Raw genomic sequence first — 57,671 nt, forward strand, 5'->3', positions numbered from 1 at the left:
ATGTTAAAATGTAGAGCATTAATTCATTATTGCTTTTAACCTGTGATTATTGTTAAGTTTATACATGTTTAACTGATTACATGTAAATATTATGAATATTTATACCTTTAAGTATCAGCATTATATTTTGCTATTTTTTCTACAGTTATACTATAGTCAATGATAATAATCATAGAATTAATTTTCAGTTTCTTAGAAAATTTAACTAATAACTATTATCTGTTGGCAAACCATATTTTAGCTGGATTTATAGCTATAGCTATAGCTATAGTTAATTCTATAAGCTAATAAATTAGCTACTAGTTTGGAAAGTAACTGTTTATAGGAAATGAATGAACTTATAGAACACAATAAATAGCAACTCAGACTGTTAGTATGATGATGTATCATTTGGTATTAGTTATTTATCTACATATGGATTATAATTATATAAATTAATGAAAATGTTTGTATAGCTTTCTTATATTCTTAAAGACTATTAAAATCATGCTTGATGGATTCTGGGATAATGTAGTGCGCTACATTCGCTACTTTGTAACGACAATGTTGGGTGTAATTTTGACTGCGCCTGCATCGCTAGGCTCTTTGGCAAAGAGTCCAGTAACTGTGATTGTTATTTTGGGATTGTTAGCTGGTGGTTTTGTATTTTTAATTTTAACACTTCGAGCCATGCTGGGATTGAGTACAATTATCTGAAGGGTTTTTCCCGGAAATTCTTATATTTCTTTATGTTGTACATACCTCTGTTAGGAGTAAGATCATTATGGCTACAAATCGCCGTATTTCCCGGGTTGCAGAACTAATTAAACGGGAAGTTAGCCAAATGCTACTAAGTAGTATTAAAGATGACCGAGTTGGCATAGGTATGGTTAGTGTTACTAATGTAGACGTTTCAGGCGATCTGCAACACGCCAAAATTTATGTCAGCATTTATGGCACGGATGAAGCAAAAGCAGAAACAATGGCAGGTTTAAAGTCGGCAACTGGGTTTGTCCGCAGCGAACTGGGTGCTAGGGTACGTTTGCGCCGAACTCCAGAGGTCATGTTTATTGAAGATCATTCTATTGAAAGGGGAACTAAAGTTTTATCTTTGTTAAATCAACTCCAAAATCAGCGATTGCTCTCAGAAAATTCTTACAACCCAGAACAAGAAGATTTTAGCGAGGAGTAATCTCTATTATCTTAAGTATTATTCCATTAAATACTTAAGTTTTATCTTCCCACAGAGTAAAGTATGGGGAGAAGCCTAGTTCTCCCTAGTCTAATAACTAAATATTTTGTGGTTAGGAATATCTAACAGTAATAAACATTAGACTGACTTAATATTGCTATAAAATTACCAGGTAAAAATGTTTATATTAACTCGATTAATTAAGAGAACTTACTCATAACAATTGGAATAGTATTCACTACAATTATCTTAAGCAGATATTACAAAATGATGATATGAATACAATGTTTTGAATAATTTAGTTGAGTAGATAAGTTGTTTAACATCGATAGAATGTATCAAAACAATTATCATTAAGCCTAATTAAGTAATTAACAACTTTTTTATATCTATATTTAAAATCCTAATTATTTGTAGGTGAGTCTATTTAAATGCCAAATTTAGTCTGAATATAAAGTTAGGTGATTACAGTCGGTTTTTCTCGTCCTGTGAATTGACGGACTAGGGCTATTTCATTACTCAAAGTGATCAAGTCCTCCAAGGCCTTTTGAGGGTCCATATTTTGCCTTTTAATATTTGGTTCATAACTTTCTATATAAATTCTCAGGGTTGCTCCTTTAGTCCCCGTCCCAGAAAGGCGGAAGACAATCCTTGAACCATCAGTAAAATTAATGCGGATGCCTTGTTTATTGCTGATTATTCCATCTACAGGATCAGTATAACTAAAATCATCTGCATAATTTACCTGATACTTACCAAACTGTTTACCCGTAATAATTGGTACTAAAGAACGCAGATTCTCTATTAGGATGTTAGCTTGTTCTAAATCTACCTCTTCATAATCGTGACGAGAATAGTAATTACGTCCGTAGATGTACCAATGTTCTTGAACAATTTCTTCTACGGATTTCATTTTTACAGCTAGTATATTTAACCAGAACAAAACTGCCCATAAGCCATCCTTCTCCCTAACATGCATAGAACCTGTACCAAAACTTTCCTCACCACATAGATTGGCTTTGCCAGCATCTAAAAGATTACCAAAAAATTTCCAACCAGTGGGAGTCTCATAACAATCTATCCCTAGTTTTGCTGCTACCCTATCAACAGCTTGGCTAGTGGGCATAGAACGTGCGACCCCAACTAAACCAGAACTATAACCAGGGACCAAATTAGCATTAGCTGCAAGAATGGCAAGACTATCACTGGGGGTAACAAAAAACCTACGTCCTAAAATCATATTACGATCTCCATCTCCATCAGAAGCTGCACCAAAATTTGGTGCTTTATCCCCATATAAAATACTTACTAATTCACGGGCATAAACTAAATTTGGATCTGGGTGTCCACCACCAAAATCTTCCAAAGGGGTTCCATTTTTAACAGTTCCAATAGGTGCACCTAATCTGTTCTCAAAGATATCAATAGCATAGGGTCCGGTTACAGCATTCATAGAATCTATGCACATTTGGAAGTTTTCCCCAGAAATAAACTTACGAATGAGGTCAAAATCAAACAGGGATTCCATCATATCAGCATAATCTGCTACTGGGTTTATTACTTCTACTTTCATTGAACCCAATTGCAGAACTGCCGGTTTGTCTAAATTAATATCTTCTGTATCAATGATCTTATAGCTAGTTATCTTTCCTGTCTGAATATAAATTGCATTTGTTACTTTTTCTGGTGCTGGACCACCATTGCTAATATTATATTTAATGCCAAAATCTTTATCAGGACCACCTGGATTATGACTAGCAGAAAGAATTATACCCCCAAAAGCCTTAATTTTACGAATGATACAGGATACAGCAGGAGTAGATAAGATACCTCCTTTACCAACTAATACCTTACCAAATCCATTAGCAGCAGCCATTCTCAAGATAATTTGAATGGCTTGGCGGTTGTAGTAGCGACCATCACCACCAACAACTAGGATTTTTCCCTGATAACCTTCGATGCTATTGAATAAAGACTGGACAAAATTCTCCAAATAATTAGGCTGCTGAAAAACTTTAACATGCTTGCGTAATCCCGATGTACCGGGTTTTTGGTCTGCAAATGGTTGTGTAGATATTCTTTTCACGAACATAACAAAGATCCCCAGGCAAAGTAAGAAAATGTCAACTCTATAACGAAAATTTTTACTATATAAAAAAATACTGTGAGAAAATCGTAGAAGTAAGAGGATATTTTAAAAGTGAATTATTTTACAGAAAGGCTCTCTCAGGGAAGTAAGAATCTTACTTCCAAATTCTATTAATAGCCTTAACCATTATATAGGAATTACTAACTACTGAGTTACTTCCCAGAATATTTAGATAATTTTTCATTTTTTAACTATTAAAACTTATCATGATAGAGGGATAAAAATAAATTTTTTGCCTATCAATACGGCATTACTAATTGAAATCAAGGTACACTTTAAATAGTCAGATGAGCGTTATGACAAAAATTTTCAGAGTTTATCCCACTATTGAATCATTCCAATCTTAGATTATTGCCTCTTAAAATTTAGTGGCTTTATTTATATGTTGTTCATGTAATATCAAGAAGTCACATTGTTAATTGTAATAATACTTCTATATTTCAGATTAATTGCAAATAGCTGCCTTGCCATAATGATAATAATATTTTTATTATCGATGATACATATCTATTTTATCTACATAAATTAAGTTGATTAAGATTTTTAATTTTCATTATTTGTTTAAATTATTGATTACTGATATTTTGGATTACTATCTCCATTTTTGTTTAAATCTATAAACTATTTCCTAATGAAGTATTTTACAGATACAGTGATACCAGAAATTAATCATTACTTCAAATTACCTTATCTACTATATCTATTTGAGGTTTTAGGCTAAAATCACGAAGTATTCCAGCCAATATAAAATATCCAAAGTACATTTACTGTCTTTTCTCATCACCTTAATAATTTAACTCATTCCATATTTAGATAATAATTACAAGACTCCCATATTATTTATTTCTCTATTATTCACTCTTTGGTAATACATTTTAATATGTATTTCTGTTCACATGCACTTAATTATGGTGCCATGAATTTTCAAGTATATTTTATTAACATAAGTCATTTATTGTTAAGGCACTGCATAAATTGAAAAATAATTAATACTGGTAAATTTATAGACTAGATGATAGAAGAGACTACAAATCATCTGTTTAAAATAACACGAACCAAAGGAATATAGTAGTTACATGTATGATGACCTAATCTTAAACTTTTGCAACTAAATACACTGTAATTAGTGCAACCTAGAATTTATTTTCGGATTATGTATTGTATATGTGATCATAAATACAAATATTTATAACTTTAACTAAGGTTACTATGTTACCCAATATAGATAAACTTTCTCTAACTCAACAGGTAGCACAAATGTTGGTTGTCCGCGCTTCTGGTTACCTTTTCGACCATCAAATTCAATATCCTGATTGGGAGACATCAACAGCAAAGTTAATCAATTGGGTACAAAATTTAGGAATTGGGGGAATAATTTTTGTAGGAGCTAGTGCAGGAGAGATAGCAATTAGAACTTCACAGTTGCAAAGTAGAGCAAAGATACCGTTATTAATGGCAGCTGATATTGAAGAAGGTGTAGGACAACGTTTTAGTGGTGCGACATGGTTCCCACCACCAATGGCATTAAGTGCTATTTTTCGCCAAAATTCAAAGCTGGGGGTTTATTATGCCGAACAAATGGGGATTTTTACGGCTCAAGAAGCTTTAGGTATTGGGATTAATTGGGTGCTTGCTCCGGTGGTGGATGTGAATAACAATCCCAATAACCCGGTAATTAATGTCCGCGCTTTTGGGGAAACAACAGATGAAGTAAAGGAATTAGCCTGTGCTTTTATTCGTGGTGTCAACAAATATCCCATACTTACCACAGCCAAGCATTTCCCTGGTCATGGGGACACAGAGGTTGATTCCCATTTAGAACTACCAAAAATAAGTCACTCTGAAAGTCATTTAGCTGAAGTGGAATTACCTCCTTTCCTAGCAGCAATCGATAGTGGTGCAGATATGGTGATGGCTGCCCATCTTTTGATCCCTAGTTGGGATGATCGATTTCCTGCTACCCTCTCACACAAGATTTTGACGGGTAAATTACGTCAGGAATTGGGCTTTTCTGGCTTAATTACCACAGATGCCCTAGTTATGGGAGCAATTACTAACTATTATGAGCCTAATGAAGCCCCAGTAATGGCCGTAGAAGCTGGAGCTGATATTTTATTAATGACTGTCGATCCAGAAGGGGCAATAAATGCTATCTGTAAGGCTGTGGAAAATGGAAGAATCACACCATTACAAATTAGGGAGTCTGTAGAACGTATTTGGCGGGCTAAAGAGAAAACAGCCCAAAATCGAATGGATGTTATTTCTTCCACTCAACTAGTTGGAACTCCAGAAGCTCGGATGACTGTCAAGGAAATAGTGCAACACAGTCTAATCACCAATATTTCCCTAAATCTATCCCCAACTAAATTCATAAACTCAACACCAGCTAATAATTTTCCCTCTAACAAAACATTTACTGAACTTCGTAACCTAATTGTGGTTGATAATCCCCTAAAATGTCCACATATTAACCATATGGCTCCAGCAGTTGACTTACCAGAAAAGATGGGATATCACACACAAATATGTGATCATGAGTACTTCCAAACAATCAACTTACAAGGTGATTTTCCAACACTTCTACAACTATTTATCCGAGGCAATCCTTTTAATGGAAGTGCTAGTTTCAATGAAACCGCAATCGACTTTCTAAAAGGAGTATTAACAAACAAAGGTCTTCAGGCTTTTGTTGTATATGGTAGCCCTTACGTGTGGAGACAGTTTATACCATTAATGAATGTAAATACCCCGGGCGTTTTTTCATATGGACAAATGCCCATAGCTCAAGAGGTAGCCTTACTCTATTTATTTGGTTCTTAACTTATTTGGTTCTTAACTTTTATATATCATCATAAGTATTTTTTTTAATTTAGCAGTTAAAATTACATAATTTTCTAATGGGGTGAATATATAGACTTAAGTATTTATAATGCAAGTATTTTAATTTAGTCTAAGCTGTTACTAAATTAACAAATAAGAATTTTAAAGATAAGCTAATATAAAAATCCTAATACTTGATTTATCTTTTTTCAGTAAGTATTACCTGAAATATCTTTGAAGTTATCTGAACCATGTCAAAAAACTGATATGATACAGAACATCTAAAAATAGATTCTAGTTAAATAACTACCAATTTGGTTAAAATTTATAGGAGAAACACCTAAATTAAAATTAGAGATGATCTGATAACTTGATATTAGTAATATCACTACAAATAAAATATAGTTTATGAGCCTATGCATGAAGACAGTTATATCTGCTGAAATGATAAAGAGATATCAATCTGTTTGTTCCTGAAGGGCTTTTTCAGTATGTTTTAAAATATCTATTTATCTGTGAACTCACCAGTAAGAATAATAAGAATGAATACTGCTTCTATAATTGATTTATTTTATTTTAAGGTAATATAAGGATCAAATAATCCGGAATGCAAAAATAGTAATTTTTAGCTATCAATAAAAAGTCCAATGCAATTCTAAATAATACTTATTAGTAGGTGATCAAGTATGCATCCAATGTTAATCTAAAGTGCTACATAATTTTATTATGTGATTTAAATATTGATTTCATAGAAAAAACTGGGAGAATAACTAGTGTGGGTATGATAGCAAATTTATAATCATAAATTTATAACCAGTAAGCATATTTATATCAAAATATGTATTTTATAGTTACCATAAATTCAATTATGTGAACTCTAGCTTCGATAATCATAATAGCTAATTTCTTATTATTTTCTATATTATACAGAACTGCATTATGCCTATCATAAATAATCGAGCATTCTTATTAACTATTATAAGTAATTCTCATATTTATCTTAACTGCTTTAACTTATAAAATATGTATTTTACCGATGTTTGCTACTATTTCCCTATGCTTATATTTAAGATATGATGATTATCAGAATATTTTTTGGAAAATATTCCTGTTCTATATTTATGTTTATTTACCTAATATGACAATAATTATTTATCTTGAACTATATGACAGAAATACTTCTTTATTTTTGGGTAAATAAATTACTAATAAACTAGTTCTAACTTTTAATATTAGGCCTGTGATTTTAGTAATTAGTTAAAATTGCATTCTACTTGGGCTAAATACACATTTCCAAATATTGATTAATATCTTCAATTATTCTAGTTAATTCTGCTTCCGTTGTTAAGCGAATATTTTTATCATGGATTGTGATTAAAACTTTAGCAGCAAAGGGTGTAGGCCAAATATTTGGGTTGCAAAAGATTTCTAGAAAAACTTCTCCTATATGTTGGTAGTCCATGACATTCTGGGGAACAGATTTTGCTTTACCCAAACCTTGGTGATTAGTGACAGTCTTTAAACTTTCTATTAGCAAATTAATTTCCGCTTTTAGCTCTTGGGCTGCTGTTGATGAAAAATTGAAAGAAACAGAGCCTTCTAATAAATTCAACGTTAAATGATGTGAAGACATGAGCTGGAGGGTTTATTTTTGAATTGATAATTAACACCTGTACCTGACTCATAATATATCAATCTGTCACATTTTATTACCAAGATATTATGATCAGCTTGATAAACACAATTTAAACAGGGGAAACAAACATCTATCAAAAATATACTCAGTTAAGACCGCTCTTCTGTGAATAAGGGATGGCAAAAAGTCCGGAAACATATGGGAAAACAACAAATTTCGAGCACATATTAAGCTAGTAGAAAATAATACAGATGAGGCTTAACTTCAACAATAGAATCATTAGAGCTTAATTTGCTTATTAGAACAAAAGTACTGTCCTATTTACTTTTAATTTTAGAATCTAAGCAGATGTAAATATATTTCAATTATTTAATTAATATTGCTCATCTTACTCAGTAATTACAACAAATTGATTCATAAAGCAATTGAACCGGTAAAATTTACCTTAAGTTCAACACTTGTAAATGTCATACCTACTAGGCAATATTCAATCAAGATGTATCTAACTCCAAAAGTCTGACTTTACTCACGGTGCAAAATGCACTTATTGGTTAATTACTGGAAAATCCTTGCCATGAAGTAATTTTATGTTTGCAAGGATTATCAAATAATTTGGCCGAGGAATTGATAAATAAAACTAGAGACAATAAAAAATAATGATATATCAATTCTTCTGTGGGGATTGTAAGCTCTCACTAATTACGATTTAGGATTATTTGAATCCCAAAACTTAGTATAAGATCTATTTGGATGATAAACCTGTTTGGGGTGTTGATGAGATAGTTTTTGCTTGAATGGTTTTTGATGGGGTGATTCTCACTTGGCTTGCCATTTCTAGAAAGGCATTCATATTGGGGCCAGGACGACGTCGAGCATTTGTACAATTAGGAATCAAATATTTAGGTGCAAAGGTTTTCGGGCCTGTATTTTCTAATGTGGTTTTAATAGCAATTACGGGTGTGGGAGAAAGCCCAGAAGTGCTTGCTGAATTATTTACTGGGGTTCCTTCACTAATTACCTTCTGTTTTCTAAAAGTCTTTTTTCTAGTTGTACCAGAATCTGCCTTGGCTTTTAATGCTGGTTTACTAATCTCTAGGAGCGATTGCTCTACTTTGACAGATTCTTCCTCATGTCCAGTTTCTAAAGATTCTGGAATATTATTATCAATAATGCTGGTAGATTGAGATAATGTTTGGGACTTATCTTCTTTTAGTTCTAAATAGAAATTGTTATTACCACCACCAAAAAGTCTCTTAAACATTTTTTGTTACCCCTATATTTTATTTACGAGTGTAAAAACCACTCGCAGTTTCACTATACTGCAATGATTTGTCCATTACATTAATGGAATTATATTCAGTCTCGTTCACAAATATTCTTTGTATATCTCTAAATCAATCACTATTGTTTAAATTTCTTAAAGAGTGAATGAAACTTAACCGAATTACATAGTATATACAGGTTAAATTTTTTTACTTCAACTATCACAAGTTTAGTTCAGCATTTGTCAGCTTTATACATGAAAATTTTTATAATTATGCCATTTTACAAAAGCCTTAAAATATTTATTGTTTCTATAATCTAGGTATCTACATTTAAACTCAAAGTCAAATATTCCATTCATCAATAAAACTTACAAACTTATTTAAGTATTACAGTAATGGTATTATCCTCCAAACTATGTCAGTGATATAGTTTATTTGGTAGTCACAAAAAAATAAAGGAAATTTTTACTCAAGGCATCAGTTGATTGATAGCTATATATACTTATCATATTAAATATCTTGTGTAATTCAGTTTCCTGACTAAGCTATCTTCGCGAAAGTTACTAGTTTGTCTGTTCCTGAAAACTAGTCCAAGATTTTAGTATGTTTTAATAGATTTATATACATTATCGCCATTATATTCTCCAGCAATTACAGCTGCTATAAATCCTGTAAATATAGGATGGGAAGCACTAGGGCGGGATTGAAATTCTGGATGGAATTGGCAAGCTAAAAAGAAGGGATGATTTGGTAGTTCAACAATTTCTACTAGCCGCCCATCAGGAGATGTACCACTAATTACATAACCAGAATCTAGTAACATATTGCGGTACGCATTGTTAAATTCGTACCGATGGCGATGACGCTCATAAATTACTTCATTTTGATAGAGTTTATATGCTAAGGTGTTAGTGGAGATACGACAGGGATATAATCCCAAACGCATAGTACCGCCCAAATCAACTACATCTTGCTGTTCTGGAAGAAGATTAATAACCGCATTGTTTGTATAGATTTCAAATTCCGCACTATGGGCATCCCTTAGCCCAGCAACATTTCTTGCCCATTCAATTACACAACACTGCATTCCTAAGCATAATCCTAAAAAAGGGATTTGTTGGTTACGAGCATAATTGATAGCGGAAATTTTACCATCAACCCCACGAATACCGAAACCTCCAGGGACAACTATACCATCCACTCCTTCCAGGTATTGTTCTGCTGGCTCTGTTTCCAATTTTTCCGAGTCTACCCATCGTAAATGTAGACCTCCATGAGTGGGGATTGCAGCATGATTTAGTGCTTCAACAACGGACAGATAAGCATCACTTAAACGTACATACTTACCCACAATAGCAACCTCAATATGGTGTTTGGGAGTATATAGTCTATCAACTAGGGTTTGCCACTGTTTTAAATTGGGATGAGATTGTTCCATGTTTAACAATCCTAAGGTCTGTTCTGCTAAACCTTCCCGCTCTAAAATTAATGGAACCTCATAAATGCTCTTAGCATCGGGTGAGGTAATTACACATTCAGGAGAAACATCGCAAAATTCTGACAATTTTTGTTTCAAATTCATCGTTAAAGGTTGATCGCAACGGCATACTATAATGTCAGGCTGAATGCCAATTGAACGCAACTCTTTGACAGAGTGTTGGGTAGGCTTGGTTTTCATTTCTCCAGCAGAAGCAATCCAAGGTAACAAAGTAACATGCATATACAAGACATTCTGTTTTCCCACATCCTTGCGAAACTGACGTATAGCTTCTAGAAAAGGAAGTGATTCAATATCCCCTACAGTCCCACCGATTTCCGTAATCACTACATCTGGATTAGTACTTCTAGCAACCCTGTGTATTCTTGCCTTAATTTCGTTGGTGATGTGAGGAATTACCTGTACTGTACCCCCTTCATAGTCGCCACGACGCTCTTTATTGATAACCGTTTGATAAATAGAACCAGTAGTGACGCTGTTTAACCGGGACATGTAAGTATCGGTGAAACGCTCATAATGCCCTAAATCTAAATCAGTTTCTGCACCATCCCTAGTTACAAAAACTTCCCCGTGCTGAAAAGGACTCATTGTTCCTGGGTCAATATTAATATAAGGGTCGAGTTTGAGAATGGATACAGAATAATCCCGCGATTTGAGTAAACGTCCCAAACTAGCTGCTACAATACCTTTACCAATACTAGAAACTACACCACCTGTAACAAAAACAAACTTAGTCATGATATTTAATATTTCAATCACTTACAAAATAAATACATTCTGAGATTTTCTCATAGTCAATGTGGTCAGTTAATAAGTATATTTTCAAAAAAAATTAATAGTTGGCAATTAAACTAATGATATTTTGTAAACTAGTGGAAACTATTTTGACGTGATACAGTTTTTGGGATTACTTGGTCTAAGTGCAACCTTTCCTACTTCCCTTGCTTCTGCTCAGGAAAAATCATTATTAGTGGTCTATCCCCGTAACAATTATCAAACTAAAGCAGAAAAAGTATTTTTCATTGGGACAGCCCCATCATCAGGAAATGTATTTATCAATGGTCAAGTTGTTATCCGCAGTAAGTCTGGTCATTTTGCCCCTAGTTTTCCCCTAAAACTAGGAGAGAATCTTTTTAAGATAAGCTATCAGAATCAAAAGATCAAAATAAAAGTAACTAGGAATACAAACCAATCCATAATTCCAGAGAGCTTAGCCTTCGCTAAAAATTCGTTGTTCCCAAAATCAGATATTGCGAGGATGCCAGGTGAAATAATCTGTTTTGGTGCAATTGCAACCCCAAATGCTAACGCAATTGTACAATTAGGAAATGTCAATATACCCCTGTTACCTCAAATACAACACGTACAACTACCCAGTCATATTGTTGCTTTAACAGGACAGAATCAGCCCAAAATCCGAGATAATATTACTAAATACCAGGGTTGTAAAACACTAGATAGTCCTGGTGATTTTGGAAAGCCCCTATTTAAACTTACACAAGCAGGGCAGACATTGACTCAAGAAGGCGTAGGTAGGGTGCAAATCCTTTCCCCAAAACAAGTAGAAGTAGCTGAAATCACAGCAAATATGGGATTGACACGTACGGGCCCTAATACCAGTTATTCCAGGCTTACACCCCTACCCCAAGGAACACAAGCAGTCATTAGTGGAAAAGAAGGGAAATGGCTGCGATTAGACTATGGTGCTTGGATTAATAGTAAGGAAACCCGAATCGTATCTAATGTTATCCAACCCCAATCAATAATTCGTGGCGTGGGTTATAAACAAATTTCCCAGACGACAGAAATTACTTTTCTTCTAGATTCTCCTGTCCCTATCGATGTCCAACAAGGTAATAAAACTTTCATTCTCACCCTCTACAATGCTACTGCCCAGACAGACACCATTCGCACTGATAATGACCCTTTGATTTCCCGTCTGGACTGGCGGCAAGTTAATCCCAAAAAATTACAATATACTTTTACCTTAAAAACAGATCAACAGTGGGGTTATAAGCTTAGATATATTGGTAAAAGTCTAGTTTTAACTATGCGTCATCCTTCAAAACTCGAACGCAGCCGTTACAGACCTTTATCTGGGATTAAGATTCTCCTTGACCCTGGCCATGGAGGTCATGAGTCTGGAGCAGTTGGACCCACTGGTTATCAAGAAAAGGATGTAAATCTGGTGGTTTCCAAACTACTACGCCAAGAATTGGTAAGACGAGGTGCTATTGTCGTAATGACAAGGGAAGAAGATAAAAACGTATCTTTGGCTAATCGTCAGTTAATAATTACCCAAGAAAAACCTGCAATTTCTCTTTCTATCCATTATAATGCCCTTCCCGATACAGGTAATGCTGAAAAGACTAAGGGTATAGGTACATTTTGGTATCATCCCCAAGCTCACAGTTTAGCTATGTTTCTCCAAAACTACTTGGTAAAAAAACTTAAGCGTCCTTCCTATGGGGTATTTTGGGGAAACCTTGCCCTTACCCGCCCGGCAATAGCACCAAGTATATTGCTGGAATTGGGGTTTATCATTAATCCAGATGAATTTGAGTGGATAACTAATGAGAAGGAACAAAAGAAATTAGTAAAAGTTTTGGCAGATGGAATTATTAAATGGTTTAAGGATTCCCTTACACGGTGAGAATACTTACTTCCTCTAGAATTGTAGGTGTTAAGTTCATGATGAAATTGACATACTTCAACAAATATTATAGGTTTTAAAAAAATGTCTGCCTTCTGCAACTAAGCATATGGAACATTTAAATAACTGAAGGTAGAATACATAGGAGCAATATTGAGAATGAAAACACCATAAAATGGCTAAGAGAAAGGATAATTATAATTGATATAGCTAAAATAAAAGTAGATAAATTCAAGGTAGCGAGAGGCCTAGATAGTCTAATAATATCCGAATTAATATCAAGATAAACTATGAAGAATTAATAGTAAATAAATATATACTTACCATACAATAGATGTATTTATGTTTTTATCTTTATTTGACAACCAATTGATTAAAAATAAAATCTATCACGAAACAAGCATCTAGTATCTTTGAACTTATTTTAGGTTTTAATATATAAGCATTAATATTTTCATGCATTAGTATTAGTTATTATATTTAGCAGCATCAAGTTGCTAAAACTGTAGGATTATTATAATTGTATTTTTAATACTAGATAATTAGTGAAGATCATTTCGATAATACGGAAATTAAATAATTGTCACTAGCAAAAATTTTATTGCCATTTTGGCAATAAAATTTATTAGTTTTGTTATTATCAATAGTACGGTCTTGCACAGAAGATACACATTAAAATAGAAATAAACTTTATTCCCTAGAGAATTTCTGGGGAATTTTATGTATAATTAACATTATTCAATAGTATAGATATATACTATCAGATTAGTGAGAAATATTGTATATCAATATTTGAGGTCGAACTAATATTACATAGACAACTAATATAAAAGAAAAATATAATTTCTCTTGATATACTAACCTACTTGGGCTTATGTATTATTACGAATGCACTATACTAATTCTAATAATTGTTCACAATAATTTGTAGTCTAATCTCATTAGTATAGCAGTTAATTATTAATTCTTGACTACATCACTTAGAAGTGAGTCATTATATTATTGATAGTTTATATTTAGATGAATAATGAAGATAGCATTTTAAATATTTACAAGAAGAAACTAGTTTTTGGTCTACATCTATACTCAACTATTAGAATGTAAAAATAGTTAGGAATATGAATATAAATTAGGACAATTATGATTTAGATAGAATGTAAGTTCAAAGTGATAGAAGACTATGCTATTCATTAAGGTTTAATTTATATTAAAGCTTTTGATATGATTGTTGTCATTAAAAATGATAGAGTTAAGTAATCTAATCTTATATTAAAATTTTCAATAATAAAAAATACCACCTACTACAGTAAAAAATAGAAGCTGATATATTTGAGCCTCGATTACCTTATCTCTAAATCATTGTATTTTGCCGTCAATTTGTATTTATCCTAAAATAATTTCTAGGATAAGATATCTTAAATATTCCTGGCCATGTACTAGCAATATTATTGTAATTCATAAGCTTAAATATCTATCCTGACTAAAAAACTGACGTTAAGAAAACATTGCTTTCCATATCATTTCATTGATAAATGATATGCCAGAAGGGATATTAGCATTTTTCAATATCACATTATAAAAGTATTTATATTCATAGTAGAACATATGTATATTACCCAATAGATTTAGAAAGTATACTTAAGGAAATGTCCAAGCACAAATATAATTAATTTTGGTATGTTACACATGGTAGTACTTAATACATTAGAAATGGGTAATCAGTAAATCATCCTTCCTCAGTTTTTTATAAGTCTTACTCTAACGCCTTATACTATCAAAAAAGGTCTGAAGTCAAACTGGTATTGCAACTTTGTAAGTTCATTAATTAATATCTATGATTAAAGCAGCTTATCTCCAATGTCCAACAGGTATTTCAGGTGATATGTGTTTGGGGGCAATTATCAGTTCTGGAGTTCCCATAACATATTTAATTAATAAGTTGAACAATTTGGGAATAGCAGCAGAATATAACCTGTGGGCTGAGTTAGTTATGCGTAAGGGGCAACAAGCTACTCAAGCCCATGTGGAAATTGCCCATAACCACCGAGGGCCACATTCTAGCAGACATCTACCCGAAATTAAGCAGATGATTCTCCAAGCAGACTTACCACCAAGGGCTAAAGATTGGAGTTTAAAAGTTTTTCAAAATTTAGCAATTGCTGAAGGTGCTGTCCATGGTATTTCCCCAGAAAAGGTATACTTCCACGAAATTGGCGCTGTGGATGCCATAGTAGATATTGTAGGTACTTGTGTGGGGTTAGATTTTCTGGGAATTAGTAGCAATCTGCAAGGCTTACCTATGCTTTATTGTTCACCCTTACCAACGGGGGGGGGATGATCAAAAGTGCCCATGGAATTATTAGTGTACCTGTACCAGCAGTATTAAAGCTTTGGGAGATGCGGGGTTGTCCAATATATAGTAATGGTATAGCTAAAGAATTGGTCACACCCACAGGAGCTGCACTCGCTATGACCTTAGCTGTTGAGTTTGGTGAACCACCAAGAATGACAATTAGTCAAATTGGCCTGGGTACAGGCCAATTTGATTTGCAAATCTCCAATATTTTGCAACTATGGCTGGGGGAAGTTTCCGAAATTTCTCCAAAGGCTACTGGCAATCATCTGGAAAATATATCTATTCTGGAAACACAACTTGATGATTTAAATCCCCAAGTTGTTGGTTATGTGTTCGAAGCATTATTTGCTGTAGGTGCAGTGGATGTCTTTACTCAGCAAATAGGTATGAAAAAATCTCGTCCAGGATGCTTGTTAACTGTTATCTGCTATCCAGAAGATGTTTGTAAATGTGAGCAGATTTTATTTCGGGAAACCACAACTTTAGGTATTCGTCGTTTCACTCAACAACGTGTTGTATTACGGAGGGAAACTCAAGATGTGAAAACGAAGTATGGTACTGTGCGGATAAAATTAGCATGGCAAGGGGAAAAAGAATCAAAAGATATTATAAATATCCAACCGGAATATGAAGACTGTGCAAAACTTGCCCGTCAAAATAGTCTTGCTTTGAAAGAAATATGGATGCTGGCACTACATCATTGGTATTTAGAACAAAACTAATGAGCAAATCACTAATTGCCATGAGCCAGAAAAGCTTTACTCTGTTTGATTTTAGGGATAACCCTATTTTTTATAGTTAAAATTAAGTTGAGGTTATTGAAGTTGATAGTACTGACTGGTTAATTCTAATTATTGCTGCTATTATTAGCTTGTTAGCAAATATTTAGGCTGTATGAGCATGAACCTAGATTATTAAATATTTATATCAATCTATAACATATCATTTATTTCATTCATATATATTTAAGAACGAATATTGCCAAATACTTACTTGGAAATATTTAGCACTAATATGATCAGATAATTTTGTACTCAAGTGACTGATATTTCCTTAAGTATTGCTATTCCAGGTTTATTACCAGAGCCACCACTAATGGTAGCAACAGCCTTAATAGTTAGTTGTAATTTTGGTATCTCAATTTACTATGTTGTCTAGAAGTTCTACTTTCTTTATGGTTGAAGTCGTCAATTTGTTAATTATATTGACTGATATAAATCACTTATTTTTCAATTACCTTCTAAGTGGTAATATACAAAGCAAAACTAACAAAATCGCTACAGAACCTTTTGTTGAATAACCCCACAAATTTAAGACATTATCCTATTATTCCCTTATTAGGAGAATTAGGTTTAGTCTGTCTAACAGTGCTTTCCTACTGATTATACGTATCCTTAAACCTTTACATTATCAACAAATATGTTTAATTATTACCACTTTGAATTTGTGCTGGTTACTTAGGAAGCACCTAGCGGTTTAGGAGTATTTAAAGCAACTTTAATTAAGTAACTTACACAGTTATTTCCCCTTGTTAAGTAAGGAAAAGTATTAATAACCAGTCTAACTTCCTGGTTTATTAGGGTGTGTTTGGCACAGTTAAGTATTCTATAACAGACCTTGTTATTACAGTAGCAAAAGATATAAGTACTGGTAGAGGTCTAAGGACTATTTTTATAGTGCAAGTTAGAATTAAATACATAATTTTCAGTTTTCTTGAAGAGAAAATCATAGGAGAATAATATTTTAATAAGTTTATGACAACTGCTAATAACTACATACCCAGTAAATATTATGTGCACCAGCCAACATTCCTAATTTAGGAATGTTTCAATGGTATATATGCAGTAGTAGTAATCGCGTTAGATTCAACTGCCACTGATGCCTGTAAGTATGTTATCTTTATCTTTCAACAAATACTCTCAACACTTTCTATAGTCAAAATATAGTAAATTTCTATAGCAAATTTCTGTTATATATGACCTGAGATTTTAGCATTATCCAATAACGCAGAAATAAGGTTTTGAAATTAAACCTTATTTCTTTTAAATCTAAAAGCTTTCTACAGCAAAGATTTTAGAGGACAATCTCGGATTGTATATTACACTAAACTAATATTGTATTAGTTATATGGGTTGAGGGAAATAAAAGAATAATTTCACTGTTAAAACCTACCCATATCTCAAGTTTATAATCCCAACACTGCCAAAACATCGCTAGCATGAGTAGATGTATTTACACTAGAATCAACATGGATAATCTTACCATTACCATCAATGATATAGGTAACACGCTTAGCATAACCCCCACCATCAACATCATAAGCCTTAATCAGTTTTTGCTCTGTATCTGCCAAAAGAGGAAAAGTTAGGTTGTACTTTTGGGTGAATACTTTATGGGAATCTTCATCATCTGAACTTACCCCTAATATTACCACATTTTTATTTTTATATTTTTCTATGGCATCACGAAAACTACAAGCCTGCTTGGTACATCCTGGAGTATCATCTTTCGGATAGAAGTATAAAACTATGGTTTTACCTTTGAAATCAATTAGTGAAACGGTATTGCCATCGGTATCTTTTACGGTAAATGCAGGTGCATCTGTACCAACACTTAAAGGCATAATTTTCCTTCCTGTAATATATTTGGTCTTAAGTATTTATCTGAAATTATTGATGCACTTGTGATTCTACAATAATTTATGGTAACTACCCAAGTAAAGCTGTAATGAATATCTTATGAATTAAAGAATTCATAAGATATTCATTACATTCAATTCAGTCTAGAAGAATCAATATAAAAAAATACCAAGCTTGCTTTGAATAAGTTATCAAAAATTTTCAATTCTATCCTGACTTTGCTTTGCAAAGTAATTGAGTATAAGCTAACAAAATTCAGTTTTATTTTGATGTTAGATCTGGAAAGCCAAACATCAATATATAGAATTTATAGCTTTATTACTTTGCTATAGTATCACCAATTGTTTACAAATATTGCTAATGGCCATTCTCCCTATATAAATATAGCTCTAATAACTTCTACTTGTAATAGGGTTAATAACTAATGAAAAACTCAATCTAGTTATTAGAATAGCCAAAAAATACAACCATATTTCTATCTTTGAGATTATAAAAAAATATCTTTTTCTCATAAGCTATAAGTATGTTGTTTTTTAATAGTCATACTTAAGTTTATTCATAAATACAAGTGGATTGTTATATATTATTTTTCATAACTCCTTGAAAATATTCATGATTGATTAAGTTTGATCATTCATAAAATATATGTTTCTTGTAGATAAGATAATTTTTGTTGCTGCAGAAAAAATTAATAATAAACTAGTTAATAAATATTTTTTTGTTTATTAAAACAAATTTTAATAAGGTAGATTGATACCCATGAATTTATTTTTAGCTTATTCAGCCTATGAATTCAGTGAATAAGCTAAAAATGATTTATATTAACTAATATTTATTTGTAAAATACTATTTATATTAATATTTAGAATATATTTTTATTTGAGATTTTTTTAATATAAATAAATGCTATTAATAGTAGCATTCAATAATCCCGAAAACAATATCTGGGTATTATAATATATAAGTGAATACTATCCATATGGTAATAGTTTTTTTGCTATCTTATCACCTAATTCTACTACCTAGATTGCTGCTAACTTATAATAGAACGATTAACCGATATCAACTGATATTAAAAGTCAAGTATTAAGCTTGATTTGCATCTTTATTCATAAACCTACCTCATGATAGAATCACTATATAATAGATACAATAAAAATTATTTTTGTTTCCATTTTGATTGATAAGGCTAATCAACTGTAGAATTATATTGAAAGTAAGAAGATTGGGCTATAGCAACTACTTATTCTAATTACCTAAATTATAGTTTGGCTTTTCAGGTATTAATGTGATTCGCCCTTGTAACAATGTCCAGAATAATCAAATTTCGCTATATGGATGATGTTCGACTGGATAAATATTTAGAGTATGGATATGATAAAAAGACTTGAAAGAAAATCCATAGGTTTCATCTTTTCATTGGTATATCTAATTGTCTCCATCAAATTATTATAAAAACAAAAAGTTAAAGCTAAACCTAAAACCAATAGTATTTAAAGTATGAAAGCAATTATGGTAGTGGGAACTACATCCCATGCAGGTAAATCACTTATAAGTACAGCTATTTGCCGAATTTTGTCAAAGCGTGGTTGGCAAGTAGCTCCCTTCAAGGGGCAAAATATGGCTTTGAATGCCTATGTAACCCCTAATGGCGGAGAAATTGGTTATGCGCAGGCAGTACAAGCTTGGGCAGCGGGGGTAGTCCCCCAGGTGGAAATGAACCCAATTTTGCTTAAGCCTCAAGGTGATATGACTTCTCAGGTAATCATAAGAGGCAAGTATGTAGATCAGGTAAGTGCAAGTGCTTATTATAAACAATATTTTGAGGTGGGTTGGCAAGCAATTGAGGAATCCCTGAAATATTTGGGCTCAGAGTATGATTTGTTGGTATGTGAGGGAGCTGGAAGTCCAGCAGAAATAAACCTAAAACAACGAGATTTAACGAATATGAGAGTGGCAAAGCATTTGAAGGCTGCTACCATATTAGTAGTTGATATTGATCGTGGTGGTGCATTTGCTCATGTAGTGGGGACTCTAGAATTATTAGATTTAGAAGAACGAGAATTAATTAAAGGGATTGTAATTAACAAATTTCGAGGACAGAGATCACTTTTACAATCAGGGATAAAATGGCTGGAAGATTATACTGGTATTCCCGTATTAGGAATAATTCCGTACTTAGAACATCCATTTCCTGCAGAAGACTCTCTAGATTTATTGGGATATAAACCAAAAAAAGCCAACAAGAAATTAAAATTAGTGTGATTCGCTTGCCCAGGATTTCTAATTTCACCGACTTTGACCCTCTGGAATCAGAGCCTAGTGTTGGAATTAACTATGTGAATCCCAAAAACGACTTGGGCCGTCCCGATGCCGTTATTATACCAGGGACTAAAACATCTATCCTTGATTTACTCTTTTTGCAAAAAACTGGTATGGCAGAGGCAATTCATAACTATGCTATTGGTGGCGGTACAGTATTAGGTATTTGTGGTGGTTATCAAATACTAGGCCAAATGGTTGCTGATCCTGAAGGATTTGAAGGACATGCTGGTAGATATCAAGGACTTGGATTATTACCCATCAAAACTGTTATTACTGGACAAAAAGTTGCTCGTCAACGTCAAGTCACATCAAATTATCCACAGATGGGTCTACCCATAAATGGGTTTGAAATTCATCAGGGAAGATCGCGTGTAGAAATAACGGCTATGGGTACGGAGAAACAAGAATATCAACCTTTATTTGATGACATAAATTTGGGTTTGGTAGATAAATGCCAATCAGTTTGGGGTACCTATCTCCATGGTATATTTGACAATGGACCTTGGCGAAGGGCTTGGCTGAACCGCTTACGTCAACAAAGGGGTTTACAATCGTTACCCACTGGTGTAGGTAATTATGAGGAACAAAGAGAACAAATTTTAGATGCTATTGCCAATGATGTAGAACAGCATTTAGACTTAACCTCATTGTTATAGTCTAAATGCTGTTATAGTTAGCGACCACTTAATATGAGTGTTGTTATTCATTTTTTACCGGATGATATTACTGTAGAGGCTGAAGTTGGGGAATCTATACTCGATGTTGCCGAACGTGCTGGCATGTTTATTCCTACTGGCTGCCTGATGGGTTCTTGTCATGCCTGTACTGTCGAACTAGAAGATGGAGACTTAATCCGTGCTTGTATTAGTTCTGTAAATCCAGGAAAACAAGAACTCACCATTAATTTGCTTAGTGATCCCACATGGTAGTACTTAGAGATGGGATTAGGATTTTATATCCTTGCTTTTTATCTGGGATTGTATCTGTAAAGCATATTCCCTAAAGCGATTCATGTCAGCTTGAATAGTCGACTTTACCATATTGCCCAAGAATAAGTTGTCCATAACTTTCCCTAAAATACCAGGAATAGCATAAGCAACAGTCAATTTTATAGTACTGCTACCATGACGATCATAAAAACGTATAGCCCCACGATTGGGCAGTCCATCAATAGATTCCCACTCAATTATTTGGCGAGGAATTACTCTGAGCATTCTGGATTTCCAATCAAATTTCCAAATCCCACTTTTAAGAGTCCAAACAGATATCTCAGGGTTATCTGTTTGGATTTTGACTGCATCAATCCACTTCATCCACTTAGGCATTTGCTCTAAGTCGGACCAGAGATTCCATACGTAATCAATGGGGATTTCTACTTGTACTTGTACACTATGTTCTAACCAATCAGACATTTGGATTTAAAATTCATGTTTATGTATTTGGGTGACTGTGGTTGGGTAAAAGCCTATATGAAATTCAGTACAGAGTATTAAACTATAATTCTTGTTGCATATTTTCTAAAATTTCCTTAGCTGCCTTTCTTCCAGAAATTGTTGCCCCTTCCATACTATCAATGTAATCTTGCTGTGTGTAACTCCCAGCTAAAAAGAAGTTTGCCACAGGTGTTTTTTGTCGGGGACGAAAAATGTCCATTCCTGGTGCCTCACGATATAAAGATTGGGCTAATTTCACCACACTATACCAAGTCATGTTCAATTCTTGGGATGAAGGGAATAGTTTGTGTACTTGCCTTAGAACATGTTGAGCAATTTCCTCATTTTTTTTCTTAATAAATGGATCTCCTGGTGTCAAAACTAACTGTAGTAGGGAACCTTCACCCGGGCGATAATAATCCGCAGGACTGGTTAAAGCCAAATCTGCAAAACAGGAAAAATCTGCATCCGCAGTATATAGCAAATTATCAATTCCTGCTGCATGGTCTAGTTGTTTAAGCTTGTGTCGATTTTGTAGTTCTGTTACCCAGCCATCAAAACGCAACTGCACAGTTGCGACAGGTACAGCTTCCAACTTATAGATGTTATCTAATTCCGGCCATTGTCGCCACTCCTGGGGTAGAAGACGCTGAATACCAGCAATGTCACAAGCTGCAACATAAGCATCAGAAGTAATACTTTCTTCCTCATGCCCTTTTGCTACAATCATTGATGTTACTTCAATCTGTTGACCTTGTTGATGAAACTGAATTCGGCGGATCTGACGACTAGTATAAATTTTTACGCCTCTAAGTTCCAAATATTTTAGAATGGGTTTGTGTAAATATTCGTAGGGAGATCCTTCCAGCATCCGCAATATAGAAGCTTCTGTTCTAGCAGAAAATAGCTGGAAAATTGTTAACATACAGCGGGCAGAAATGTTTTCACAATCGATAAAGCCAAGAGCATAAGCAATAGGATTCCACATCCGCTTTATACTGCCGTTATTTCCACCATGACTACGAAACCAATCCGCAAAGCTGATTTTATCCAAATTACGAATAGTTTTCATAGCCCCATCAAAGTCAACTAATCCCCTTACTATTGGGCTAGTAGCAAGTGCTAGAGCATTTTGAACTTTATCTTGCAAGGATAATTGAGAGGTAGTAAAAAAAGCCTTTAAACCATTGAAAGGTGCACCAGTAAAAAAGCGGAAATCCAAATGACCAACTTGCCCCCCTTGATTTATGAAGGTGTGAGCATGTTCTTTCAAGCGTAAATTATCTAATGCTCCAACTTTTTTCATCAAGTCAAATAGGTTGTAGTAGCAACCAAAAAAAACGTGTAATCCCATCTCAATATGGTTGCCATCATCTAGCCAGCTACCAACTTTACCACCAACAAAAGGTCGAGATTCAAAAATCTGAACCTCACAACCAGCATCAGCCAAATATACAGCTGTTGATAGTCCAGCTAGTCCAGCACCTACAATTGCAACGCGCATTCAATCCCCCTATAGGCTTTACTTACAAATTGTAACTGTGTAGGAGTTGAAATTTATTAGTATGACTGAATTATTAGGCATATATTTCAATATATTTAATTTGTGTTGGGTATAGTTTTGAAGTTTATAAATTAACTCATAATTATTTACTGCCAGTTCAATACCATAACTGATAACTACCGAAGGAGAGTAAATATTGAACCAACTAGATTACCTGTACTTCAAAGATAAATTAGTATGATTTTGCAATAAAAAAATATGAGTTAGACTTATAGTTCAGGTTACTTATGATCCCACAAGTTTTTCATAATATTACTCTAATATTTTCAGTTTTTGTATGGCTAAATAAAATATAGTTTCTGAATCTTCCATATTTCTATTTCGTATTATTCATTATTTCATTAAGTCATTATTATAAAAGCGATTTCAATGATTTTATAAGATAAGTAATAATGTATATTATTACTTATCTTATAAAGATTTAGCCTCAGATACTCATTAAAAAAAATAGTAAGTTTTAATATCAAGCTTAGATGTAAACTGCACGTTATCACCTTGCCGAGATGTAAAATAAATATTTCTACTGGAGAAGTAAGTCATTGAGTGAAGGTTATTATTGGGTTGAAATCTCTCTGATTATTAGTGAAGCTGAAACCCTATTAAATTTTATCAACATACAGAAAAAATTGAACTTTTCTAGAAAGAATCAATATATAGTAGTAGGCAAGCTTGATATTTTAATCTCAGTAGATTGATTTTTTTCGAAAGTTTAGACAAATATCAACAACATACTTATTCCCCATAAAAATACATTTGAATAGCTAACCAGAAGAGAAAATAATTGAAATTGAGATTTTAGTTAATTAGCTACAACTTGTAAAAATACTTTTCCTAGACAAAGCCATCATGATGCGGTGATGGCACCATATAAAAACAAGTATTTTATATAAAATCGGTTGGTATACTATGCTGTGTATTATTTATAGGTAAGTACATAGTTTCAAGTAAAAATTGGTTATGCAGTAACATACCTCATAAATAATATAGATAAAGCTAATTCAAGTGTTGATTTCTAAGTTATTTCCTGAGGATTACAACGAAAATATAAATGATTTAAATCAGATAAGGAAATATCCTGATGTTTTGTATCTCTAAGAAAATAGGGATGAATTGGTAATAAGCTGTTAGTGTTTTGCGTGGGAATAGCCACAATTTTTTCTAGTGTTTTTAGGTACTCTTGTGCTGTTTGATTCCAAGTATAAAATTTTAGGATATGAGCACGGCAACATTTTTGTAAATCTTCCCAAATATTGGTTTGGGAGATTAGTACTTCTAAACCTCGAGCTATATCCTTAGGAGAGGTAGGGTCGATGAAAATACAAAATTGTTCATCTCCTTCCTGTAAACTTTCCTTAGGACCACCATCTTGGGTAGCTACTACTGGTAAACCAGATACAGCAGCTTCCAAAGGAGCTAATCCAAATGGCTCATGGAGAGAAACCAAGGCAAACACAGAGCGATATTGAACAAAAAAGCGATAAGCTGCTGCAAGAGCCGATTGACTGGGGATAGAAAAGGCACTCACTTTACCCCATAGATTGCAATCATCAATAATTCTTCTTATCGGTTCAAGTACTTGTGTTTCACTGATTTCATCATTGGCTTTGTTACGCAATGGGTCATCTTCTCCCTTTGTAAAAATCACCAGGTTAGCTTTTTCTTGTAGAGTCGAACTGGAAGCATATGCTTGCACTAAACCAATATGATTTTTTTGGGTTCTAAACGACTAGAAGCAATAATTGCAGGCAGGGTTGTTCTATCGCTAACAATATCCCGTTCCAACCTAGATTGAATTTGTTGGTAAATTATCTCCTCATTCTCAAGACATATATCAGGCCCAAAAACATCAGGATTTACTCCTGGAGAAATAGTTGCAAAGCGCTTGCCATTATTCACATCTACAGCTCCATGGTAGGCTGGGTGAGCGTACTGATAAAATCTTTCTTGGGTAAGGGTACTAGTAATATTTACCCCTGAATGATTCATACTTAAGCGTTCTGCAACGAGGCGACAACCAAAATGGAAATACTCATTCATTTCCGCTATATTATCTGGATTAACATGGAGTCTATCCATTTTCAGTGCGCCTAGAGAATGAGCTGTAAAGGTAAAAGGAATACCGGTTTGTGCACGAATTAAAACTGCACTCAAACCTCCATCAGCAAAATGAGCAGTCATAGCATCTGGAAATTGCTCCTCTTCTCTATAAAAATTAATAATATTAGGTACCCAATCTTGAACCAAATATGGCCAGAGTAATTCTTTACGTAGAAATTCCTCTGGTCCAGCAGGCAGGCGAATAATACGAATATTTGGCTGGTCTGCATAAGAGTCGAACTTTTCCGCAAATGCAGGCCATTCAGTATCGATAATCTGTCGAGTAAGAATATCAACTTTATGACCTTGTGCAGCGATTGCCAAGGCAAGTTGTTTTACATATACTAACTGACCTCCAAAATCAGGATGTTCTGTCCAGTGACTATCGTTGTAATCAAAGTTTCCTTGGGGGTTAATAAATCCAATATGCATATGACAAAGATGTGAGTCAATAAAGCTGGTTTAAACAACAGGGAATAGAGAACAGAAGGTTTTTATACTTAGTTGAATAATTTTATGAATGTGCTATGCAGCTGATAGGATTTTAAATTATAATTGCGATATCATCTGTACAAAAAACACTGTAAGCATAGCACTGGTTCTTTAATGTTGTCTTTATATCCTAAGATGATAATGATGAGTTAGGGTGTGGAGTCGTTGGTAAATAATTAGATTATTTTTCTGAGACAACTGAAAAATTTCGTTCGGATTTTTTTCCAAGAATGCCAGCACTTTTGAGTAATAGCCAGGTTGTATAGTTTCACTAGAAAGACATATTATTATTTTTATAACTTAGCCAAATCAAGGCTAAATAAATATTAAGGAATAAATTGAATATATTAAAAATAATGTAGGTTATCCCAATATCAAGCATAAGTACTAAAAAACTTTGGGGAATTGCCCAGGTCTAATTTTTCTGGATGGCCACTGTTATTTTGAGAGCATCAGCCAGTCAAAAGAGTTAAATATCCTTCTGCTCTCTATTGTTGCAAGATTAATAGTTAAAAAAAGAAAAGTATGCTGATAGATAGAAGATTAATTATTTCCTTTACTTGACACAAACACTATGTTGTTAACAATACTACTCTGCTGATTATAAAGACTCTTTACAATATCCATTGTCTGTCTAAATAATATTTTTGCCCCCAAGGCAATAGGTTATAAATTTACTGAAGGCTCATGTCTGTATACATTTATTATAATCTTTATTAAGATAAATCAGGATCGAATTTGAGGTTATACTGTCCCATGGATTTATAGTACGTATCTGCTTATCTTGTAATTATATAAAAATAAATTTTACACAACTGCCATAGTAGTAAAAACTTGCTAAATGATAGATAAAACCATATATTTTGATTATTACAAACGACTCAATTCCATTTTTCGCCTTTTCAAAAGGCTAGCATCAAATTCTCGTGATGTTCTCTTTGCTTTAAACTTTATCAGAATAATTTACTTTTTATCTTTCTGGTATGTGATTGATTTAAATTTTCTATTCAACTCCACCTATCATTGCTTATTCTATCCAACCAAGTAATCAATTAGTTGCTTGAAACTGTATGATTTATCTTTTTTCTAAAACTATCCCTTGAAGTAAATATATATTCTAAAAATCTCTACAATTTACGTATGCAAATAATCAGTTTGAGAATATCCTATTTCAAGTAAAACTACTGCTAAATTGAACATTGAAATTATGGTTTAACTTTTTAAAAGTTCCCTTTTTCAATCTGATTAATATTTCACTTTATCCTTGGTCAAATAATTGCTCCCAAGGTAAATTAATGCTTAATATCTATCTAGCATTCTTACAATCTGGTTAATTACTTTCTACCCCCATCATTTTTAGATAACCTCATGAGTGTTGAACTATTAACAGATAGTCTCAAAATAATTTTGAGAGTCTTGAGACCCCACATTTCTCATAAAGACTGTATTTTATGATTTTAGGAAAATAGTATTTATTTATTCTTAATTTTATTTCCAATAACTTTGGAAGTATTTGTAGCAGTGTTAAATCATAAACCATTATTACTATTGTTAATAGTTCAAAAACTTTATTTGTTTAAGTTTACCAATGTAGAAAAGTGGAAATCTTGTGAACTATACCATCCAACCAAAAATGAAAACCTAATATTTAGAGCCTTTACCTAATTAATATATCCCGAATTTAATTTGTTATATTGATAGTTGAATCCAAATCTGTAATAGCACCCAGACTACTTGAAGAGACAAGTTTAGAATACTTTGCTAGTACACCCCTAGTATAACGTGGCGGGCGTGGTCTCCATCTGGTAAACCTTTGAGCTAACTCTGTATCGGAAATATTTAATTGTAACAAACGAGCATTGGCATCAATAGTAATACTATCACCCTCTTTGACTATTGCGATTACACCACCAACAGCTGCTTCTGGAGCAACATGACCAACTACCATGCCATAAGTACCACCTGAAAATCTACCATCGGTAATTAGTCCTACAGAATCTCCTAAACCAGCACCAATAAGGGCAGAGGTAGGAGCCAACATTTCTCTCATCCCTGGGCCACCTTTTGGGCCCTCATAACGTATTACAATTATATCCCCAGCTTGAATGTTGCCATCCAGAATTGTTTGTAAACATTCTTCTTCAGATTCAAAGACTCTGGCTGGTCCAGTAATAACAGGTTCCTTAACTCCTGTAATTTTTGCTACAGAGCCTTCTAAGGCCAGATTACCCTTGAGAACTGTTAGGTGCCCTTGAGAATATATAGGACGACTCCAGGGACGAATTACATCTTGGTCTTGGGGGGGTTCTAGAGGTACACCTTCTAAAACCTCAGCAATAGTTTGTCCAGTAATTGTAATACAGTCACCATATAACAGGTTATGCTCCAGGAGTATTTTCATAACCTGTGGAATACCTCCAACTCTGTGTAGGTCAGTGGTTACATATTTTCCACTAGGTTTCAAATTACATAAAACGGGTGTACGAGCACGAATAACCTCGAAGTCATCTAGGCTAAAATCTACATCGGCAGCATGAGCAATTGCCAAAAAATGTAATATGGCATTTGTAGAACCACCTACTGCCATAACCACGGAAATAGCGTTTTCAATGGATTCACGGGTAATAATGTCTCGGGGCAGGAGTTGTTTGTAGATCGCTTCTATGAGTACAACCGCAGATTTTTCTGCACTTTCAGCCTTCTCAGTATCTTCTGCTGCCATGGTGGAAGAATATGGTAAACTCATGCCCATAGCCTCAAAAGCAGAGGACATAGTATTTGCTGTATACATTCCCCCACAAGAACCGGGACCAGGGCAGGCATTGCGTTCTACAGCCAGCAATCTGTCTTCATCAATTTTGCCGGCACTATATTCACCAACGGCCTCGAAGGCACTCACCACAGTAAGGTCAGACCCTTGAAACTTTCCTGGCTTGATTGTCCCTCCATAGACAAAAATCGCAGGTACATTCATCCGAGCGATCGCAATCATTGCTCCAGGCATGTTTTTATCACAACCACCAATTGCTAATAAACCATCCATGCTTTGTCCATTACAAGCAGTTTCAATGGAGTCAGCAATAACCTCCCGCGAAACGAGGGAATATTTCATTCCCTCAGTCCCCATGGAAATACCATCACTAATAGTAATGGTGCCAAACATTTGTGGCATTGCCCCAGCCTGCTTAATACCTTTTTCTACCCTCTTTGCTAATTCATTAATACCTATATTGCAAGGTGTGATTGTACTATAACCATTAGCAATTCCAACTATTGGTTTTTCGAAATCTTCATCCTGAAAACCAACAGCCCTTAGCATTGCACGATTAGGGGACCTTTGTACTCCTTGGGTGATTGCCTGACTCCTTAAATTTTTCGCCATTCTGAAAATACCTCTAGTATCATTTTATTTTTGATGGCACTTATTTAGTTAGACCATCTTACAACAATTAGAATTACTTTTATTGTATTTCTCTCTCTTCCTTTTATCTTGAAAATACAAGAGATAAGGCTATCTACAAAAGATATTAAAATGAAACTAATTTTATTTAATAATTTATTTAATAAGAGAAGTAATTAAACTGAAGTATTTTCTAAAATTTTCGTCTGATCCTTAATACTATATGAAGTAATTCATAAAAATCTAGAATTTTGGAAACCTGATGCTACATATGAGAATTTACTAATAACCTTTAAAGAGAAGAAAGGAATTTTAATAATGTTGCTAAGTTATACTCAATATTTACAACATAAGCAGTGGATGCAAGTCTCCTTAGAACTAGCTCAGGCTGCAGGAGAAGCTGGCGATGTTCCTGTGGGGGCAGTTATCGTTGATTCATATGGTAATCTTGTGGGGAAAGGAGAAAATCGCAAAGAGAGAGACCAAGATCCCACTGCCCATGCGGAAATAATTGCTTTAAGAACGGCAGCTCGCACACTAGACACTTGGCGATTGAACAGATGTACCCTCTATGTGACCCTCGAACCCTGTCCAATGTGTGCAGGAGCGATCCTCCAATCCCGTTTAGGACTACTGGTTTATGGAGTAGATGATCCCAGAACAGGCGCAATTCGCACGGTTGAAAATATTCCTGACAGTTCAGCATCCAACCACAAACTAATTGTTATCGGAGGCATACTTGAATCTTCTTGCTGCCAAACACTAAAAGCCTGGTTTACTAGCAAGCGACGTCAAACAGAATAAAGGACATAATTCAAATTGCCTAGTTGGAATAATAGAAAAAGGCACTATTTCGCCATACTTATAAACATTTAAATAATTAAGGAGTGATAGCAATCAGAACTGAAAGTAAATCCTAGTTTAACTTTGCAAATCAAATGCAGTTATCTTGATAACTGGAAAGTGAAGGCTCTAAAATATTTTGCCTGCTACATGTAATATCTGACAGCTAATCCGTGTATTAGAAGGAACAGTATGTATTTATTAATACTAATAATAAACTGCACAAGTATATTCCTATGAAATACTCCAGCACAAATAAGCAAAGTAAAATGGGATTACTATAGTTAGTAGTTGACATAATCTGAAAGTCTGTTACTAATCCTTTATCACGGAGTCAAACTATTGAATAATATTCAAAAATACTTAAAATGTTTCCAGTATAATTACCATTCCCCAACCTATAGAAGCTAACCCTGACTGCAGTATGGTAGAAACTATGTACAATTTAGACTCTATTTTTCTTATTTCCCCGCGATATTCACGTTAATAACTATTGCCATTTGACATCTTCATGATCAATAATTATTTTCGTTTGAGTTAATTACCAATTGTGTGTTACCACATTAAATTACGACTGAGATTAAATTGATAAGAAAATCAGTTTATTTGTTTTGCCAGAATGCAAGACAAGCTAGTAGTCCCCTGATACCTTTATCAGTTAGCCATGTTAGATTGTTATGGGGGGAATAATACTATCAGGACTTGTAATGCCTCATACATGTTCCTTGCATAATATAATGGAAAAACATAACTACTAACATCATAAACATCAACCTTATTACAAAACAATTAATAACATATTGACTCTTAGATTATGAATATATTCAAGTGATAACTTTTGACTTTAACTTTCTTGCTTTTTAGCTATTCGACATTCTCATTTATTCCTAGTTGGGACTGAAAATAAATCTGACATTTAGTACTACCAGTGTACTTAGTAGCATTTTACACGTTGTTGATTTTTGCTATTTGACTCCCCCTGAAACCCAATAGTAGTTGATAAGGTGTTATTCTCCGGGCTAAATGATTACCAGTAAAACCACTATTACTATTTGCCCACTACAGAATAGAATTTTTCATGTTGGCAAAATACTTATACTGTGCGAAACCAATATGGAAAAAGACATATAAAAGGATTAAGTAAAGGCACAAGTGCTTGGTATATTAGACATAACAATGTTTTATGAAGTTAAGAGTGGATACCGAATAAATCATTCTTATGCCATTCTTCGTGTAAATCTCACTCCAAGGCCTCTATCCCATCAAAAAAAAGGCTACATTCGAGTATTGGAGATTCTACTTGTATTCCAGTCACGCAACTACCAGCACCGTTATGATGGAACTTCACTCCTATTCTGAAAATAAGTACAAAACAAAAATTCAGACTACTGGTCACAACATTCAGACTACTGGTCACAATATAACGACCTCTCATGTTTGTCCTTGGTTTAGTCCTGTAGCTTATTTTTTGGGACATAACCTAGTTCTGCCCTGTTTCTTTCGTCAAATAAAAATCACAGGGCAAGAAAACATACCTAAAACCGGACCAGTTATTCTTGCTCCTACCCATCGTTCTCGTTGGGATGCATTATTGATTCCCTATGCTACAGGGCGTTGTGTTACTGGTAGAGATTTAAGATTTATGGTGACAATAAATGAGTGTAAAGGCTTACAAGGATGGTTTGTAAGACGTATGGGGGGTTTTCCTGTCAATCCCCAACACCCTTCAATCAAAACCCTACGTCATGGTGTTGATTTGCTTTGCCAACAAGAATCTGTGGTAATCTTCCCAGAAGGGGGTATTTTTCGAGATGGTCAAGTACATACTCTTAAAGCAGGAATTGCTCGCTTGGCTTTAACTGCCGAATCTAGTCATCCAGGATTGGGAATTCAAATCCTACCTATAGGCATTAACTATAGTCAAGCCTATCCCCAATGGGGTGCTGATGCTAGAATCAGCATCGGTATCAGTATTCCAGTTGTGGATTATGTCAATGGTTGTGTCAAACAAGACGCAAAAAACCTGACTCAAGATTTAAGAACAGCCTTACAACAATTGAGTAATGATCGTCTTGTGATTACTAATCATCCAGCACTGGCGCAAACATCTAACCCTTAAAATCATCACTGATAATTATATTCATAGTTTGTATTTTAAATATTTACTTTTAGTTTAACCACCCAGAGATAGTTGCCAACCATTGATGGTTCCCATATCTCGTGGTGAAAAATCTATAACCCATAAATACCAATCTCCTTGAGATTGCAAGTGCAGTACTTGCTTAAGTTTAGGATGAGAAATCAGTGTGCATATGGTTTTGAAATTTGTACGGCAACCTAATGTGCGATTTTGTAATAAGACTCGTTGATTATTAGGAGTGATTAAGTAAATTTCCAAATCTCCCAGGAATTGGTGGTAAATATCAATAGTAACTCGGATATCTTTCACTAGAATGGATTCTGAAATTTTAATTCCACTGGTAATTCCCTGAGGATCGTAATCGGGTATTTTAATAGGGTGATTGTTCATTCCCACTATATGTTTACTCATGCTATTAGGGATAATCCGCATTTGGGAAGCTAACTTTACAGCTCTCCCTGCGTTCACCTTCCCATGACCGAACCATAGGGAATGACCATTTTCATCATAGGTTCCTCCACACATACCTAATTGAGAGTCGGGATTAGTATCAACAATCTTGTCCGCTGTTTGTTCTAAAATTGTTCTGATTTGGGAAGTTGTTAAATCAGGGTTTATAGACAGAATTAAAGCTACTACTCCTGCCACAATGGAAGTTGCGCTAGAAGTCCCACCAAAGTTACTTGTAAAATCTCCAGGACTGTAACCGGCTTCTTCCAGTTGCTTTGTGTCAAACATTCCTCTTCCTGGAAGGTCATTAATAATAGCAGGTTGAGTAAAAACAAATCCTGCTTCTTGAAACCACATTCCTGGAGGTGCATTATTACTAGGAGAACATATAGATATATTTTCTCCCCAATTACTATAGGCAGCTTTTCGATTTAAACTAGTTGATGCAGATACAGTTATCACATCTGGATGCACTGCAAAACCATTGAGCCAATGGGTATTTTCTTGTATCATGTCCTTTGGCCAATTGCACTCGTAGACTGTGCCATTGATAGGACGGTTGGTATTACCCGCAGAAAATAAAATTACACATCCATTACCATTTCTACCTTCAGCAGCTGCATAAGCAATTACAGCCCTTTGTCGCAAGGATAGGGGAAAATATACTGCTGAAGCTCCCCAACAGCAGGAAATTATACTAGCTCCATTTTCCACAGACCAGTTAAAAATGCTTTCAATAGAATTATCATCAATAAAACCCGTAGTACGAATGGGCATTAAGGCACATCCAGGAGCTACACCTATAATTCCACAACCATTATCTTCTGCCAGTGCAATTCCTGCGCTGGCGTTACCATGACTGATTCTATTGTCTCCTGGTAGTGGAAGGAAGTTATTGTCCTTTAAATCTTTGGGAGCAACAATTTTACTAGTACCCTGAAAATCAGGATGGTTTAAATCGAAAGAATCATCCACTACAGCTATTACCACGGAACGATTACCTCGAGTCATATCCCAGGCTTTTTCCACTGAAATATGTGACAGAGAAGCTAATTCTGAGCCTCCATTATGGTTGAGGTACCACTGGTATGAGTATAGGAAATCTTGGCGTTGATGATGGGTTTCCTGACGTATAATAATATTCGGTTCAGCTACCAAAACCTCGGGAAATATGATTATACTATTAGTGATTTTTATAGGGTTAATAGGGGCTTGTTGACTTACACGGAAACTGAAAGTATTGGGCAGAAAATTCACGTGTTGAGCATCACATAAATTAAGTTTCGCTACTAAAGAGTTTATTTGAGTTTCATTAACCCCAGAAGCAAATTGAACCGTTATTTCATCGGAAAGGTATATAGAAGTACCTGGACTATTTGGAAATTGATAAACATGACTGGCGAAAGCCACATTCTTATTAAGCCTGGCTAGAGACATAGACTTTTCTAAGTTTTCTGGAAGAACTTGAAATAGGTCCAACCTCACCTGGGGTATATGGCACTGCCATATACCCCAGGTGAGGTTGGATAAATCTTGGGAAGAAAGTGGAACTCGAAAACGTAAAGTAAAGTAATTGCCCAATTTCTCCAAGCAAAATTCTTCTCCGCCACGTTGTAAAATAATTCCCATAATACTTCTTGGAAATCCTTCATAATGGAAATATCAGCAGGACTTGAACTATTTTTTATAACAGTATTTTAATTACTTTAAATGATGTTGTGAAAACTATGATAACTATAGAAAATAGAAACAAATTAGTTTACGGTTAAATTGAGTGTAAACAATAGTACAAATGAGAAATAGTGTTTGAGAGTTTGCAAAGCCAAAAGTTACCATTCAGTAAATCAAGCTGTAAAGTGGCTGACTCACTAAAAATCATAAAATACAGTTAACTCAAAGTCTTTCTTACCCTTATATTCATCACACTCTTCCCTAGTATTGTTGAATAATAAGGAAGCCCACTGGTTAATGAAAAACCACAGGTGAAGGTGCTAGTGTTGTCAACCAATTATTTAGTAAAAGCAAGACTGAATAGTAAAACTTATGGTATTGAATCAGCAGTTTTTTACAATAAACACAACCTACTTATTTTTTTGTGAGTAGATTATATTTGACCCCAGTATGTTATGTTCTCACGCTAACATCACAAGATATAGTTCAACTCTAGGTTTAACCGTCGTTGTCAGTTTATACTCTAAATTTTTTTGATTAATATAATTGTTTTCTGTCTAAACTGTACCTAAGCATTTCATTAAATCAACAACAAATTACAAGAAGCTGTAGTAACAAAGTGCTTTTAGTAAAAAAAGTAACATTGCCTAAAGTCAAAATAAGAAATTTAAAAGACTTCACTAAAATAAAAATTGTTATTGGGTTTTGGGAAATTATGATTAGGTGAATTGAATATCCTCATCTACCACTCTTAAAATCTAAGCTAACTAAGTTTTTTTTCTGGTCAAAGGCTAAAGACATATTTGCAAGAAATTTGCAGGAGCTGGGTAAAGTAAGAGTATGTTACTTTTTAATCAAGGTATGTTTAGAAGAGACCCATAAATTTTTTCATCAGTTAATCGACATAATTCTTAAAAATAAAAGTTATAAAGTAGGTTATATTAACCTACTTTATAACTTTTATTTCCTGGAAAAATCCTTAAATTATTATCATGACTATCAATTTATTAAATATTCAAACTTTAGCCAATATGCAAATCAGACTTGTGATGCTTCCAGGACAGTTATCTGTGAAACTTGATATTTATCCATCTAAATAACGGCAAGTGATTCCCAAACTCGAGTTACTTGTATCATTTAGAATGATATAGCAAGGTAACAGCCTGGCATTTGTTAATAAAAGTAAAAGTCATTTTTAGTAATTGCGATGGTTAATACCAAAGAAATTGAGGCAATGATTAAGGCACACATGCCAGATGCTCAGGTGGAGGTTCAAGACTTAACAGGTGGTGGTGACCACTACCAATTAACTGTTGTCTCGTCGCAATTTGCCGACAAAGGACTGGTACAACAGCACAAACTCGTTTATGCCACTTTGCAGGAAGCTATATCTAGCGAAGCCATTCATGCCTTAGCTATAAAAACATATACACCAGAAACCTGGAAAACCAAATCCATCTGCTAGAACCCAAATAATATGACACTTACTGAGTGGTATATTAGCCAATACAATACTGATTACCAATAAAAAAACTACCAGAAGGCAAACATCATGATATCAGAAGTCAAGGAAAAAATTGATACTTTGATCGAACAGAATAAGATTTTAGTTTTTATGAAAGGAACCAAACTGATGCCCCAATGTGGTTTTTCTAACAATGTAGTACAGATTCTCAATTCTTTAGGAATTAACTTTGAAACTGTTGATATTTTGGAAGATAATGAAATTCGTCAGGGAATCAAGGAATATTCCAATTGGCCTACCATTCCCCAAGTTTATATTAATGGTGAGTTTGTTGGTGGTTCTGATATCATGATTGAACTTTACCAGAAAGGTGAGCTACAGCAAATGGTAGAAGTTGCTTTAGCTTCATAGAGGGCAAACATTGTTTGTTGTTAATACAACAAACAATGTTTGCCCTGCGGGGATTAAAGTTCTATTAAGTGATCTATAAATAACCGCTCTATGTTTGAAGAGAAAAGGAGATTAGTTCTTACCAGTATAAAACTCGACAAATAGGGGTGATGTTAGGCAATGTTATAAGATTGCCAAAACTTATTAAAAATGATGTAGATCAGCCGTATTTATCCGAGAATCGCAGGAATGATTAGTGTTCAGTTAGGTCCTAGTGGAATTCAATGATAATCGGGTTCAGGCTCTGTTTGAACCATAATGAAATTAGAGATATCATACAAATAACGAGTTACCTCCTCTTCTAGACGGTGTATCAGAAAAGGCTCAATAGTATTGCTGTGCCTAAGTGCAGCTAGGTAACCATCCAAATATATACGTATATCATCTGTGCGGTAACCCCGATTCCATAATTCAACAAAGGCATCCGTTAGTTTCTGGTAGTGGCGGATAGTACTTGTATCTTGGAGCATAGCTTCTATGGCAGTCCCTGTAGAATGAATGTCACAAGCAATTGAAACTTTTCTTATTTAAGTCTCATTCAGACTTTTATGTGCGGGAATTTGATAATTCTAGCGATTACATACTTGTTAACCACTAGCAACACTTTATTTAAAGATCCTATTCCAGAGAATAGTAAGTTTGCCAACTTGGTTAAGTTATTGTGATAATTTGACTTCATTTCCATATAAATCCAATAGTTATTTTACAAGTAAAAAAGACTGATGAATAACTTTTGTAGCAAGTTACACAGTTATTATGATTATTTAGAGCTGATTACAAGGTACTTTAACAAGACCAACAAAAATCTAAAAAGACTAAGACTATATTTCATTATTAAAATCTAGTAATAAGGTGATTAGTAAAATTTTATGAGCGGAAAAACTATTTTGATTATGGAGAGGTAACAATCGCTACAAAACTCAAGATATAGGCTTTGTTACTTTGAAGGTCATAGACGCTGAGGGGTCTTGACTGTGAGTTCGGTTAGTATTCAGATAATTGAGGGAAATCCCCATCTTAGGTCATTGTTAGGTTGGCATTTGCAACAACTTGACTATCGGGTTTACCAAGCAGCCAGTATTTACCAAGCAAGGGAGGTTTTCTTGAACCATCAGCCAACACTAATTATTCTTGATGCGGATTTGTCTGATGGAGATGGTTTAGAATTTTGTCACTGGTTGTATAATCAGCAACAGCCTTTGATATTGATGTTATCTATCCAAAATAGCGAGGCTGATATTGTTAAGGGCTTAAATGCAGGTGCAGATGACTACCTGAGCAAACCCTTCGGTATGCAAGAGTTTCTGGCACGAGTGCGGGTGCTAACTCGGCGAAAGCGTACTACTGCCGCACCAGTGTATTTAGATTATGGAAGTTTACAGATTGATTTGATTCAACGTAGGGTACGTTTCCAAGGGAAGTTTATAGATTTAACTCCTCAAGAATTTAGCCTATTATATGTTCTAGCACAGGCTGAAGGGGTTCCTCTGAGTAGAGCAGAGTTATTGCGCCGTGCTTGGCCTAATGCTATTGATAACCCACGTACAATTGATACCCATGTATTATCATTGCGAAAAAAGGTGGAGTTTGATCCTAGACAGCCCAGTTTAATTCAAACTATCCGAAATGTAGGATACAGATTTAATATGGAAATGTTGGATTCTAATTTTTCTTCTAATCATTTGAATTTAAGTCAAGAAATATTAAACAATCAAAGGATAACTTTGAATGCCCAATTTAATACTCAAAGTTAGGCTTAAACTGTCACTTGTAGAAGTGTTATATTAGCAATAATAGAAAAATCCTACAGACTATAATGTGATCATATTGTGATTTTTAGTTATTACTTGGCATTATTCGGAGTTTATTAAAAGTCAAAGTCATCTTTTTTATATGCTGCATTGTGAATATTTTGATTTAATTTTTGCCAATTGACCATGTTTTTTGTTTGATTTAGTATAAGACAGCCTTCATGTAAATGTAGCAAGCGATCACAAAATCCCTCAACTAAATCTAACCTATGGTTCACCATGACAATTGTAGTTTGGTAATTTTGGGATATCCATTTAAGTGTTCGTAAGACTAAATTGGCTGTAGTGAAGTCCAGGGATGAGGTTGGTTCATCTAAGAGTAATATTTGCGGTTCAATAGCCAAAACACGCGCGATTGCAATCAATTGTCGCTGTCCTGATGATAATTGTGTTTCTGTGAGCTTCAGCCATTCATCAGAAATTTGTAATTTTTCCCGCCATTTTCTAACTCGTTGTGCTATCACCTGTTGGGGAAGATTACGTAAAAGTAATGGGTAGTCTAGGGCTTCTTGTACTGTCATTCCTAATAATTTTGATTCCTGAGGCATTAAAACTATTTGCTTGCGTAATAAAATTACAGGAACCCTATTATATTCTTGGCCATCCCAGAATATTCTACCTTTACTTGGTGTACTTAGGCGGTTTATGAGTCGTAACAAGAGGGTTTTGCCTGCACCGGGATAACCCACAATGGCAACTTTCTCGCCTTTAAATATTTCAAAGGATATGTCTTGTAGGATAGGATATCCTTGTTTTTTATCTGGTAAACTACCATACAAGTAAACTTTTTCTAGTTTCAGTTTTGGGTATTGAGAAGTTTCCAAAGTAGATTATCACTTAGTAAATGTTATAAATTATTTCATTGCCGCCATTTTGTCCTTTATCCAAAATTATAGGATAGGATGACGGCACCGCCTTGTAGTTGTTAGAATCCCTGCATACCATTACTTAGTGTTAAGGCATTAGTAATCGTCCAAGCATCTACTAGCAACAACACGAAGGTTAATCCAAGCAAAATCATATACATCCAAGGTTGTGCCAAAGGATAGACATTACTGGTATCTATACCTGTTTTTGCTTGTACTAGATTTACCAGTCGAGCAAAGCCCGCAATACGCATTGGTAGCAAGTAAGCTTTACCTTGTGAGGTGATAAAATAGTAAACTATACCCCCTTGTCCTGTAGTTCGGGACTTTAATTGAGTTATTTCTGACCAATATAAAGACCAGTCCCTGCGCAAGAAAGCCCTAATCCAATTGGTATAAGTGACTTCTATCTTTGCTTCATCAGCAATAACTCTTTCTGTCATAATTCCATATAATCCCACAAAACCTATAACAATTCCCAACCAAAGGAAGCTAGGTGGAATGGAAGCACTGACAAATTTTGCCAAGAAAGGTAAAGGGATTGTCAAGGCGATATACATGGTTAATAGGGTAATCCTGATTAACGGGGAAATGTTAAAAACAACAGGATTATTATTGACTAAGCTCACTGTCATTTAATTTTGGGTTGAGGTTTATTTCAGGGATAAATTGGGTAAACATCTAAAACTAATGGAAGAATTTAGTACCCAAATATATGGTAACTGGCATGGCCAGTGATTGAATAGAATTTCCAAAAATTGAGTATGATATAAACAACTTGTGCTTATTACCTATTTAAATGATGATATGTGCCCCACGTAGATGCTTACCAAGTGTCAAATTAGTAGAAAATGCTAGTAAATTAGTTATTTTAAGAGTTAATACTTAATAAAAACGGCAGAATTTTTTCTACTATTAAAAATAGTAGAAAAAACTAATTTTGGTGCAATTGCTAAGAATACTTAATAGGTAAAAAAGACATAACCAAATGGTCACTGATTATGTCTTTTCATTAATATGTAACTAATTATAGATAATGCCTGTAGTAATTAATGCAAAATTCCAAGTTTCATTTGCGTAGGGACAACTATGCAATAACAAGTACCCAGTAACCAATATATTTTCTACTAAAAATTGAAAAAATAAGCCATAAAAATAATTTTTATTTAAATTAAGTAATCCAGATTATTTCAAAATTGTTAATACTCAGTTGAGAAAGTATTTATTTTAAGCTGTTACTCCCTTTATTCATGTGGCTCCGTTAATCTTTCTACTAAACATTTTCATTTAGATGTTTATATTATAAAGATATCAATACTCCTATAGCTACCTGACTAGGCTTGAAAAGTAAGTAAAAAACTATTTTGTTTCAAATAGGAAAAATAAAGTTATTTGTATAGATAAAGTTCTTCTAAGTTAAGTCCATATATTTTTTTGTTCTTCTATTAAGTTAAATACTTTTGCACAATTCCCCACCCTGTCAGAGAAACCCAAACAAAACCAAAAAACAGTACTATATTTACACCAATATGAATTTTTCTAGCCCAGTTATAACCCTTGCGGATCATCAAAGCACTACCTGTAGATACTAAAACTAGGGCTACTACTGTCAAGCCGGCAAATAAGTGGGACGACTGCCCTAAAAAACCGAAATGGCCTAAAGTACCAATAATTCCGATAAACAACAAAAGAAGTACTAAACTTGCCATACACCAACCGATAAAATAGTGGAACCCAGCCAAGTTTCTCTTGTTTCTTATTCTCCAAATCCAATCTGGAATAGTTTTGTTCTTTTTACCGTTTGTCTTGGCAATTAACATTAATATACCAGTGAACGCCAAAATAAAATAAAATAATAATGATAGACTCATTGACCATGCTGCAATTTTCCATAGCCAAAGGAAAGAAGGTAAATTCATAGCGTATGTTTACATTTATTTGTATTCAAATATAACTTGGAAATTTATCAAACCATAAGAAAATCAATGGAGAAAACCACTATAAACGTATCTTTGATACCACAAATTGTCCCTGAGTTTTACTCTAAGAAAACACATAAATACTGATTCAGTTTAAGGTTAATTGTGCAGGGCTTAATAAGTTTAAATTATATAACTGTTAGCCATCTGCTGATTTATTTTCTTGAGTAACTAGAAACTATTCAGATTATCCTACAGAGCAACTAACTATTTGGAATAATGACCAGGCCAGATGACCTATTAAGGTTAGTCTCTAACCCATTGGTAATTACAAGTGGAAAATCGTTTACTTAAAAACCAAAATTTATATAAGTGAATTGATTAAGTGATAGGTTGTAAATTGAGATTAAGCTTGATTAGAAAATCGACTTATCATGTGATTCTACTAATGCAACTTTTATAATAGGCATTTGACGACTTCATAACTATGATTTCAGGTAATTCTTACAATCCTTGTTAAGAGTAAATATGTTTATACTTAACATGAAGAGTGCCAAATTTTATTCCTTACAAGTTTTTGATTTTATTATTTCATATCTTGCAAACTTCATTTAATAAATTGATTATATAAGGAACTAGAAGCTGTTAGGCTTTTAGAGGTAGTGGTTTTTGCTTTTTTTTGTACAAGGAGAATCACATCCCCCTGTATTTTTGCTTTTCAAAAAAACTACAATCAAATATTAATCTGGAATACTTGTAAGCCAATTTGGTATTTGTTGTATCACTTCGGCTTATGAAACAATTGTATTTAGTATCATTGCTTGCTAGCAACCCCTGCTCAATTTAGGTAAATACATCAAAAATGTTAGAAGGATCTATTTTACAAAAGCTGGCTGTTTCCCATCAACATAGTATTAGACCACTTAAACTTGGGGTTTATTATAAAAACACCCTGGTTTCCTTATGCCATGCTTTAGAAGACCATATCTTAACCGGTAAATATAAACCCTTGGTAATTTCTGCCTTCCAAGAGGGTAAATGGTACTTACAAGAGGCTGAGAGATATGCAGGTATTGCCAGGAAAGCTAGCCATGTATCAATTATGGCTAGCTCAGACGCTCAATGGGCACAATATCCCACTAGCAACATGGGCAATCTTAATCTAGTTACATTAAATAGTGACGACCCCGTGGGAAGGGAATGGCATTTAATAATTATTTCTCCCACTTATACAGCAATGGTACTGTGTCAAGAATTGACCGAAACCGATTATGGTCCAGGTGGTAGACCAAAATCAGACTTAGAACGCAAGTTTTATGGGATATGGACATTCGAACCAGGTTTAGTTAAGGAAGCAGCTGAATTAGCAATTATTCACATTCAACAATACGATTCAGAGTTAAGTAAGACTCTTACTGACTATATACATAGTGTAAGACTTCAGTACCCTCTTACAGAGGAGTTAGGAATGGCAGTGGCTCGTGTCGTCAATTATCTCCAAACAGGTAAAAAAATACCCAAGCTCACTTTTTGGATCGCAACTTAATTTCTAATGAAATCCAAGCATTCTTAAGGATGGGGCAAATAATGGATTCTGCGGATGTTGATAATCCGATGGCAGCAGCAGAAGTTATGGCACTAAATGAAGCTATAGGCCAGATGTTAGAGCTCCCATATTGGCAAATAAAAAGATTACGTTTGGCCGGTTTATTACACCGAATAGATTCCTTGCAGACAGCAAAGAGTATATTGGAAATTGAAGGTAAATCAAATTATCCTAATTGCCCCTTGGTGGTAGGAACCCAAATGTTACGTACCATGCCTAGATTGCGTGCAATTGCACAAATAATTACACACCACACTGAGCATTGGGATGGTAGTGGTGTACCAGCAGGGCTCGCAGGAGACGCAATTCCTCTAGAATCAAGGATTTTAGCTTTGACTGTTAATTTTCAATATCGCATTAAGCATAATAAAGTTCATGGTTTATGCAAAGAAGAGTTATTGACCAAAGCTCTAAATGAATGCAGGCAGGAATCCCACTGTTTTGACCCCAAGTTATTAGACGCATTAACTTTATTAGTAATGGGTTTACAGCAAGGCATGGAATTGGGAGTAAAAACACCCAAGGTTGCTCCCAGCATGTGGGTGTTAGATTCCAGATGGGAAAGTAACCAAATAGACTAACAAATTGTTAATTGTTAATTGTCAATTGTTAATTTTGAGATGACAATGAGTACTATTAACTATTAATTTTTTTAGATAAATACATATTTGTCTTTAACTTGGGAGTATTAACAAGTGACTGTTAAAGCTATGAAATTGTGGAATCTCAAGCAAATTTCTGTGGCAGATTTAGAAGATGAGGATCTTTCTCGGCTGGATTTATGCAGAATTAATTTAGCTGGAGCGAATTTGGTTGGTGCTAATCTTACCCAAAGTAATTTGAAAGAGGCTCATTTAGAAGGTAGTAACTTAATGGGGGCTAACCTCATGCAGGCAGATATACGAGCGAATTTAATGGGGGCCAACCTCATGCAGGCAGAGTTCACAGATGCAGACCTCCGTGGGAGTAATTTGCGAGGTGCTAACCTAATGGGTGTAAATTTAAGTCAGGTATCTTTAGCAGGTGCTTTTTTAAGTGGTGCTAACTTAATAGGTGGGAATTTACAAGATGCTGACTTACGAAGTGCTGACTTACGGGGTGCCAACTTTTCCCGGGCAAACCTTAGTGGTGCTGACTTAAGTGACGCTGACTTACACGGAGCAATATTCATCGAAGCTAATTTGGAAGAAGTCGACTTGAGGTTTGCAAATCTGTCTGGAGCAAATATGACGGGTGCTAACCTACTTTGTGCAGAGTTAGAAGGGACTAATTTGAATGGGGTAATTTTTGAAAAAGCCTGTTTATTAGGAACTTTAATAGCAGGAAAAATCTGACTTATGGATTTGCCTTTTTGGTATGATTCCTAACATTGTTTCATACTCTGAGAGCAAATCTAACAAGTAATAATCATGCTTAGGAACAACAGAACTAGCAGTCCAGCTAAGGGATTACAATTAATTAATGCTAGTTACCCACTTCAGTAGTTACCCAGAATACAGTGTTTCTCCTGCATTCACAATATGGTCTCCCCTCCCGATACTAAGCCTCCATGCAAACCACTAGGAATTTCCAATCACCCCATCACTTTGACTATACCAAGGTCAAAACCAGTAGAGCTAAACCCAAAAATTGTGTCCAAGTGTTGAGTATAGCTTATAAAGAACGAATAAAATGTAGAACAGCAAAAATTATTCCATTAGCCCATAATACATTGTGTATTAAATAGTCTCGTTGTCACTCATCCAGTAGCCAACTACGAAAAACCATTTCCTCTGCTGAACCTACTAAACTAACCAGCAAACCTTCCATAGCAAACCCAAATAAGACCATTCATAGATAAAGAGCAACTAGCCTAGAGGTTCTTATATAACAAGCAAAACTAGGATTCCAGATAGCCCTATAGCCAAACCCCAAACAAGTTCTACCAGGTTTTTACCACTAGATTCTAAACTGTAATATGTTAGGATTTGAGCTGACCTGTAGATTTTCCTTCCCCATAATCTTATTAAGAAGATAAATTTTATATATTAAATAGAGATGCTATTGCCAGGATGCTTGCCAGATTATCGGTGCTGATAAACAAATAAATTGGAAGTGTTAAAGAAAAGTAACCATAAAACCAATAAAATCAAGATTATACAACCTGTTCTCACAAATATAGAGCTGGTAGCTAGATTAGAGATATTTATCTTCATACCAGGTTTGCTTTTTATGCCAGTAGATTTTACGGAAAGTTGAGAAGTATTATGAAAAAAACCATTCTGTCACCTTGGCTTTACCGAAATTTAACTCTACTAAGACCACCAATAACAACAGTTACTTTCTTATAACTATTTATGGGAAAACCTGATGAAAATAAATGTTTAGCCAGCTGAAGAATGGATGGCATGACACAAATATCTAGATTTTGGGTTTGGCTCACATGACCAATGGACCACAGCACCTATTCATCTGGCTCAATAGTACTAGTTAGTCCATGATTATTTAATGTTTCACTATAGAATTCCGCATGCTCTTGAGCACAGGAAATCACTAAAGCAATAGTGTTTATGTGGGCTTCCATCATAATGTTAACTGCTTGGGATTGAGTTAGGCTAGGCACAGTAGTTAACAATGTTTGAACCACATATTCCATGGAATTGACATCATCATTATGAAGTAACACTCGATATTTAGGGGCGAGTTTACGAAAAGTAGAACGCTTTTCCAGAGTTTCAACTGACATAGTTTTTAGCTCTCTTTAACTACATACACCATATTTCTTGCAAAGCAAATGCTTAAAACCCATTAATCTATTTTATAGTATCTCCATCCAATGACTGTACGGGCTAGTGATTAAAATGAATATTTTTTTATGAATATTTTTTTATGATTTCAGAACCATATTAACCTCACTTGAAATCTTCTGGTACATATGGTTTTATCAAAAATTATCTATAATTTTATTCTTTAATACCAAAGTCGGTAATATATGTTATACCTAACACTTAGTGTTTAATATTTATTCTGTAGAAACCATAGTGTAATTTAATTTTACTTATACACAAGTGAACCAACTTGCAAATAAATAAGCCCTGTGGAGTATTAAAGGGAAATTTTGAGTTACAGGGATAACAAATTGTATATTTAGAAAATGGTAGGTAATAACTGTAGATAGAATCGATAAAAATAGCTAGTGCCTTTTCAGATTCAGAAAATAACAACAGAGGTGATTCGTGCTGGATAGACTCCTTAATATTGGTAGATAGTAGTTAAAAATCATCCGATCTGCTTTGGTAGATAGATTCATTTATAACTGTCTTGGATACAGGAGTAACTAATTATTATTACCAAATATAAAAAAGCTTAATAGCCTTGTCTGATATCTGGTATAACATCAAAAACAGTTAATCAGGACAATGAAGAGAGGAACAGCTTAGGAAAAAGATATTAACAGTTATAATTAATCATTATCCTACCTCTTTTTTAACTTCTCTAAATTCCTTATAATATAGATAAATACTGTATCACATATTCTTTAGATTGCCTATTTTATCCTTGCTTCAGATTCTGTTAAAGCTATCCGGAAAAATCCTTTACCCTCTACACCATAACCAAGTAATATGTAGCACATTTATTTAATAAAAAATTAGTGAATTCTGTGGAAGTGTAACCTTTAGATACAGGTGGTCCAAGCGTACAAAGTAAGTTTGGACACTTTGTATGCTTGGACCTAGTTCCTCTATGATAGATAACATCTCGACTATTTTGGTACCTTAATACAAAGAGTTTGAATTGCTCTTCCTTTATATCAAAGGCTTCTATTGCTACTTTCTGAATTGCCTTAAACACTCCGGAATCAACATTGGTTTTTACCTGATACATGCTCTTGATTCTCTTAGGATTACCAACAACAAAACTAACTCGCCACCTTGTCATATTGTGGAACTTTAATAGCCTATAAAATTCAATAGTAATAACCTTTAGCTCCATCAATTTGCAAAGTACTTGATGATTTCTAGCCATCATATATAATTTCCTATTAGTCATAGTCATGACACAAAAAAAATATTGTAATAACGACAAAAAGCCACCAATTCTTCAAAAAAAAGTTTGCTATTGCTCCTGTAGGATTATTAGGGTAGTTGACACATAGTAATTTTGCTTTCTGAGCTACTCTTTTGTAGTTGATTTTCAGAATAAGGAAGAATTTTTTCTAGGCATTGAGCAAATTGCATCGCAATTGACTATTGGAAATAAGTGCAAGTTGTGGAAACATACTAGCTCAATTTTCACTATGATGGGTGTGTAGATGTTTGGCAAAATAAAAAACATCCATACTAGCTTGTCATTCTAAAGTTATTTTCAGATTAAAATTCAAGATTTCTTATTTTTCTAAAAAATTATCATCTGAATATAGATGATTCTCTTACAAATACCCTGCCTAAGTTTGTGTTAACTTTAACTTATAATAGGAAAAATTATAAGTTAAAGTTAAGAACTTAGAAGTTACCTATTGTAGGTATTAAAGGCGATTTAAAATAATTTTAGTTTAGAAGATAAAACAGTTTAAAAATAAAACTAAAGAGAAGAAGTTATATTAACATAATCTCTTATTATTCATGTCACTAATAATTCCAAGACTTCATATTAAAACTGAACTAATTTTAATAATGTCCAGCTTTAAAAATTAAGGAATGTGTATCTTTTCAGAATCTTTCAAACTAGTAATAAACTATTGATTATATATAATGGAGAATTTAGCAGGGAAATAAATAATATAAAATATATGGATGCATTTTGCGTTTAGTGTAATCAAAAATAAATTCTACGCTTTTCGCATTTCAAACCTTCAAATATTTTTATACTTGAGAGCAGACTTTAAATTTAGTAAAATACTACCAGAAATATTTTAAACCAGGAAAACTAGCTCATAGAAAACCTATAATAGCATTTTCGTATAGGTTCTTTATGAGTTGATTTTACAATTACAAGAATCATCAGTTTACTAAGTACAATTTTTATTAGATTTTTCAAACTTCATAAAAATTGAATCAAATTAAAAGATAATTAAATATCCCAAATACCATCGAGTAGTTTTATTTATTAAAACTCTGAAATTTATTTAAGACACCGGCTCAAATTCATATACACCTATAATAAATAAAATTTACAATTATTAGCCATGATTCTACTAATAGATAATAATAGGTCAACATCTAATTCACCTGACCCTAAGAAAAAATATATGGGTATTGTACTCAGGGGAAATTTAGGTGGGAAGCACAAATTACTATATTTCTGTATGAAGCACTTCTCCCTTTAATATTGGTAGTGGATTGCATATACTTTGGATATTACTTACTAAATACACAAATGAATAATCTGTTGAAAAAAAATAATAAATATAAAAGAGAATCTAAGCAACTTAAATTAAGTATTCCCAAGCCCAGGTTTTGAATTATTGGATATAAATACAATTCATTGTAAAATAAGCAGAATTAATCAAAGGTAATAAACTACCGACCGACCATGGTAGTTATTTGTGAGATAAATTAGCTAGGTTTAATACTCTGAAATATTTACAGTTAACACTAGGACCCAATTATTAGTGCAAATTATTCATATCGTCAGATATTAAACTACAACATAAGATAAATGAACATTTACAATTAATAGCCCTGCTGAATGCAAGCAATCTATATAGATAAAGACTCAATCAATGTTAACTTAGTAAACTAGTAGCTGTAATTTAAAAAGCTTAAGAATAGCATAGTGGCTGTTGCAGTAGAAAAATTAATAACATCAGATATCTTAAAACCCTCTCGTTACTTGGGTAACGAACCTCTGGCAGTAAACAAACCGTGGCATGAAGCCGAAATCCGTTGGGTATTGAGTTACCCGGAAATTTACGAAGTTGGTGCATCCAACCTTGGTCATATTATCCTTTACAATATTTTGAACGCTCAGCCACGGCAGTTATGTGATCGTACTTATTTACCTGGTAAAGATCTATCAGCAAAGTTAAGGTCAACGAATACTCTCTTGTTTGGTGTAGAATCCAAGCGATCACTTATAGAATTCGATATTCTTGGCTTTAGCCTTAGTTACGAATTGGGTGCCACTAACATCTTAGAAATGCTTGACCTAGCAGGGATTCCCTTAACCTGGCAAGAACGGTTAATAGGAAATTACCCTCTAATTTTTGCAGGAGGACAAACTGCTACATCCAATCCTGAACCATACAGCGATTTTTTTGACTTTATTGCCTTGGGTGATGGGGAAGAGTTGCTACCAGAGATTGGTTTGGTATTAGAAGAAGGTAAAAGAGCAGGATTAGAAAGGAGGAAATTATTATTGGACTTAGCTCAGATACCGGGGGTATATGTACCACAGTTCTATACTATAGCTGCTGATGGCTTAGTATCTCCCCTAACTACAGATGTACCTCCGCGAATCATCCGTCGGGTATCTGCACCCATACCAGCCTATTCTATTGGTTTAGTCCCCTATATTCAAACTGTACATGATCGTCTAACCATCGAAGTTCGTCGCGGTTGTACTCGTGGTTGTCGTTTTTGTCAACCAGGAATGCTAACCCGTCCTGCAAGAGATGTGGAACCTGAGCAAGTGGTAACAGCCATAGAAAAGGGAATGAATATGACTGGTTATAATGAGTTTTCTTTACTGTCATTGAGCTGTTCTGATTATTTGTCCCTGCCAGCAGTTGGAGTAGAGATCAAAAATCACCTCAAGCATGAGAACATTTCCTTATCTCTGCCTAGTCAAAGAGTAGATCGTTTTGATGAGAATATAGCTAATATTTTAGGTGGCTTACGTCAGAGTGGCTTGACTTTTGCTCCTGAAGCTGGGACCCAAAGGATGCGGGATATTATTAATAAAGGTCTAACCAACGAAGAATTATTAAGGGGAGTAAAAACGGCTTGGGAAAAGGGTTGGGATAAAATAAAGCTCTATTTTATGATTGGCCTGCCAGGAGAAACTGATACTGACGTGATTGGCATTACTGAGACTATCAAGTGGTTGCGAAGGCAATGTCAATTACCCGGACGCCGGACTTTAAATTTTAATTTAACCATTTCTAACTTTACTCCCAAGCCACATACACCTTTTCAATGGCATTCAGTATCAACAGATGAGTTTAAACGTAAACAGGAGCTTTTACGCCAACAATTCCGCCGGATGAAGGGAGTCAAAGTGAATTTTACTGATGTCCGCATTTCCGCTATGGAAGACTTTATTGGTAGAGGTGACCGTAGCTTAAGTAAAGTTTTACAAAGGGCCTGGGAGTTAGGCGCAGGAACAGATTCTTGGTATGAGAGTTTGGATAAGGCTTTTACTGCTTGGGAACAAGCAATCAGTGAAGCTGGATTAGATTGGAAGTATCGCCTTATAGAAAATGGTAAATGGAACCCATTTCACCAAGAATCTCTAGCGGAAGTGGAAGATATGTACCTTGAGCAAACTTTACCTTGGGATCACATTAATACAGGGGTCGACAAAAAATGGTTACAAGAAGACCTCAAGCGCTCGCTGGCTGAGGCTATTGTTCCGGACTGTTCTTTTGATGTATGCTCAAGCTGTGGAGTATGTGGCACGGACTTCGGTCATAATATAGTCATTCCTCCTCCAGATATTCCTAAGTTTGTGGGTAAATTTGTCCCCAATACTTCCAAAGTTCAACGCTTGCGAGTGTGGTTTGGCAAACGAGGGTATATGACTTTAAATAGTCATTTGGACTTAGTAAGATTATTGGAAAGGGCAGTCCGCAAAGCCAAATTACCAGTATCTTTTTCAGGAGGATTTCACCCTCATCCCCGAATTTCCATCGCCATGGCTTTGTGTTTAGGAGCTTCTAGTAGCGGCGAAATTATGGATTTTGAATTAACTCAATCCATGGAAATAGATGACTTCAAAGAGAAACTTATATCTGTACTACCCACAGATATTCCCATATATATGGTAGAAGAAATAAGTTTAAAAGCTCCTGCAACTAGTCAAACCCTATATGCAGCTGAATATATACTTACTATTACAACTGATTATGAAGCTACCCCAGTAAACTGGCACAATTGGATTTATATGGTCAAAACCACTCCAGAAATTTGGTGGGAACACACAACTAAGTCCGGAAAAAATAAGTTGGTAAATCTGCGCGATCGCTTATTAGAGCTGGAGGTGGATTCAACTAATATAAGCCAAGATAACTATCTTTCAAATACAATTCAACTGCGTTATTTGGGTAGTTGTCGTAACGACGGTACAATATTGAATCCAGAACAACTTCTGTTTATGCTGGAAAAAGCAGCAGGTAGGGAATTTCAACTATTACATATTCACCGTCAACGATTAATTCTGGCTGTATGATTATCATTGGAAAAAGCAGAATACTTATCTTGCCTTTTCATAAGAGAATGCAGGAATTGATTTTTGGCAAGGTTGCGTTAGAATTATATGAAGAGAAAATGGCTGGCACTGCATTGAGTAAAATGATTCCCAACCCTGAAATTCAGGGAGGCAAGTAAGATTATTAGAGTCAATCTTTTAAGATATAATCCCAGGCAAGCAGCATGCAGATTAACACAACTCTTTTTACTGTTAAGGATGAATCATTGAGCCATGACTAGCTCCGTCGAAACCTCTAAAATGTATGTTTTTCCATGACTGCCCAATACCCCTAATAGCTTTCGGTAATCCTGAGTACAGCATATACTGTGAGCATAATTAGTCTAAAAGTGTGTAATAAAAAGCACTTCTTAAAATAAAATCCTCATAAATTGAAGACAAGGAAGCGCTTCCTATTCTTAACAACTAGGATTTTTAATTAAAGGCAAGATATGGCATTAAACATTAATCATGGACGAATAATTTAATTGTTTGGAAATATTTGGCTGTTCCGAAATGTAAAGAGTTAATTGACTCTATAACAATGCAAAACATTTGAAATTTCAGATGAAATTTCAGAGGATGAAGTACTTGCTGCGCAGGATATGGTACATATACCCCCAGCGTTATTCTCCAGTTACAAAGAGTCCTCAACTGGAAAATTAAACTTTAACAGTTGAGACTTCTAAATTTGTATCAGAATCTTTCTTCTCTTCTTCTCTTAGTCTTGAATCTAGATGAAAAATTTTAATTACCATCAGTACCTTGTGAGGCTTGCAGGAAAAATAGAAATAAAACTAACCTCCAAGAAACTTAGTGCTGCAATATTTTGAGGAAATTGAATGCCAAAACAAATTATCATTGCTGAACAGCATCAAATCGCTGCTGTTTTCTCGGAAGATCAAATACAGGAATTAGTTGTTGCTACTGGTCATCACCAGATTGGTGATATCTATCTTGGTATAGTAGAAAATGTACTCCCTGGGATAGATGCAGCTTTTGTAAATATTGGAGATCCAGAGCGGAATGGTTTTATTCATGTAACAGATTTGGGCCCATTGCGTCTTAGACGTACAGCAGCTGCAATTACAGAGCTATTAGCGCCACAGCAGAAGGTTTTAGTGCAAGTCATGAAAGAACCTACGGGAACTAAAGGTCCCAGATTGACTGGTAACATTACGTTACCAGGGCGTTATATAGTTTTGATGCCTTATGGGCGGGGGGTAAACTTATCCCGACGGATTAGAAATGAGAATGAACGTAATCGTTTACGTGCCCTGGCAATTCTGCTGAAACCTTCAGGAATGGGATTATTGATTCGTACTGAGGCAGAAGGTAAGCCAGAAGAAGCAATTATTGAAGATTTAGAATCCCTGCAACGACAGTGGGAGTTAATTCAACAAGAAGCTCAATCTACTAGGGCCCCAGCATTATTAAATAGAGATGATGACTTCATTCAAAGGGTACTACGGGATATGTATGGTGCAGACGTGAATCGAATTGTTGTGGATTCTAGTACTGGCCTAAAGCGTGTAAAGCAGTACTTGCAGAACTGGAGTGGAGGACAAACACCCCAAGGATTGTTGATTGATCATCACCGTGATCGCTCCCCTGTGTTAGAATACTTCCGAGTGAATGCAGCTATTAAGGAAGCCTTAAAAACCAGGGTAGATTTACCTTCTGGCGGTTACATAATTATTGAACCAACAGAAGCTTTAACAGTTATAGATGTTAACTCCGGCTCCTTTACCCGTTCCGCAACAGCTAGGGAAACAGTACTTTGGACTAATTGTGAAGCTGCTACGGAAATAGCACGCCAACTTCGACTACGAAACATTGCTGGGGTAATTGTGGTAGATTTCATTGATATGGAATCTCGCAGAGATCAGCAACATGTGCTAGAACACTTCAACAAAGCACTTAAAGCAGATAAAGCTCGTCCCCAAATAGCCCAACTTACAGAACTGGGTTTAGTAGAACTTACCCGTAAGCGTCAAGGACAAAATATTTATGAACTATTTGGTGAGATCTGTCCTTCCTGTAGTGGTTTAGGACATATTGTCCATCTTCCAGGAGAAACTGAGACTAGAATACTCCAACCCACGGATATGCCAGATAGATTAGGAGTGATGCCTCCCAGAGAACCAAGACTGCCTATGCCCCGAATACCAGAACCACGGGAAAACTATGATTCACTTGGGGATGGATATGAAGCTGAACCTGATATTGCTGCCTTAGACTTAGTTAACCATCCTAGTTATCAGGAGTTAGGAGATGGCAGCAAACGACGTGCACGTCGTCGTCGTATCAATATTAATAGTGGTAATGGAAAGGATGAATCAAGGGTTGGGACTAATCCTTTAGCATTCATCAATGAACCAGATTTAGATGTGGATCCTGACAATGAACTGTCAGTTAGTTCTGATTTGCCAATGCCCAGTTTAGGTAAACAAGGTTGGGGTATCCGTGCAGGAGTTCCAGATGAATCACGCACAGAAAGGGGACGGAGTCCCCGATCAGATTTGGTTAAACCTGTAATAGAACCATCAGAAATAGTTACAGTAGAAATGACTTCGGAAGAACAAGATGTCTATGCAGAAATGGGAGTATCTCCCTTAGAAAAATTAGATCGAGAAGTGAAAAACCCCAAATCTTTAATTATTAACGTTACTTTGCCTGGCCAACAAACTGATTTTTCGGAAGAAGAGATATCCTCCATAGCAGAAGTATCCTCCCCATTAACTACAATAATACCAACTAAAAAAGTTGTATTAGATAAATCACAGCCAGAATCATCTTCCGAAATTCTAGAAGAAAAGGAACAACAAGCATTGGCTTTATTAACTGATGAAAATACATCCACCAGTTCATCTATTCTCAAACGCAGGGTTCGCCGTCGTTCTTCAGCTAAAGATATAGATTAATAGTGAGATGACTAATGAATACGGAGAATATTCATAAATCGTCTTATAAATCCTCAGTTTCCAATGCTAAAAGTTGGTTGGAGTTATCTATATACTCACAATTTCCAGGGTTAGTGGCTGGTATTGATGAAGTAGGGAGAGGGGCATTATTTGGACCAGTAGTAGCAGCAGCAGTTATTTTGCCCAGGAATGTTTTGATGGAACCCATTGCTTCTGAGATCAAAGATAGTAAACAGCTATCTAGTTCTTGCCGTGATCGTTTAGCAAAAAAGATTTGTCAGTTATCTATAGATTGGAAAATAGGTTTTGCTACCACTAGGGAAATTGATCACTGGAATATTTTACAGGCAACTCTTTTAGCTATGAGGCGAGCCGTGGTGATACTGGAGCTACAGCCATCATTATGTCTGGTTGATGGGAATCAATCTATTAAGGATTTACCCTTACCACAAAAAACCATCGTGAAAGGGGATTCTCTTTCTTTATCTATTGCTGCTGCTAGTATTGTGGCAAAGGTTTGGCGTGATAATTTGATTATAAGGCTTGCTCGGAAATACACGCTATATGATTTACATAGGAATAAAGGTTATGGCAGTACACATCATTTATCCGCATTGCGTCAGCATGGTCCTTCTCCTTTACATCGTCTTTCTTTTCGTCCTTGCCAAGTTCATTCAGAAATATAGGTATCAATTGTAAATTCTAGATAAGGGCCTCAGCTTAAGTTAATAAGTCGAGGCTCTTCGTTTATTATAACTTCAATACTTGAAAGAGAGGCATGTATAAGACTTAATACGGATTGATGCCAAGGCATAATCAGTCAATAATCTCTAGGTAAAAGGTTTATGATAGATATAAAGTTTTAATCGTATCCTAAAGTAATTAATTCAGTAGCATATTTGAGTTATTAAGCAAATTATCAAGGTAACTTCTAACTCAGCTATTTTTAAAGACTTATTTTTCAACTCCTCAAATTCATAAATAAACTCCTCAATAATGTTTGAAAAGTTAGATATGACGATACAAAATTATCTTTAAAATGAAAAAAATAGATAAAAAACTGAGTCTAGACCCTTACAAAGATCAAATAAGTCAGTATTAGTATCCTAGGTAAAATAGCAGAGCATAGATATATATTCAATATTCCATATTAGCTAGAACATCCTAAATTCTTAGCCTGGGTTATGAAGATAAAAACTATTAGGAAAATGTAAAGTACTAATCAAGTATCCATAGGTTTATATTCATAGTAATTATTACTAAAAAATATTCTCCAAAATTGCAAAATATTTCTACGGTAACAATTTGGGTAAAAAATATAAGTTATAAAAAAATAATATAACATATAAAAAGTAATGCTCTTAAAGAATTGTGGTTAGTCATAAAAAGACTAATTTAGAATATTGAGAAAAGACTAAATAGAATATCAATAATTTTAACAAGGAATGAAAATTCAATTTCTTTGCTAACTTTTATATTTAGATAAAACAGATATAGATAACCAAGAATAATATACTTATGGTTAGGATGATACAAGGTAAAACCTTGGTATTCTTGAATGTGATAATTATACTTAATAAAGTGGCTGGAGAATAACATCAAATTAAGAAATGTGTTTGCTTCATTTGACTATTTATTAATTGGAATTTCTATATTATTTTAGAAATAGTGGGATCCTAATATTAGTTTCTATAAGAGTTGCCGTAAGTGGTGTAATAAAGAAAATAGTAAGCTCAAACGCATAATGGTCCCAAAAAATAGGCTGGGATAAGAATTTCTTAATATAAGATTCTATGTAAAGTACTCATCCTGGTTAATTATGTTTTTCTGTTGATATCATTGATATAATTGTCGTAGATATACTTAAAGATATGAAATATAGTGTGGCATAAGAATGATCATAAGATATTCATCATTGTCTGACTTTTGAATATAAATAACCGAAATTTTATTCATGTCGATGGAATATATTAGACAACAAAAAAATTTTTATCCAGTTTATTACATCATCTAATTTGCCATACGCAAACAGTAAAAATTTTTATTGTCGGTACCTAGTTACAACTTTGGTAATAGTGCATCTTCAATAGATTCTTGTTTGGAATACCTCCCATCAGTCTTAAGGTAAATTATTTTCCTAATTCTAAGGATGCTAATCTGACTCACTCAGTGGATCTTCATATTTTTATATAATAGGGCAATTTCCTATTCCATAAAAATGGTAAGTGTATCATTCTCCATTACACTTTACTTCCAGACACAAATCAACTGGGGTTTTGTTTTTAATTTTCCTTTGAGATGCTTGATTTTTTCTATTTTTGAGTGACTAATACTTCATTTCCTGGTGGCACAAATTGTACTTTTTATATCATATTCTCTCTCCATAAATCGGCTATCTAATTTATCATATCAACCAGATTTATCTAGCAAATATTAAAAATATTTCTTAATCAGTAATTTCATAAATACAGAACTTGTATAAATTAATAATTATTCTATAATATTCCACATTTATCTATTCATTAGGATACGAAGATTTCATGGATTCTAGCTAATATAATATGAAAATATATTCCTCGGTTTTCTAACTTTATCCTATCCTCCCTAGATGATTTTATATTTAGTATATAGTCGCAGTACCAATCTAGTTAATTGTTATTTTCACTTGAAATTATATCTAGTTTATTCTCAAACCGGGCTAGTATTTTGTTAATTGAGATTGCAATGATTTTATATAAAAACTGCCTAAAGGTGAAAGTTTTGCTATTAGGGTTCTCCATCATTGTTATTATTTTTTTCTTGACTAGTGAAGCATAAGTTCTAATATCAACGCCTTCATTTATCAAAATTTGTACATAAAACACCTTCAAATATATGAAAATATTGCTACGAATTAGAATATTTTAAGTGGTGAATTTGATTGGATTTCAGAAAAATTATGTTTCCTGGAAATATCATCATTAACCAGGTTTGCATTTGCTAATTATCCCCTAATTATTTTTGTTTGAACTGCAACATCTATAAATTAAATGTATTTACTATAACAGTATAGTGGTCAGGCGAATCCAATCTAATCAAAAATGAAAAATACCCAAGCATGTATTAAATTTTTCTAAAGGCTCTATAAATCCTGGTTAATAGGTTTTAAATTTTAATGGGTTTTGATTAGTTTCTTTTAAATATCCAGTTTTAATATCAATTCTAGTAATTATACTATTATATTTACATTATATCTACATTAGATATAAAATATATAAATTCTCATTTACAAGTGTTTTATTTCAACGTAAACTCCACAGGCAAAAGGATAATACCCTAGAATTTTAGTTCATAAATCTTGACAGAAAAAACAGTCGTTAAAGTAAAAGTGATTGATTCTATAATTCCAAAATTTTAAATAGATAACTCTTGGGTATTCAGAGTGAATTGTGATTCTTGGGTTTGGACTTTTACCCAAAGACAATAATCTACAATTAATTGATACAATAATCTTTTCTTAATCGTTAATAAAATACTTTTCAGCAGACTATTACCAGCAGTTTCCAGAATTGGCTTGGTAGCGAAGGAAAATGGTACTGGCAGTTCTACATCCACTTGTAAGTTAGCATTTCCCTGTAAACGGATAATACCCTTAAAACTATAA

Annotated in this window: 33 protein-coding genes and 3 pseudogenes (1 of these 36 running past the window's edge); 17 read left to right on the top strand and 19 right to left on the bottom strand. The window is 34.3% G+C overall.

Features of this window, described 5'->3' with window-relative positions:
* The first annotated feature begins 486 nt into the window (after nucleotides 1-486).
* Together RINTHH_RS03255 and rbfA are read left to right on the top strand one after the other, a co-directional pair.
* Entirely contained in the window at nucleotides 487-696 is a 210-nt protein-coding gene (locus RINTHH_RS03255) for a DUF751 family protein (protein WP_044304506.1), read from the top strand.
* Nucleotides 697-763: 67 nt separating this feature from the next.
* Entirely contained in the window at nucleotides 764-1,171 is a 408-nt protein-coding gene (gene rbfA, locus RINTHH_RS03260; RefSeq protein WP_008232841.1) for a 30S ribosome-binding factor RbfA, read from the top strand.
* A gap of 457 nt (nucleotides 1,172-1,628) precedes the next feature.
* Here the strand turns inward: rbfA and RINTHH_RS03265 are convergent, their stop codons facing one another.
* The gene (locus tag RINTHH_RS03265; RefSeq protein ID WP_008232842.1) at nucleotides 1,629-3,263 is read right to left on the bottom strand and encodes an alpha-D-glucose phosphate-specific phosphoglucomutase; all 1,635 of its coding nucleotides are present in this window, start codon (nucleotides 3,261-3,263) and stop codon (nucleotides 1,629-1,631) included.
* Between the two features lie 1,266 nt (nucleotides 3,264-4,529).
* Here RINTHH_RS03265 and RINTHH_RS03270 point away from each other — a divergent pair.
* On the top strand, nucleotides 4,530-6,140 hold the full coding sequence (locus RINTHH_RS03270; RefSeq protein ID WP_044304508.1) for a glycoside hydrolase family 3 protein: 1,611 nt from the start codon (nucleotides 4,530-4,532) through the stop codon (nucleotides 6,138-6,140).
* A 1,279-nt stretch (nucleotides 6,141-7,419) separates the two neighbouring features.
* On the opposite strand, the gene RINTHH_RS03275 is transcribed toward RINTHH_RS03270, so the two are convergent.
* The 3 genes from RINTHH_RS03275 to RINTHH_RS03285 all read right to left on the bottom strand — a co-directional run bounded on the left by RINTHH_RS03275 (nucleotide 7,420) and on the right by RINTHH_RS03285 (nucleotide 11,277).
* The gene (locus RINTHH_RS03275; RefSeq protein WP_044304510.1) at nucleotides 7,420-7,773 is read right to left on the bottom strand and encodes a hypothetical protein; all 354 of its coding nucleotides are present in this window, start codon (nucleotides 7,771-7,773) and stop codon (nucleotides 7,420-7,422) included.
* A 745-nt stretch (nucleotides 7,774-8,518) separates the two neighbouring features.
* On the bottom strand, nucleotides 8,519-9,037 hold the full coding sequence (locus tag RINTHH_RS10100) for a hypothetical protein (RefSeq protein WP_008232844.1): 519 nt from the start codon (nucleotides 9,035-9,037) through the stop codon (nucleotides 8,519-8,521).
* Between the two features lie 602 nt (nucleotides 9,038-9,639).
* Complete coding sequence (locus tag RINTHH_RS03285) at nucleotides 9,640-11,277, bottom strand: CTP synthase (protein WP_044304511.1); 1,638 nt, start codon at nucleotides 11,275-11,277, stop codon at nucleotides 9,640-9,642.
* A 151-nt stretch (nucleotides 11,278-11,428) separates the two neighbouring features.
* On the opposite strand from RINTHH_RS03285, the gene RINTHH_RS03290 reads away from it, so the two are divergent.
* Nucleotides 11,429-13,192: an N-acetylmuramoyl-L-alanine amidase gene (locus tag RINTHH_RS03290; protein WP_008232849.1), complete on the top strand. Its 1,764-nt coding sequence runs from the start codon at nucleotides 11,429-11,431 to the stop codon at nucleotides 13,190-13,192.
* A gap of 1,882 nt (nucleotides 13,193-15,074) precedes the next feature.
* Nucleotides 15,075-16,270, top strand: a pseudogene (gene larC / locus RINTHH_RS10965) (nickel pincer cofactor biosynthesis protein LarC).
* 1,463 nt (nucleotides 16,271-17,733) lie between these two features.
* Here the strand turns inward: larC and RINTHH_RS03305 are convergent.
* A complete protein-coding gene (locus RINTHH_RS03305; protein WP_044304513.1) occupies nucleotides 17,734-18,171 on the bottom strand; it encodes a peroxiredoxin in 438 nt (145 codons plus the stop codon).
* Between the two features lie 1,516 nt (nucleotides 18,172-19,687).
* On the opposite strand from RINTHH_RS03305, the pseudogene cobQ reads away from it, so the two are divergent.
* A pseudogene (cobQ, locus tag RINTHH_RS03310) lies at nucleotides 19,688-21,168 on the top strand (cobyric acid synthase CobQ).
* A 33-nt stretch (nucleotides 21,169-21,201) separates the two neighbouring features.
* Nucleotides 21,202-21,441: a 2Fe-2S iron-sulfur cluster-binding protein gene (locus RINTHH_RS03315; protein WP_008229379.1), complete on the top strand. Its 240-nt coding sequence runs from the start codon at nucleotides 21,202-21,204 to the stop codon at nucleotides 21,439-21,441.
* Between the two features lie 15 nt (nucleotides 21,442-21,456).
* Here the strand turns inward: RINTHH_RS03315 and RINTHH_RS03320 are convergent, their stop codons facing one another.
* The 5 genes from RINTHH_RS03320 to ilvD all read right to left on the bottom strand — a co-directional run bounded on the left by RINTHH_RS03320 (nucleotide 21,457) and on the right by ilvD (nucleotide 29,480).
* The gene (locus RINTHH_RS03320) at nucleotides 21,457-21,924 is read right to left on the bottom strand and encodes an SRPBCC family protein (RefSeq protein WP_044304516.1); all 468 of its coding nucleotides are present in this window, start codon (nucleotides 21,922-21,924) and stop codon (nucleotides 21,457-21,459) included.
* An 82-nt stretch (nucleotides 21,925-22,006) separates the two neighbouring features.
* Entirely contained in the window at nucleotides 22,007-23,449 is a 1,443-nt protein-coding gene (gene zds / locus RINTHH_RS03325; protein ID WP_008232862.1) for a 9,9'-di-cis-zeta-carotene desaturase, read from the bottom strand.
* Between the two features lie 1,072 nt (nucleotides 23,450-24,521).
* Nucleotides 24,522-25,202: a glycosyltransferase gene (locus tag RINTHH_RS11160; RefSeq protein ID WP_231291151.1), complete on the bottom strand. Its 681-nt coding sequence runs from the start codon at nucleotides 25,200-25,202 to the stop codon at nucleotides 24,522-24,524.
* Nucleotides 25,202-26,038, bottom strand: a complete 837-nt coding sequence (locus RINTHH_RS11165; RefSeq protein WP_008232866.1) for a glycosyltransferase — start codon at nucleotides 26,036-26,038, stop codon at nucleotides 25,202-25,204. Before RINTHH_RS11165 ends, RINTHH_RS11160 begins: the two co-directional genes overlap by 1 nt.
* A 1,741-nt stretch (nucleotides 26,039-27,779) precedes the next feature.
* Nucleotides 27,780-29,480 (bottom strand): dihydroxy-acid dehydratase, encoded by a 1,701-nt coding sequence (gene ilvD, locus RINTHH_RS03335; RefSeq protein WP_008232868.1) that lies wholly within the window; start codon nucleotides 29,478-29,480, stop codon nucleotides 27,780-27,782.
* Between the two features lie 336 nt (nucleotides 29,481-29,816).
* On the opposite strand from ilvD, the gene tadA reads away from it, so the two are divergent.
* Both tadA and RINTHH_RS03345 read left to right on the top strand, forming a co-directional pair.
* Nucleotides 29,817-30,302, top strand: a complete 486-nt coding sequence (gene tadA, locus RINTHH_RS03340) for a tRNA adenosine(34) deaminase TadA (protein ID WP_008232870.1) — start codon at nucleotides 29,817-29,819, stop codon at nucleotides 30,300-30,302.
* Between the two features lie 1,372 nt (nucleotides 30,303-31,674).
* Nucleotides 31,675-32,460: a lysophospholipid acyltransferase family protein gene (locus tag RINTHH_RS03345; protein ID WP_155942032.1), complete on the top strand. Its 786-nt coding sequence runs from the start codon at nucleotides 31,675-31,677 to the stop codon at nucleotides 32,458-32,460.
* Between the two features lie 54 nt (nucleotides 32,461-32,514).
* Here RINTHH_RS03345 and RINTHH_RS03350 read toward each other — a convergent pair whose 3' ends face one another.
* Nucleotides 32,515-34,560: a S8 family serine peptidase gene (locus RINTHH_RS03350; protein ID WP_008232881.1), complete on the bottom strand. Its 2,046-nt coding sequence runs from the start codon at nucleotides 34,558-34,560 to the stop codon at nucleotides 32,515-32,517.
* Nucleotides 34,561-35,809: 1,249 nt separating this feature from the next.
* Here RINTHH_RS03350 and RINTHH_RS03355 point away from each other — a divergent pair.
* Nucleotides 35,810-36,067: a BolA family protein gene (locus RINTHH_RS03355; RefSeq protein WP_008232907.1), complete on the top strand. Its 258-nt coding sequence runs from the start codon at nucleotides 35,810-35,812 to the stop codon at nucleotides 36,065-36,067.
* A gap of 87 nt (nucleotides 36,068-36,154) precedes the next feature.
* The gene (gene grxD / locus RINTHH_RS03360; RefSeq protein ID WP_008232908.1) at nucleotides 36,155-36,478 is read left to right on the top strand and encodes a Grx4 family monothiol glutaredoxin; all 324 of its coding nucleotides are present in this window, start codon (nucleotides 36,155-36,157) and stop codon (nucleotides 36,476-36,478) included.
* Between the two features lie 260 nt (nucleotides 36,479-36,738).
* Here grxD and RINTHH_RS03365 read toward each other — a convergent pair whose 3' ends face one another.
* Complete coding sequence (locus RINTHH_RS03365; protein WP_008232909.1) at nucleotides 36,739-36,987, bottom strand: DUF6761 family protein; 249 nt, start codon at nucleotides 36,985-36,987, stop codon at nucleotides 36,739-36,741.
* A 504-nt stretch (nucleotides 36,988-37,491) separates the two neighbouring features.
* On the opposite strand from RINTHH_RS03365, the gene RINTHH_RS03370 reads away from it, so the two are divergent.
* The gene (locus RINTHH_RS03370) at nucleotides 37,492-38,271 is read left to right on the top strand and encodes a response regulator transcription factor (protein WP_008232910.1); all 780 of its coding nucleotides are present in this window, start codon (nucleotides 37,492-37,494) and stop codon (nucleotides 38,269-38,271) included.
* Nucleotides 38,272-38,384: 113 nt separating this feature from the next.
* Here the strand turns inward: RINTHH_RS03370 and RINTHH_RS03375 are convergent, their stop codons facing one another.
* The 3 genes from RINTHH_RS03375 to RINTHH_RS03385 all read right to left on the bottom strand — a co-directional run bounded on the left by RINTHH_RS03375 (nucleotide 38,385) and on the right by RINTHH_RS03385 (nucleotide 41,113).
* Nucleotides 38,385-39,152, bottom strand: a complete 768-nt coding sequence (locus tag RINTHH_RS03375) for an ABC transporter ATP-binding protein (protein WP_044304518.1) — start codon at nucleotides 39,150-39,152, stop codon at nucleotides 38,385-38,387.
* A gap of 101 nt (nucleotides 39,153-39,253) precedes the next feature.
* Nucleotides 39,254-39,829, bottom strand: coding sequence for a hypothetical protein (locus tag RINTHH_RS03380; protein WP_044304520.1), 576 nt, complete (start codon nucleotides 39,827-39,829; stop codon nucleotides 39,254-39,256).
* Between the two features lie 810 nt (nucleotides 39,830-40,639).
* Nucleotides 40,640-41,113 (bottom strand): DUF4079 domain-containing protein, encoded by a 474-nt coding sequence (locus RINTHH_RS03385; RefSeq protein WP_044304523.1) that lies wholly within the window; start codon nucleotides 41,111-41,113, stop codon nucleotides 40,640-40,642.
* Between the two features lie 862 nt (nucleotides 41,114-41,975).
* On the opposite strand from RINTHH_RS03385, the pseudogene RINTHH_RS03390 reads away from it, so the two are divergent.
* Nucleotides 41,976-43,300 (top strand): annotated as a pseudogene (locus RINTHH_RS03390) (DICT sensory domain-containing protein).
* Between the two features lie 129 nt (nucleotides 43,301-43,429).
* Nucleotides 43,430-44,053: a pentapeptide repeat-containing protein gene (locus RINTHH_RS03395; RefSeq protein WP_408005748.1), complete on the top strand. Its 624-nt coding sequence runs from the start codon at nucleotides 43,430-43,432 to the stop codon at nucleotides 44,051-44,053.
* Between the two features lie 941 nt (nucleotides 44,054-44,994).
* Here RINTHH_RS03395 and RINTHH_RS10670 read toward each other — a convergent pair.
* The 3 genes from RINTHH_RS10670 to RINTHH_RS03405 form a co-directional block, all read right to left on the bottom strand.
* Nucleotides 44,995-45,162: a hypothetical protein gene (locus RINTHH_RS10670; protein WP_155943894.1), complete on the bottom strand. Its 168-nt coding sequence runs from the start codon at nucleotides 45,160-45,162 to the stop codon at nucleotides 44,995-44,997.
* On the bottom strand, nucleotides 45,163-45,444 hold the full coding sequence (gene clpS, locus RINTHH_RS03400; RefSeq protein ID WP_044304524.1) for an ATP-dependent Clp protease adapter ClpS: 282 nt from the start codon (nucleotides 45,442-45,444) through the stop codon (nucleotides 45,163-45,165).
* An 857-nt stretch (nucleotides 45,445-46,301) separates the two neighbouring features.
* Nucleotides 46,302-46,637, bottom strand: a complete 336-nt coding sequence (locus RINTHH_RS03405) for a hypothetical protein (RefSeq protein WP_155943895.1) — start codon at nucleotides 46,635-46,637, stop codon at nucleotides 46,302-46,304.
* A gap of 1,836 nt (nucleotides 46,638-48,473) precedes the next feature.
* On the opposite strand from RINTHH_RS03405, the gene RINTHH_RS03410 reads away from it, so the two are divergent.
* From RINTHH_RS03410 to RINTHH_RS03420, 3 genes are all read left to right on the top strand, one after another.
* A complete protein-coding gene (locus RINTHH_RS03410; RefSeq protein WP_008232921.1) occupies nucleotides 48,474-51,086 on the top strand; it encodes a TIGR03960 family B12-binding radical SAM protein in 2,613 nt (870 codons plus the stop codon).
* A gap of 860 nt (nucleotides 51,087-51,946) precedes the next feature.
* Nucleotides 51,947-54,028 carry an Rne/Rng family ribonuclease gene (locus RINTHH_RS03415; RefSeq protein ID WP_008232926.1) on the top strand — a complete coding sequence of 694 codons (2,082 nt, stop codon included), beginning with the start codon at nucleotides 51,947-51,949 and terminating at the stop codon, nucleotides 54,026-54,028.
* Nucleotides 54,029-54,042: 14 nt separating this feature from the next.
* Nucleotides 54,043-54,714 (top strand): ribonuclease HII, encoded by a 672-nt coding sequence (locus RINTHH_RS03420; protein WP_008232928.1) that lies wholly within the window; start codon nucleotides 54,043-54,045, stop codon nucleotides 54,712-54,714.
* A 2,707-nt stretch (nucleotides 54,715-57,421) separates the two neighbouring features.
* Here RINTHH_RS03420 and RINTHH_RS03430 read toward each other — a convergent pair.
* Nucleotides 57,422-57,671, bottom strand: the 3' portion of a protein-coding gene (locus RINTHH_RS03430; protein ID WP_008232931.1) for a DUF1997 domain-containing protein. Its footprint extends 326 nt past the window's final position; the window shows 250 of its 576 coding nt (coding positions 327-576); its start codon lies off the right edge, out of view; it ends in the stop codon at nucleotides 57,422-57,424.

The sequence above is a fragment of the Richelia intracellularis HH01 genome, assembly GCF_000350105.1.
In the GTDB taxonomy this organism is placed as follows: Bacteria; Cyanobacteriota; Cyanobacteriia; order Cyanobacteriales; family Nostocaceae; genus Richelia; species Richelia intracellularis.

Excerpts from the sequence above, each read along its gene's own strand:
- RINTHH_RS03255 (WP_044304506.1), top strand. The coding sequence starts at position 487 with ATGCTTGATGGATTCTGGGATAATGTAGTGCGCTACATTCGCTACTTT.
- rbfA (WP_008232841.1), top strand. The coding sequence starts at position 764 with ATGGCTACAAATCGCCGTATTTCCCGGGTTGCAGAACTAATTAAACGG.
- RINTHH_RS03265 (WP_008232842.1), bottom strand. The coding sequence starts at position 3,263 with ATGTTCGTGAAAAGAATATCTACACAACCATTTGCAGACCAAAAACCC.
- RINTHH_RS03270 (WP_044304508.1), top strand. The coding sequence starts at position 4,530 with ATGTTACCCAATATAGATAAACTTTCTCTAACTCAACAGGTAGCACAA.
- RINTHH_RS03275 (WP_044304510.1), bottom strand. The coding sequence starts at position 7,773 with ATGTCTTCACATCATTTAACGTTGAATTTATTAGAAGGCTCTGTTTCT.
- RINTHH_RS10100 (WP_008232844.1), bottom strand. The coding sequence starts at position 9,037 with ATGTTTAAGAGACTTTTTGGTGGTGGTAATAACAATTTCTATTTAGAA.
- RINTHH_RS03285 (WP_044304511.1), bottom strand. The coding sequence starts at position 11,277 with ATGACTAAGTTTGTTTTTGTTACAGGTGGTGTAGTTTCTAGTATTGGT.
- RINTHH_RS03305 (WP_044304513.1), bottom strand. The coding sequence starts at position 18,171 with ATGCCTTTAAGTGTTGGTACAGATGCACCTGCATTTACCGTAAAAGAT.
- RINTHH_RS03315 (WP_008229379.1), top strand. The coding sequence starts at position 21,202 with ATGAGTGTTGTTATTCATTTTTTACCGGATGATATTACTGTAGAGGCT.
- RINTHH_RS03320 (WP_044304516.1), bottom strand. The coding sequence starts at position 21,924 with ATGTCTGATTGGTTAGAACATAGTGTACAAGTACAAGTAGAAATCCCC.
- zds (WP_008232862.1), bottom strand. The coding sequence starts at position 23,449 with ATGCGCGTTGCAATTGTAGGTGCTGGACTAGCTGGACTATCAACAGCT.
- RINTHH_RS11165 (WP_008232866.1), bottom strand. The coding sequence starts at position 26,038 with ATGCATATTGGATTTATTAACCCCCAAGGAAACTTTGATTACAACGAT.
- ilvD (WP_008232868.1), bottom strand. The coding sequence starts at position 29,480 with ATGGCGAAAAATTTAAGGAGTCAGGCAATCACCCAAGGAGTACAAAGG.
- tadA (WP_008232870.1), top strand. The coding sequence starts at position 29,817 with ATGTTGCTAAGTTATACTCAATATTTACAACATAAGCAGTGGATGCAA.
- RINTHH_RS03345 (WP_155942032.1), top strand. The coding sequence starts at position 31,675 with ATGATGGAACTTCACTCCTATTCTGAAAATAAGTACAAAACAAAAATT.
- RINTHH_RS03350 (WP_008232881.1), bottom strand. The coding sequence starts at position 34,560 with ATGGGAATTATTTTACAACGTGGCGGAGAAGAATTTTGCTTGGAGAAA.
- RINTHH_RS03355 (WP_008232907.1), top strand. The coding sequence starts at position 35,810 with ATGGTTAATACCAAAGAAATTGAGGCAATGATTAAGGCACACATGCCA.
- grxD (WP_008232908.1), top strand. The coding sequence starts at position 36,155 with ATGATATCAGAAGTCAAGGAAAAAATTGATACTTTGATCGAACAGAAT.
- RINTHH_RS03365 (WP_008232909.1), bottom strand. The coding sequence starts at position 36,987 with ATGCTCCAAGATACAAGTACTATCCGCCACTACCAGAAACTAACGGAT.
- RINTHH_RS03380 (WP_044304520.1), bottom strand. The coding sequence starts at position 39,829 with ATGACAGTGAGCTTAGTCAATAATAATCCTGTTGTTTTTAACATTTCC.
- RINTHH_RS03385 (WP_044304523.1), bottom strand. The coding sequence starts at position 41,113 with ATGAATTTACCTTCTTTCCTTTGGCTATGGAAAATTGCAGCATGGTCA.
- RINTHH_RS03395 (WP_408005748.1), top strand. The coding sequence starts at position 43,430 with ATGAAATTGTGGAATCTCAAGCAAATTTCTGTGGCAGATTTAGAAGAT.
- clpS (WP_044304524.1), bottom strand. The coding sequence starts at position 45,444 with ATGTCAGTTGAAACTCTGGAAAAGCGTTCTACTTTTCGTAAACTCGCC.
- RINTHH_RS03405 (WP_155943895.1), bottom strand. The coding sequence starts at position 46,637 with ATGACAAGGTGGCGAGTTAGTTTTGTTGTTGGTAATCCTAAGAGAATC.
- RINTHH_RS03415 (WP_008232926.1), top strand. The coding sequence starts at position 51,947 with ATGCCAAAACAAATTATCATTGCTGAACAGCATCAAATCGCTGCTGTT.
- RINTHH_RS03420 (WP_008232928.1), top strand. The coding sequence starts at position 54,043 with ATGAATACGGAGAATATTCATAAATCGTCTTATAAATCCTCAGTTTCC.